This is a genomic window from Streptomyces sp. NPDC049915 (assembly GCF_040656475.1).
GTDB lineage: Bacteria > Actinomycetota > Actinomycetes > Streptomycetales > Streptomycetaceae > Streptomyces.
The window spans coordinates 1-57,163 of sequence record NZ_JBFAMH010000030.1 but is presented as its reverse complement, the minus strand read 5'-3'; the positions used below and the strand labels follow the sequence as shown (position 1 = coordinate 57,163).

Genomic DNA, 57,163 nt, shown 5'->3' with positions numbered 1-57,163 from the left:
CACCTCCGTCACATCGAACGGAACGTCCCAGGTCGCCACCTTGGCCGGGTCGAGCAGCCGGGTCCGGGCGACGAGCAGCGCCACGTCGTCGGTGGGGTGCGCGGGCAGCATCGTGTCCATCAGCGCCCGGCAGGTCTCCTCCGGTGTGCCACCCGGGCCGGCCACGGCCGTGCGCAGCATCACCAGGCCCTCGTCGATGTCGCGTCCCCGGTCCTCGATCAGCCCGTCCGTGAACAGCACCAGCCGGCTCCCCTCGGGCAGCTCCAGTTCCCCGGACTCGAACGGGAACCCGCCGACGCCGAGCGGCGGCGACACCGGGACGTCGGGGAACGTCACCCGGCCCTGCGGGTCCACCACCGCCGGGGCCAGGTGCCCGGCGCGGGAGAGGGTGCAGCGGCCGCCGACCGGGTCGTAGATGGCGTACAGGCAGGTGGCGCCGGTCAGGGGGGCGGGGACGCTGTCCGCGGTCTCCGCCTGTGTGTCCAGCCGCGCCACCATCTCGTCGAGGTGGCCGAGCAGCTCGTCCGGGGCCAGGTCCAGCGAGGAGAAGTTCAGCACGGCGGTGCGCAGCCGGCCCATGGTGACCGCGGCGTGCAGCCCGTGTCCGACGATGTCGCCGACGACCAGGGCCACCCGGAAGCCGGGCAGCGGGATGACGTCGAACCAGTCGCCGCCCACGCCGGACTGCGCCGGCAGGTACCGCCAGGCGACCTCCAGCGCGTCCTGCTCCGGCAGGTCCCGGGGCAGCAGGCTGCGCTGGAGGGTGACGGCCATGGCGTGCTCGCGCGAGTAGCGGCGGGCGTTGTCGATGGCCACCGCCGCCCGGGCCACCAGCTCCTCGGCGACCGCGACGTCCTCCTCCTCGAAGGCCGCCGAGCCCTCGCCGCGCCAGAAGTTGACCATGCCGAGGACGACGCCGCGGGCCCGCAGCGGCACCGTGATGAGCGAGTGGATGCCGTAGTCCAGGGCCCGCTGCGCCCCCGCCGGGTCGTGGGCCCGCCAGTCCTGCGCGGTGTGCAGGTCCGGCACGAGGACGGCCCTGCCGCCGCGCAGGGCGGCGACCATGGGGGTGTCGGCCACCACGAACCGGATCAGATCGCCGACCGCCTGCAGCGGATGCCCGGTCTGCGACTCGCTGAGCGCGGTGCGCCGCATCTGCTTCACGGCGCCGGTGGGCTCGTCGCCGCGCAGCACGGAGTCCAGCAGCTCGACGGTGACGAAGTCCGCCATGCGCGGGACGGCGACCTCGGCGAGCTCCTCCGCCGTGCGCCGCATGTCCAGCGTCGTGCCGATGCGCACCCCCGCCTCGTACAGCAGGGTCAGCCGGCCGCGCGCCACCTCGGCCTGGCCGGAGAGGGCGCGCAGTTCGGTGGTGTCGCGGAACGTGGCCACGAGGCCCTGGACGCCGCCGTAGGGCTCGGTCAGCCGGGTGTTGACCGCGAGCAGCCGGTCCCCGGCGGGGACGACCTGGTCGGAGACGACCTCTCCGGAGGCGAGGATGCGGGTGGGGCCGGGGCCGAGCCCGAGGTCGGTGACCTGCCGCTGGTCGGCGTCCGCAGGGAGGTCCAGCAGCCGGCGCGCCTCGTCGTTGGCGAGCAGCACCCGTCCGTCGGCGCCGACGATCAGCACGCCTTCGCGCACGGCGTGCAGGACGGCGTCGTGGTGCTCGTACATGCGGGTCATCTCGGCGGGGCCCAGGCCGTGGGTCTGCCGGCGCAGTCGCCGGCCGACCAGGGCCGTGCCGCCGGTCGCGAGCGCCAGCGCCACCGCCGACGAGCCCAGCATCACCGGTACCTGGTGGTTGAGCAAGTGGCCGAGGGTCTCGACCTGGATGCCGGCGCTGACAATGCCGACCACCCGGCGGCTGGCGTCGGTCACCGGGACCACCGCGCGCACGGCGTCCGAGGGCTCGCCGTGGAAGGTCTCGGTGAACGCCTCGCCCGCCGCCGCCCGTTCCACACCCTGCGCCCGGGTGCCGATCAGTGAGGGGTCGGTGTCGGTGATCCGCACCCCGCTTTTGTCGAGGACGGTGATGAAGTCGACGCCGGATCCGTGGCGCGCCTGCTCCGCCGGTCTCTGCAGCAGCGCGTTGGGGTTCGCCGAACGCAGGGCGAGGGCGGTGCCGGGGGCGTGCGCGAACGCCTCGGCGGTGGCCAGGGAGCGGTTCCTGGCGTTGCGCTCGCCGTCGTAGCGGCCCTGCACCACCAGGGCGGTGGCGGCCGCGGCGACGAGCACCAGCATGATCAGCGCCTGGAGCAGGAAGACCTGGGTGGCGAAGGTGCGCACGCTCAGCGACGGTGACAGACGGTGGCCCGGCGGCCGGCGGTCCTTCGCGCCGTCGCGGTCCCCGCGGCCTGCCGCGCCCGCCCGGCGGCCCCGGTTTTTCGGGGCTCCCGGGTTCTTCCGGTCTTCCGGGGGCCCAGGCGCATCACGCAGCCGCCGTGCGCCGCTCGGCGGCGGCGCGGCCCTCGCGCGGGACCAGCGCGACCGTCCGCCCATGTTCCCCTTTGTAGCACCGTACCTGCGGGACGGGCGAACGGTGACGGGCCGTGCGGGGCAACGGCCGCACGGTCACGCGCAGCGACAGGCTGCCGTCAGGGGCGGCTCGGGGCGAGGGAGCGCGGGCCGCCCCCGTGCAGGAAAACTTCCGTCTCGCGAGCCTTCGAGCTCAACTTCCGTTTCATACGGGGGTGTCGGCGGACCAGGTCGGGCGGCCGCGGGCCAGGGCGCCGGTCAGGGTGCGCAGGGCGCCGGTGAGGGTGCCGACGTCGGGGGCGTTGCCCAGGCACAGCCGGAAGGCGCGCGGCAGCGGCTGGTCGGTGGCGCTGTAGTACAGGGTGGGGCTGATCGAGATGCCCTGACCGTCGGCGAGGGCGAGCGCCTCGGAGGCGGTCCAGGGTTCGCGCAGCTCCACCCAGGCGTGCAGGGCGTCGGCCCGCACGTGGCGGATCGCCGGCGCCTTCGCCAGCAGGTGTACGGCGGCCTCGCGGCGGCGTCGCATCTCCTGGCGCTGCCAGTCGAGCAGGCGCTCCGCGGTGCCGTCCTCCACCCAGCGCAGGGCGACGGCGGTGGCCAGCGGGGACGGATTGAAGACGGTGGCGCGGATGAGCGCGCCGAGGCGGCCGGCCAGCTCGGGCGGTCCGGCGAGGAAGCCGCAGCGCAGCCCCGGGGCGAGGGTCTTGGACAGGCTGGTGAGGAAGAGGGTGCGTTCGGGGGCCAGGGCGGCCAGCGGGGGCAGGCCCGCGTGGTCGGACAGCAGCCCGAAGACGTCGTCCTCGATGATGACCAGGTCGTGGCGGCGGGCGATGTCGACGATGGCCTCGCGGCGGCCGAGCGGCTGGGTCGCGGCGGTCGGGTTGTGGGCCGTCGGCATGCAGTACAGGGCGCGTGCGGAGGGAGCGGCCGCGCAGGCCTCTTCCAGCGCCTCGGGGATCAGGCCCTCGCCGTCCATGGCGACGGCGGACATGCCGACGCCCAGCAGCCGGGCGGCGGTCTTGGCGCCGGGGTAGGTCAGCGCCTCGGTCAGCAGGGTCTCACCGGCACGCAGCGCGGCGCCGAAGGCCACCAGCAGGGCGTGCTGGCTGCCGGAGCAGATCGCCACCTGCTCCGGGCGGACGTCCAGGCCACTGCGGGCGAGCCAGCCGCAGGCGGTGCGCCGGTGGCCGTGGGAGCCGATGTCGGACTCGTAGCCGAGCAGCGCGCCGAGGTCGGCGGTGCCGGCGAGCGTGGTGAGGGTGCGGCGCAGCAGCTCCTCGTGCCGGCCGCGCGCGGGGGCGTTGACCGCCATGTCGAGCCGGGCGGGCGCGTCGGCGCCGCCGGGGTCAGGGGTGTCGCGCAGGTGCGGGATGCCGGAGGCTCCGGCGACGAAGGTGCCGCGGCCCACGGTGCTGCTGACCAGGCCCTGCTCCTCGGCTTCGCGGTAGGCGCGGCTGACGGTGGGGACGGCGACGCCGAGCGCTCGGGCCAGTTCCCGATGGGTGGGCAGGCGGTCGCCCGCCGAGAGGCGGCCGGTGGTCACCGCCGTGGCGATCGCCTCCGCGATGCGCCGGTAGACCGGGCCACTCGTCCCCTCGTCGGCCAGCAACTGCGCGAACAGGCGGGGATCGGCCGCCATCGCTCTCCTCTTTCTCGTCGGCCCTCGTAGGGGGCGATTCCGTCGTACCGCCGAGGCCCGTTTCTCGTCGGACCCCTTGCGGGGTCGTTCTCGTCGAACGCTGGTTCTCGACCCAGCATTACAGGTCGATCATGACGCTGGTGGTGGGACGAGCACAGCACACGGGGACCTGCCCCGGTTCCACGGGCGCCGTCGGTTCGATCACATAGGCGACCTCGCCGGCGTCGAGACCGGTCACGCACGTGCCGCACAACCCGGTGCGGCAGGAGGCGTCGGGGCGCAGACCGGCCTGTTCGGCGAGGGCGAGCAGGCTGAAGGTGTTCTCCCGCCAGGGCACGGTCACCCCGGAGCGGGCGAAGGTCACGGTGACCGGCCGCCCGTCGGCGTCCCGGGCCGGGGGGCCGGCGTCCGTGTGTCCCTCGGTCGGCTCCTCGCCGGTGAGGGGCCGGGCCGCGCCGAAGAACTCGTGGTGCACACGGTCGGCGGGCACGCCCAGGCCGGCCAGCCCGGCGACGACGTCCGCCATGAAGCCGGCGGGCCCGCAGACGTAGTAGTCCGCGTCGAGCGAGGGCAGGATCCGCTCCAGGGCGGCCGGGGTGAGCCGGCCCTGCTCGTCGAAGTCCCGTCCGGGTGTGTCCCCGGGCAGGGGGCGGCTGAACAGCAGGTGGGTGTGGAGCCCGTCCCGGGATCCGGCGAGGTGGCGCGCGTACGGCCCGAAGGCGAGCTCGCGCGAGGAGCGGGCCTGGTGGACGAAGTGGACGGGGCGCGCCGACGCGCCGTCCTGGCCGGCGAGTTCGGTGAGCATCGCCAGCGCAGGGGTGATGCCGATGCCCGCGCTGACGAGCACGACGGGGCGCCGGCCCGGCTGGACGACGAACCGGCCGCGTGGCGCCCGCGCACGCAGCCGCGCGCCGACCGCGATGTCCGTGTGCAGATGGCCGGAGGCGACGCCCGCGGGGACGCCCGGCGCGTCGGCGGGCGCCGGCTCGCGCTTGACGGCGATGCGGTAGCCGAGGCCGTCGTCGGTGCGGCCGGCCACGGTGTACGTCCGCACGACGGGCCGCACCGCACCGGGCACGTCGAGCGACAGGGTCAGGAACTGCCCCGCCGCGAAGTCCGGCAACCGCTCGCCGTCCGGGTCGGCCAGGTCGAAGGAGACGACGTCCGCGGCCTCCTGGCGGCGGCCGGTGACAAGGAGGGCCCGCTCACCGGGCCATCCCTCCTGCGTTCCGCGGGCCCGGGCCAGCAGCCGCTCCGCCTTGGTGCGCAGGAGCGGCGGCAGCGCGGCGCAGTCCAGGACGCGGGCGAGGGCCTCGGCGTCGGGCCGCTCCCGGTGCAGGACGCGGGCCAGTTCCGCGACGGACAGGCCGCCCTCACCCCGGCGCACGCGCTCGATCTTGTCGCCGGCCCGGATCAGGCCGGGCTCCAGCACACGGCAGAAGAAGCCCACGCGTCCGCTGCTCAGATAGCGGGCGGGGAAGTCCTCCTCGCCGAGCCGGACGGCCATCTTGCGGCAGGGGATGCGCGGTTGCGTGACCCGCAGGAGCACCTCGCCGATGCGCAGCTCGTCACCGACGGCGACCTCGTCGTCGGCGGGGCCGTCGACGGTCAGGTTCTCGCCGAAGGTGCCGGGCGGCAGGTCGCGGCCCAGCTCGCGGCGCCAGTCGTCGTAGTGACGGAGCTGGTAGCACAGCAGGGCGCGGTCCCGGTCGTCGGCGTCGTCGACGTGGTCGTCCGCGACCGGCCCGTCAGCCCCCACGAGCACGGCGCCCTGCGCGGGGCGCTTGTCGAAGCCGGTGACGATCGTCTCGCCCTGGACGGTCATCGGCTGGGCCTGCCCGAGGTTGACCGAGAGCAACTCTCCGAAGATGTGGATCATGGGGAGAAAGTAACATTACAATTCTGCAGCAGACAAGGGATTGTCCAACAACAAATGAAACGGCAAGGTCGAACAACGAGGCCACCGGCGAAGGTGCCGGCGCTGGACGCCTCCATACGGCCCCTCCCGTCCTGCGGCCCGCCACGGGCGGTGTGAGACTGCTGAGCGGTGACGGCCCAGCGCGGGCGCGACGAGGGGAGCACGGGTGGTGATGACGCCAGAGACCGGCGAAGACCTGCTGGAGGAGTTCCTGGCCGATCCGGCCAACTCCACTCTGGACCTGGGCACCGCCGCGGCCCGCGTAACGAAGGCCCTGGGGCTGCAGCACTCGGTGGCGTATCTCGCCGATCTCCAGCAGCGTCACCTGATCCCGCTCACCGATGTGACGTCCATCCTGCCCATCGAAGGCTCGCTCGCCGGCTGGACCTACCGCACCCAGTCGCTGCGTGTGGAGGAGTCGGAGACGGGTGCGATGACCGCGTGGTTCCCGCTGCTGGACGGCGCCGAACGGCTGGGCGTCCTGGCGGTGCACACACCCGCGCTCACCGCCTCCTCCCTGACCCGCGGCCGGGCGCTGGCCATGCTCCTGGCCATGATGATCACCTCACGGCGGGCGTATCAGGATTCCTTCGTACGGCGCACCCGCACCGACCGGATGCAGCTGCCCTCGGAGATGCTGCGCGCCTTCCTCCCGCCGCGCACGATCGGCAACTCCCGGGCCGTGTCCACGGCCGTCCTGGAACCCGCCTACGAGATCGGCGGCGACGCCTTCGACCACGCGCTCACCGAGACGACGTTGCACGCCACGGTGCTGGACTCGCTGGGGCACAACCTCGCCTCCGGGCTGACCAGCGCCGTGTCCCTGGCCGCCTGCCGCAACGCCCGCCGTTGCGGGCTCGACCTGCCCGAGCTCGTCAACAGCGTCGACAGCGCGCTCGCGACCTGGCTGCCGGAGCAGTTCTGCACCGCCGTCGTGGCCCAGCTGGACCTGGCCACCGGCGTGCTCCGCTGGAGCAACTGCGGCCATCCCGCGCCGCTGCTGATCCGTGACCAGCGGCTGCTCGTCGACGCCCTGGAACGCGAGCCGGACCCGCCGCTGGGGCTGGCACGCCTGTTGTCCACCCGGGAACGGCACACACACGAGATCGCCCTGCAACCCGGCGACCGGGTGCTCCTCTACACCGACGGGGTCACGGAGGCGCGGACTCCGGACGGGGAGCTGTTCGGACTCCAGCGGTTCGCCGACTACGTCATCCGGGCCACCGCCTCCGGGGAGCTGGCCGCGGAGACGCTCCGGCGTCTGATCCACTCGATCCTCGACGGACAGGCCAGCCGCCTGCGGGACGACGCGACCATCCTGATGTTCGAATGGCAGCCGCCGCCGACGCTGACGTAACCGTCCGCGAGCCTTCCGGCCCCCTTTGCTCGCGAACCTTTGCTCGCGAACCCCCGCGCGGGCGCCGGTGGTCAGCGTTTCAAGAACTTTCGTCAGGCTTGTTGACTCGATGTCTCACCGGCTGCACATTACCTATCGGTAGAACCGTTCAGTAACCCTGCGGGGCGGTCCTCCCCGGCCGTCGCCGTGCGCCCCCCACGCCCACGACACGGCCGTAGGCACCTTCCTTCTGCTCGAGCCGCGCATTTCTCGCTCCCCTGCACGCCGCACGGGCACGGCCGTGTCCGCGGTCGCGCGTGCGCCTTCCGAGAAAGAGAGAGCACATGCCGAAGCATGCCCTGCGCCATGTCATGACCGCGACAGCCGCAGCGGTGGCCCTGAGCTTCACCGGGGCTCCCGCCCACGCGACCACGGCTCCGCTCGACTACGTGGCCCTCGGCGACAGTTACAGCGCCGGATCGGGGGTCCTGCCCGTCGACCCCACGAACCTCTTGTGCCTGCGGTCCACGGCCAACTACCCGCACGTCCTGGCGAACCGGGCGGGTGCCCGCCTGACGGACGTGACCTGCGGCGGCGCCCAGACCAAGGACTTCACCCAGGCGCAGTACCCGGGCACGGCCCCGCAGCTCGACGCCGTCGGCGCGGACACCGACCTGGTGACGCTGACGATCGGCGGCAACGACAACAACACCTTCATCAACGCCGTCGTGTCCTGTGGCGCGGCCGGGGTCCTCAGCGGTGGCAAGGGCAGCCCCTGCAAGGACAAGTACGGCACGTCCTTCGACGACCAGATCGAGGCGAACACGTACCCGGCGCTCAAGGCCGCGCTGGCCGGCGTGCGCGCGAAGGCCCCCCACGCGCGCGTGGCGGCCCTCGGGTATCCGTGGATCGTCCCCCGGACGTTCGAGGCGTCGTGCTTCGTCACCCTCCCCGTCGCCGCGGGCGATGTGCCCTACCTGCGCGCGATCCAGGCCCATCTCAACGCCGTCGTGGCACGCGCCGCCCAGGAGACCGGGGCCGCCTACGTCGACTTCAGCGAGGCGTCCGAGGGCCACGACGCCTGCCAGGCCCCCGGGACCCGGTGGATCGAGCCGCTGCTGTTCGGCCAGAACATCGTGCCGGTCCACCCCAACGCGCTCGGCGAACGGCGCATGGCCGAACGCACGATGAGCGACCTCGGACTCGGCTGACCCGGCGCCCGGCCGCCGCGAGGCGGCGATGCGACGATCATCCGCAGGTCGGCATCGCCGCCTCGACGGGGGCGTGTGCGGCACACCCGGCCGCAGCTAGGCCCTGTCGGTCAGGCGGCTCACCACCGCACGCATCGCGTGCCGCAGGGCCGGACGGATCTCCTCCGGCGGGTCGAGGGTCTCGAAGCCGTGGTGGCCGCCGGGAACGTCGATCAGTTCCAGGGCCGCCCCGCAGTCCTTGGCCGCCGCCACGAACTCCTCGACGGTGGCCGCGATCTCCGGTGTCTCCAGCCCGGCGCGCACGAGGACGAGCGGCAGGGCGCCCGCCTGCGCGACCGCGGGGACCGGCTGGAACCGGGCGTCGGTCAGGCCCCAGCTGGGCAGCGGCGCCAGGATCGGGTAGGAAGCGGCCAGGCAGCGCAGCCACGAGGGGGGCGCGGCCAGCCAGGGTGCGGTGAGCAGGCCGCCGCCGGAGAAGAACCACAGGGCGATCCGGTCGGCGTCCACCCGGGGATCGGCCCGCACGACATCCACCGCGGCGGTGACATCGGCGGCGGCGCGCTCCTCGCCCACGTCGTGCAGCCGGTGGTCGAGGGTCACGCCCACCATGCCCTCGGCGGCGGCCAGGCGGGCGTGCCCGACCATGGTCGGCCACTCGCGCGGGGTGGGCCGCGATCCGGCGGGCACCGGACCACCGTGCACGAACACCACGGCCGGGCGCGGGCCGTCGGCGTCGGGGACGTACAGGTCGACGTTTCCCTGCGTCTCCCGGGGCAGTTCGGGCACCTGAAGCGGGAACGGGCGCAGATGGGAGGGCAGTTCGCCGGTGCCGGCCGGTCGCAGGCGGCGGCCCTCGCCGGCCGCCGCGCCCAGCAGGGCCTCGGACAGTTCGGCGGGGCTCGACAGCATCGGCCAGTGACCGGTGGGCAGTTCGAAGAACGACACCCGGGGATCGGCGAGGGCCTGAAGGGCCGGGTCGCCGAAGTCGACGAGCCGTTGCACCATGTCGACGCTGACGCCGTTGCCGGTGCACAGGATGCCGCTGGTGGGCACGGCGGCCACCGCGCCCGTCAGCCGCAGCGGCTGGAGCAGTGTGGCGAGCGGCTGCGGGGCGGCCAGCGCGGTCAGCCGGTCCAGCGCCGCGTCGGGGACACCGGCGGTACTCCCCCAGCGCTGCCACTGCTCACGGTTCGCAGGGGGCGCCAACTCACCGCCCGTGTCGCCGTTCTGAGCCCCTTCGGCCAGACGGGCGCGCAGCTCCTGGTCAGGGACGGCGGCCAGGGCCGGGACGCCGTTCTGCGGCATCCCGGCGTCCAGGTGGACGATGCGGTCGATGCGCTCCGGGCGCCGGTCGGCGGCGCCGAGCACCGGATGGATGCCGTAGTCGTGGCCGACGAGCACGATCTTCCGTCCGCCCACCGGGTCCACCGCGTCGATCGCCGCGAGCACGTCCGCGATGTGTGCCTCCAGATCGACGCGGTTCCCCGCCGCCGGGCGGTCCGCGTCGAGTCCGGTGAGGGGCACCGCGCGCGCCTCGGCGCCCGCCTCGGCCAGCCGCGCGGCCGTCCCCTGCCATACGTGGGCGCCGGTGAACGCGCCCGCCACCATGAGGAACACCGTCATGATCATCTCCTTGCCCGTGTGACGACCGGTACCGTAGGAACTCCTCTTGGGGGAGGTTCAACTGTCCGCATCGCATGAGGGCCCGTGGAGCATCGGTGAGCTCGCCGAGCGTGCGGCCGTCACCGTGAAGACCGTGCGCTTCTACTCCGACCAGGGTCTGCTGCCGCAGGCCCGTCGCAGCGGCGGCGGGCACCGCCGGTACGGCCCCGAGGCGCTGGAGAGGCTGCGGCTCATCCGCTCCCTGCGCGCCCTGGATCTGCCGCTGCCCGAGGTGCGCCGGATCCTCGACGACGAGGACGCGGCCGGCCCGGCGCTGGAGGACGCCGTCGCCGGGCGGCTGCGCGATCTCGGCTCCGAGCTGCGGGCGCTGCGCTGGCGGGAAGCGGCGCTGCGGCTGGTGCAGGAGTGCGCACCCGGGGAGCGGGCCGACCGGCTGCGGCTGCTCGGTGCGGTGGCAGGCCCGCCGAACACGGACTCGCTGGCCAGATTCTGGCGCGGCTGGCTGCCGGCGCGGATGCCGGCCCGGGCGACGGCCGCGTTCCTGGAGCTGGCGGTCCCGCAACCGCCCGCCGAGCCGGCTCCGGAGCAGGTGCTCGCCTTCGCCCGGTTGCACGCGATGACCAGCAGCCCCTGCCCGGCCGGCGCACAGCCCCGGCCACAGGTGCACCGGGTGGCCGGTCCCGGCGGGGCGGCGGTGCTGTACGCGGGGCTCGCCGAGGCGTACGAGCTGGCCGGTCCGCAGCTGCGCCGAGAGCGGACGCCACGGCCCGGTGAGGCGCTGGACGCCTATGTGGCGGCGTACGCGAGCGCCTACGGCACACGGGACACCCGGGACTTCCGTCGGCGGCTGGCCGGTCTGCTCGGATCCGAGCCGCGCCTGGACCGTTACTGGGAGCTGACGGCCGTGGTGATCTCGCCCCCGGGCGGCCGGCCGGAGCCGACTCCGGGAGCTGCGGACGGCTGGCTGCGGGCGGCACTGGACGCGGACAACGCCGGAGCGGCGTAGATCACATGGAAGAAATGGAACCGGACATTCCTGGCGGGTGCACGGTTCCCGCACCGCCACGCGAGTGCTAGCCCCCTTTATTTTGAGGTCTGCGCGAGGTTTCACCCGCGTAATTAACGGTGTCCCCACTTCATGACCTATAAATATGAGAACACTTGCCGCTTCAACGAGAGCGGTATGTACGGAAATTGCATGACTTAACGTCATCGTTCATGACTGACACGGCGACACGGCCTCAGGCCGGGACTCGTCCACCGGGTGACGGCACGGCCCTCGGCGACGGCGTGCGGGGCAAGGGACTGGGCGGCAACTCCGTCGGTCTGCTGGGCAGCGCGGTGATCGGCGTCTCCACCGTCGCCCCCGTCTACTGCCTCACCTCCACCCTCGGCTCCACCGCGGGTGAGGTAGGCGTGCACATGCCCGCCGTGTTCCTCGCCGGGTTCCTGCCGATGCTGCTGGTGGCCTTCGCCTACCGGGAGCTGAACAAGGCCGTCCCGGACTGCGGCACCTCCTTCACCTGGACGGTGAAGGCGTTCGGGCCGCACGTCGGCTGGATGTGCGGGTGGGGCCTGGTGATCGCGACCGTGATCGTGCTGTCCAACCTGGCGGGGGTCGCCACGTCGTACTTCTGGCTGCTGGCCGGCCGGCTCTCCGGCAACGACGCGGTGGCCGGTCTGGACCGCGAGAAGGCCGTGCACATCGTCACCTGTCTGGCGCTGATCGGCGCCGCGACCGCGATCGGCTACCGCGGCATGACGACGACGAAGGGCGTGCAGTACGCGCTGGTGGGCATCCAGCTCGTGGTGCTCGCCCTTTTCGTCGCCCTGGCCCTGCACGCGGCCCGTTCCGGCTCCTTCGCCGGCCACCCCTCCTTCTCCTGGTCCTGGCTGAACCCCTTCGAGGTCAAGTCCTTCGCGTCGTTCAGCGCCGGACTGTCCCTGTCGATCTTCATGTACTGGGGCTGGGATACCTGCCTGACGGCGAACGAGGAGACCATCGGCAGCGACAAGACCCCCGGCCGGGCCGCGCTGATCGCGATGGTGGTACTGGTCGGCTCCTACCTGACCACCGCGGTGGCCGCCCAGATGGCGGTCGGCTCCGGCGCGTCCGGCCTGGCCTGGCCAATCCGGACACCTCCGACAACGTCTTCGCCGCGCTGGCCGGACCGGTCATGGGCGACGCCCTCGGCATCCTGCTGTTCGTCGCCGTCCTGGCCTCGGCCGCCGCCAGCCTCCAGACGACGTTCATCCCGGTCGCCCGCACGGTCCTCGCCATGGCCACGTACGAGGCCCTGCCGGCGTCGTACGCGCGTGTGCACGAGCGGTTCCGCACCCCCGGGCGGGCCACCGTCGTCGCCGGTGCCGCGACGGCCGTCTTCTACACCGCCATGACGCTGATCAGCGAACACGTCTTGGTCGACACGATCTACGCGCTCGGCCTGATGATCTGCTTCTATTACGCGCTGACCGCCTTCGCCTGCGCCTGGTACTTCCGCGGCGACCTGATCCGCTCGGTGCGCGACGCCGTCTTCAAGGGCCTCTTCCCGGTGCTGGGCGGCGTCCTGCTGACCGCCGTCTTCGGCAAGACGCTGTACGACATGTGGAATCCGGCTTACGGCAGCGGCTCCTCCGTCCTCGGCGTGGGCTCCGTCTTCGTGATCGGCGTCGGTCTGCTGGTGCTCGGCGTGGTGATCATGCTGGTGATGCGCCGCCGCAGCCCCGCGTTCTTCCGCGGCGAGGTCCTCACGGCCGGCAGTCCGGCCCTGGTCGTCGACGAGCCGTAGGCCCCGCTCCCGCGCCTGCCCCTGGGCGGCGACCGGCCTCCGCGCCGGGTCGCCGCCCATGCCTGTCGGCCCGGTTCACGCGATGCTGGTGGGGGCGGCCGGTGCGGTCGCCCGAGGAGGATCGGACCGACAGCCGGGAGGCGAACGCCGTGATCGCCGTCAACCCGACGGACAGCGCCTCGGTGCTGGCCGCCTTCGGCGCGCTCGGCGTCCTGGTGGTGACCTTCGCGGAGTCGGGGCTGCTGGTCTTCGGCTTCTTCCTGCCCGGGGACACCCTGCTCTTCCCGGCCGGTGTGCTGTGCGCGGACAGTTCGGGGCACGGGGCGCGGCTCGAGCTGTGGCAGGTGCTGCTGTGCGGGGCGGTGGGGGCCGTGGCCGGCGGGCAGGTCGGCTACCTGCTGGGGCGGCACGGCGGAAAAGCGCTGCTCGCACGCCCCTCGAGCAAGCGGCTGCGGGAAGGCGCCGGCCGGGCGGAACGGTTCCTCGCCCGCTACGGCTACGGCAAGGCGCTGGTGCTCGGCCGTTTCGTGCCGATGCTGCGGACCGTGCTGCACCCGATGGCCGGCGCGCTCGACGTCCCGGTGCGGACCTTCACGCTGTGGCAGACGGTCGGCGGCTTGCTGTGGACCCAGTCCCTGGTACTCGCCGGCTATCTGCTGGGCACGTCGGTGGAGCACGTCGAGGCCTATCTGATCCCGATGGTCGCCGCGATCGTCGTGGTGTCCCTGCTGCCCCTGCTGTGGGAGGCGATGCGGGCCCGGCGCGCGCGGGCACACACGCGTGCTCCGCGACATGTCCGGGACACCTCCGCGGTCCGGAAGGCGCCGGCCGAGGACTCACCGGCGCGGTCCCCCGAGGCCGAGTTCCCGGCCTCCGAATCCCCGGTCCAGGAAGACGACTGAGGTCGTAGGTGGAGATCCCGGCCGGTCGGGTACCCGCGCGTCGTACCGATCCGTCACGCCATGAACACGGAGGAACGAAGATGAGCACGGTCAAGGAAACCGTCGAGGTCGACGTCCCGGTCCACACCGCGTACAACCAGTGGACGCAGTTCGAGGAGTTTCCGCGCTTCATGGAGGGCGTCGAGGAGGTCAGGCAGCTGGACGACCGCCACAACCACTGGACCACGAAGATCGGCGGCGTCACGCGCGAGTTCGACACCGAGATCGTCGACCAGCTCCCTGATGAGCGCATCACCTGGCGCACGACCAGCGGCGACACCGACCAGAAGGGCAGTGTCCGCTTCCAGCGTGTGGACGACACGCACACGCGCGTGGAGCTGGTGATGGAGGTCGAGCCCAGCAGCGCGGTCGAGAAGGTGGCGGACCTGGTGGGCACGATCGACCGCCGCGTCAAGGGCGACATGAAGCGCTTCAAGCAGTACATCGAGGAGCGCGGCGCCGAGTCCGGGTCGTGGCGCGGGCGCATCGCGCCGGGCGACACCGGCGGCATGCCCGGCGGCACGGGCGGGATGCCTACGGGCGGCATTCCCGGCGGTACGGGCGGCATGCCCGGCACCGGCGGCACGCCTGGCGGCACTCCTCTCTGACCATCGGCGCACGGGACGTACGCCGGTTCACCCGGCCGCCGCGCGCCCGGTGCGCGGCGCCCCGTGCCGTGGGACGTTGGCAGTGCTTGCGCCCCCCCGAGGGGGCGTCGTGACGTTGCCGCGCCGATCAAGCATCGCCCCGGTCCGGCGGCGGAGTCCGGCTCCGCCGCCGGACCGTCCGCGCCGTGCGCCCGGCCGGATCGGCGCGGACCGGCGCCGCGCCGACGGCGGTGCGCGGTGCGGCGCCGCACGCCCGGGGTCGCGCCCGCGGTGTGCGGGCGGCGCGGCGGACGGTCATCCACCCGTAGGGCAGCCCGGCCGTGCCACGCGGCGGCCCGGCCGGAGACAAGGGATCACACATGAGCGAAAGCAACCCGTTGAAGAAGGCGGCCGAGAAGGTCCTCGGCGGTGACACCGGACCCTCCGACGGCATCCCCGGCCGCCCCGGACCCGAACCGCCGGCCGTCGAGGAGCCCACCGAGGCGCGCGAGCCGCTGCCCCCGAAGCCGGACCAGACCGGCCCCGACACGTACTCCCCCACCGGCGTTCCCACCGGCGCCGACCAGGCGGCGATGGCCCAGCAGGGGGCCTATCTCACCACCGCGCAGGGCGCCCGGCTGTACGACACGGACCACTCGCTGAAGGCCGGGCCGCGCGGGCCGGTGCTGCTGCAGGACCATCATCTGCGCGAGAAGGTGATGCATTTCGACCACGAGCGCATCCCGGAGCGGGTGGTGCACGCCCGGGGCGCCGCGGCGCACGGCATCTTCCGCGGCTACGGCACCGCCGCGCCGGTGACCAAGGCCGCCTTCCTCGCCAAGGACGCCGAGACGCCGGTGTTCGTGCGCTTCTCCACCGTCCTGGGCTCACGCGGTTCGTCGGACACCGTGCGCGACACCCGGGGTTTCGCGACGAAGTTCTACACCAGCGAGGGCGTCTTCGACCTGGTCGGCAACAACATCCCCGTCTTCTTCATCCAGGACGCGATCAAGTTCCCGGACGTCGTCCACGCCGCCAAGCCGCACCCGGACCGGGAGATCCCGCAGGCGCAGAGCGCCCACGACACCTTCTGGGACTTCGTCACCCTGCACACCGAGGCCACCCACCACACCCTGTGGAACATGTCGGACCGGGGAATCCCGCGTTCGTACCGGACGATGGAGGGCTTCGGCGTCCACACCTTCCGGCTGGTGAACGCCGACGGGAAGACCACCCTGGTGAAGTTCCACTGGAAGCCGAAGCTGGGCGTGCACTCCCTGGTCTGGGAGGAGGCGCAGATCGCCAACGGCGTCGACCCGGACTTCCACCGGCGCGACCTGGCCGACGCGATCGAGGCCGGCGCCTACCCGGAGTGGGAGCTGGGCATCCAGACCTTCCCGGACACCCCCGAGCAGACCTTCGAGGGCATCGACCTGCTCGACCCGACGAACCTGGTGCCTGAGGAGCTGGCCCCGGTGCAGCCGATCGGGCTGCTCACCCTCAACCGCAATCCGTCGAACTTCTTCGCCGAGACCGAGCAGGTCGCCTTCCACCCGGGTCATCTCGTGCCGGGCATCGACATCACCGACGACCCGCTGCTCTCCGGGCGCCTGTTCTCCTACCTGGACACGCAGATCACCCGGCTGGGCGGCCCCAACTTCCCGCAGGTGCCGATCAACCGTCCGCACGCGCCGGTCAACGACATGCTGCGCGACGGCATGCACCAGACCGCCGTGCACCGCGGGGCGGCGCCCTACCGGCCCAACTCCGTCGACGGCGGCTGCCCGTTCGCCGCCGGCGCGGACATGGGCGCCTACGTCGAGACGCCCGTGCGGGTGCCGGAGGCGACGAAGGTGCGCCAGGCGCCGCAGTCGTTCGACGACCACTTCAGCCAGGCGCGCCGGTTCTGGCTGAGCATGAGCCCGGTGGAGCGTGAGCACATCATCGGCGCGTACACCTTCGAACTCGGCAAGTGCTACGAACAGGCCGTAAAGGAACGGGCGTTGCAGGTGCTGGCCAACATCGACCCCGAGCTGTGCGCGGGTGTCGCCGCCGGTCTCGGGCTGCCCGATCCCAAGCCGACCGTGCCGCTCGCCGACGTCGAGCCGAGTCCGGCGCTGTCCCAGATCGGGCAGACCTGGCCGACGGACGGCCGCATCGTCGGCATCGTCACCGGGCGCGACGGCGACCTGGCCGGGGTGCGCGCCGTGCGCGAGGCGGTGCTGGAGGGCGGCATGGTCCCGCTGGTCGTCGCCCCGACGGGCGGCATCCTCGGCGACGGCGACGGCGCGGTGACGGTGCAGCGCAGCTACGCCACCGCCCGCTCCGTGGAGTTCGACGCGGTCCTGGTGGCCGGAGCGCCCGGAGTGGGCGACGACGCCTACGGCGCCCGGGACGCCAAGGGCGCTCCCGCGACCGTACCGCAGGGCTCCTGCGACCCGAGGGTGGCGCTGCTGCTGTCGGAGGCCTTCCGGCACGGCAAGGCCATCGCCGTGTGGGACGGCGCGGAAGGGGTGCTGCAGGCGGCCGGTGTGCCCGCGGACGCCCCCGGCGTGATCCGCGCCGACAGCGCCACGGCGGCGCTGAGCGAGGTCACCCGCCTGCTGGGCGCCCACCGCGTGTGGGAACGGTTCACCGGCGAGGTGTGAGCCGTACCGAGGAGCCTCCTGGCGTACCGATCGAGGGCCGTGTTACAGCGTCCGCGCTGCGCACGGCCCTCGTGCGTGCACGGCCCTCGTGCGTGCACGGCCCTCGTGCGTGCACGGCCCTCGTGCGTGCACGGCCCTCGTGCGTGCACGGCCCTCGTGCGTGCACGGCGCACGGCTCGGCGAACCCGGCCGGCGGCCGGTGCGGGGCCGTACTATCGGTGATCTCTTGGGGGAGGTGGTCATGGCCAGACGGAGCCCCGACACGCCGACGCTGGAAGAGGTGGCCGCACGCGCGGGCGTGGGACGCGGCACCGTGTCACGCGTCATCAACAACGCGGCCGGAGTGCGGGACTCGACGCGACGGGCCGTGGAGCGGGCCATCGCCGAACTCGGCTAGGCCCTGTCGTTTGGATCAGGCCGGCCGTGAGATGCGGCGCCTTTCGGCCGAACCGAGCGGGGTCTGGTGCGTGCAGCTGCAAGGCGGAGGAGGGCGCCAACGCGGTGGGGTCCCCCCTGCTCGAAGAGCTCGGGGGAGTGCGTGCCAGACCCCGCGACGCCGGGATGATCCAAACGAGAGGGCCTAGGGGTGCTCAATCTCGCCGCGCGCTCCCTGGCCGGACGGCGCGCGGACGCCGTCGCCCTGGCCATGACCGAGCGGGACTGACGGCAATTCGGGGATCCGTTCTTCAACGAGACCGTGCGGGCCATCGGCGACGCCCTGTCCGCCGTCGAGGCGATGAACCACGACACCACCCCGCTGAACGGCTGGGCCGTCGCCTGGCAGCAGGGCGCCGGGACGCGGGTGTCGAGCGTGTGGAACGGCGTCCTGTCCTCGTCGGCGGACGGCCGGATCAAGGTGGGCCAACGCCGACTACGACCGGGTGATCGGGCCCGGCTCCTCGGCCGCCTTCGGCTTCACGGCGGCGTCCACCGGCAACAACGTCCCCGTCGGCTCGATCGGCTGCGTCACGCCATAGCGTCCTGCGGCACGACAGCACAGCAGCACGGCGGCAAGGCGGCGCGGGGCCGAGCGGACCGGCCCCGCGCCGCTGGGCTGCTTCCGGTCGGTGACGTCAGCCGGCCGCGCTGTCCTCGCGCAGCCTGACCTGCTGCTCCAGCCGCTGCAGGCTGGCGTCCAGGGCCTCCTGCACCCGCTGCTCGCCGGGGTCGTGGTCCTCGTCGAAGAACGACAGGTGCACGGTCACCTCGCTGGCCCCGCTGCCCATCCCGGCGACCTGGAGCCAGCCGGCGTAACCGCCCTGGTCGCGGGTGCCCCACTCCAGGCGCATCTGCTCGGGCCGGGGCTTGAGGACGGCGGCCGTGTCGTGGTCGCCGCGGTCCTCGTGCACGGTGACGGCCGGCAGGTCCTCGGCCCGCACATGCAGGGCCTGCGGCAGCCAGGCGTCCAGCTGGTCCACCTGAGCGGCCTGGTCGAAGACGTGCTCGGGCTGCGCCGGCATCGTGCGCGAACGCTCGTACTCGCTCATCGCTGCACCGTTCCTCGGGTCGGTAGCTACGCCTCGTACCGCGTGCCCCTCCTGACGTGATCCAAGCCGTCCCGCGCACGGCACGCGAAGTTTGCGTCCCGGTCACCGCGACGTCGGCGCTCGGCCGCCGCCGCGACCGGCGGCCTCCGCAAGATCAACATCGTTTTGCCCTCCCCCGACCAAGGAGTGTGCGTGAAGAGCATCCGATCGGGCGCCGCCGGCGCGTGCGTCGTCGCGGCCGCCCTGGCGCTCGCGACCGCCATACCGGCCGCGGCCGACGACGCGGGCCTGCCGGCCGTCCTTCCCCGGCTGGAGACACCCGCCCTGTACGACGACGCGGCCGGCGGGAAGGCCGACGCCGACGACCCCGCCATCTGGCGCAACGCCGCCGACCCCGACCGCAGCCTGGTCGTCGCCACCGCCAAGCAGGGCGGACTGCGGGTGTACGACCTGAGCGCGCGGGTCGTGCAGTCCGTCCCGGCGCCGGCCCCGGCGCACGCGGGCGACGCACCCGGCCGTTTCAACAACGTCGATCTGGTGCACGGCATGCGGCTCGCCGGCACGAGGGGCGACTTCGCGGTGACCACCGACCGCGGCAACGACCGGTTGCGCGTCTACCGCATCGACCCCGCCGCGCCGAACGGCCCCCTCACCGACGTCACCGACCCGGCGGCCCCGCCGGTGTTCTCCGCCGACCAGGCCGAGATCAACGAGCAGCGCACCGCCTACGGCCTGGCCACCTGGACCGATGCGTCCTCGGGCCGTTCCTACGCCCTGGTCAGCCGGCGCGAGCGCACCACGCTCGCCCTGCTGGAGCTGACCCCGACGGCGACCGGACGCGTCGGATACCGGACCGTGCGCACCCTGAACCTGCCGTCGGCCTTCCGGCTGCCGGACGGCACGTCGTGGTCCCCGTGCGCCGAGCCGGGCGAGCTGCCGCAGGTCGAGGGCATGGTCGTGGACCCGGCGAACGGCACGCTGTACGCCGGGCAGGAGGACGTCGGTATCTGGCGGCTGCGCGCCGACCTGACCGGCGCACCGGTCCTGATCGACAAGGTCCGCGAGTACGGCGTGCCCGCCACCTATGACGAGGCCGCCGAGGAGTGCGTCCCGGGTCGCGACCCCGGCTACGGCGGCGACCGGCTGACGGCCGACGTCGAGGGGCTCACTCTCCTCTCCGAGGCGGACGGCGACGGATATCTGCTGGCCTCCAGCCAGGGCGACAACACCTTCGCCGCCTACGACCGCGAGGTGGCCGAGGACAACGAGTACGAGGGCGGCTTCCGCGTCGCGCCCGCCTCGGCCGGACCTGACGGCTCCGAGGAGTGCGACGGGGCGGCGGCGCTGAACCAGCCGCTCGGCCGTCGCTTCCCGCACGGCCTGCTGGTCGTGCAGGACGGCCACGACGCCCCCGGCGACGGCGACCGGGCGGCGACGAACTTCAAGTTCGTCGACCTCGGCGACGTGCTGGACGCCCTGGACGGCTGACCCGCGTGGGCCCCGTGCGCCGCGGCGCCTACGATGAGCGCGGGCGTGGGAGGAGGCGGGCGGCGTGGACTTCGGCGGACATGCCCCCTGGGCACAGCGGTGGGCCGCGAGGGCGTCCCTGGCGGCGGCCGTGGCCGCCGTCACTCTGCCCGTCCTCGTCGGCGGTGTCACGGGGCTGCTGCTCATGCTGGCCGGCACGGCCGGGCTCGGGGTGACCGCGGCTGCCCTGTGGTGGGCGCTGTCCCGGCGGGGGCCGGCCCGGGTGGCGGCGGCGGTGCTGGCCGTGGTCACGCCCGCGGCGATCGTCGCGCTGTTCGCGGTGACGTTCCTGTGGGCGCTCGTCGTCTCCCCGGCGCTGTGGGGCGTGGCCGTGTGGTGCGGCCGGTATGCCCTGCGCAGCACCGGCGAGCACGCCCCCCGGATGCGCGAACGTGCCGTCTCGCCGCCACGACGGCCGTTCCTGATCATGAACCCGCGTTCCGGGGACGGCAAGGTGGGGCGCTTCGGCCTGAAGGAGAAGGCGGAGGCCCTCGGCGCCGAGGTGGTCCTGCTGGACCCGGCCGAGGAGCAGGACGTCACCGCGCTGGCGCAGGCGGCCGTCCGGCGCGGCGCGGACCTGCTGGGCGCGGCCGGCGGCGACGGCACGCAGGCGCTGGTGGCGGCGGTGGCCGCAGAGCACGGACTGCCGTTCCTGGTGATCAGCGCGGGCACCCGCAACCACTTCGCCATGGATCTCGGGCTGGACCGGGAGGACCCGGCCGCCGGTCTGGACGCCCTGGTCGACGGCGTGGAGTTGCGTGTGGACCTGGGCTTCGCGGCCGGGCACCCGTTCGTGAACAACGCCTCGTTCGGTGCCTACGCCTCGGTCATCCAGAACCCGGCGTACCGGGGCGACAAGGTGGGCACCGCGCTGGAGATGCTGCCGGATCTGCTGACCCGCCAGGACGGTCCGCGGCTCACGGCCCGCCTGCGAGGGGCTCCGGCCGAGGCCTCGGTGCTGCACGATCCGCACGCGGTGCTGGTGAGCAACAACCCCTACCGCACGGGCGATCCGCTCGGACTCGGCCGGCGGGACCGGCTGGACACGGGGACGCTCGGCGTGCTGGGCGTCCGGGTCGACAGCGCGGTGGAGGCGGCAGCGCTGCTGCTGGACCCGCAGTCGGCCGGGCTCACGATCGCTGCGGCGCGCGAGGTGGTCGTGGACGCGGACCAGCCGGTGATCGAGGTCGGCATCGACGGGGAGGCGCATCTGCTGACCGCCCCGGTGCACTGCCGCATCGCCCGCCGCGCGCTGCGGGTGCGGGTGCCCCGGCAGCGCCCCGGGGTGCCCGAGCCGCCGCCCCGGATGAACTGGCGGCGGGTGCGCAAGCTCGCCGCGTCGGTGGGCCGGACGGCCGTGCCGCGGCGGGCGCGCGACTGACGCGGCGTCACTGCTCGGGCGTCGCAGGGCCGTTGTGCTGCCGACGGGCGTTGTTGTAGATCCGCATCAGGTGTTTCGCGACGGCGCAGGCGGCTCGGTCGGCGTGGCACTGACGGCACGTCTGCATGTGCTGCTGGTAGGTCGCGCGGGCTTCTTCGAGGGCCGCATTCTCAGAGGGCATGACAAATCTCCGGATGAGGGCGCGTGCTTCAGACAGCGCCGGAATTGACTGTACGGTGCACCCGGAGACAAGGTGATCATGTTACTGGCGGTACTGGAAAGTCGGCTCAACACCGCCCCTGAGGACACGGACAGTAGCGGTCTGCCGGTCGGTGAGCCGGGTCAGGGGATGTCGCCCTGCCAGTCGAAGCGGCTCGGGTCCAAGGCGCGGGGTGCGTACAGCGCGCGGCCCCCGGGGCCGTGGCGGCCTATCTCTGTGGGCAGGGCCACGCTCCCGGCCGCCGGGCGAGGCGGCCCGTCGGTGACGTCCAGCAGCAGCCCGTCCAGCGGGCCGCCCACCAGTTCGGCGTAGACGCGGCCCGGGCGGGGCGAGGCGTCCTCGTGGTCGGCTCCGTACACGCGGCCTTTCATGAACTCCGTCTCGTCCATGGTCACAGCCTCGCATCCGCCACTGACAACGGCGCCTACGGCCGCCCTGCCCCGGCCGCACGTCACGGTCACCCACGAAAAGGCCCGGTTCCCCTCCGGCGACCCGTTCGTGGCGACGGCGTACGCACTGCTGGCCGACGACGAGATCTGAGCCTCCGCGACCGGACGCGAGCCTGGCGACGGTGCCGCACCCCGGCCGAAGCCGGGGTGCCGCACCAATCAGGCGTCGCTCACACGCGCTGCCACAGCGCCGGGGTGCTCTCCGGCGCCCAGGCACCCTGCGCCTGGTGGGACTGCAGGCACTGGTAGCGCACGTTGCCGAACGTCACCGTCGCGCCGGTCTCGTACACCCGGCCCGTGGCCCACGCGTCCGCCGCCGTGTCCTGCGGCAGGGGCGCGTTGTTCTGGGCCGTGGCGGTCACCAGGGTCAGCCCGAAGTCGTTCAGCGTCGGGTTGATCGGCTGGAAGAACGTGGTGCCGCCGCTCGTGCAGTCGCCCGAGCCGCCGGAGGTCGTGCCCTGCGCCTGCGCGCCGGCCATGTAGGGGCCGCCGGAGTCGCCGGGTTCGGCGCACACCGTGGTCCGGGTCAGGCCGTTGACGGTGCCCTCCTCGTAGGTGACGGTGGCGTTCTGCTCCTGGATCGTGCCGCAGTGCCAGCCGGTCGTCGAGCCGGAACGGCACACGGAGGCCCCCACCAGCGCCTCGACGGAACCGGCGACGTTCACCGTCGCTCCGCCTTCACCGCGCACCGTGGGGGTGACGGTCCAGCCGCTGGTGACCCCCACCCAGGACATGTCCTTGCCAGGGAAGGTGGAGGCCTGGAAGGTGCCCTGCTCGGTCCCGTTGGGGTCGGTGGTCTTGTCACCGGGCTTGCCGCAGTGGCCCGCCGAGGCGAAGCCGTTCTGCTCGCCCTTGGTGACGGAGATGCCGATGGAGCAGCGGAATTCGTTGTTGATGAGGTAGGCGTCGCCGCCGACGATGTCCGCCAGCGGGCGGGGCCGTTCCTTCGACACCCGCACGCTCACCCGCTCGGCGGGCACTCCCGCGGCCTTGACCAGGGCGTTGCCGGCCTGACGGGTCGTGGCCTGGACGACGACGCGATTGGTGCGCACGTCGACGTACCGCACCGGCGTGGCCACGGCCTTCGCCCGCAGGGCGGCCTCGTCCAGCTTGTCCTTGACCGCCCGCAGGTCGCTCAGCGATGTCGTGACGACGACGGCCTTGGCGCCCTGGGCGCGGATGGCGGAGGCGTCGGAGGAACGCGTGGTGGCGACCGTCAGCTGGGCCGCGGTCGTGCCCTTGACCCAGGCACCGGCGAAGTGCGCGCCGAGGGCGTTGCGCAGCCGGCCCGCCCGGGTACCGGCCTCGGCCTCGTTCACCAGTCGCGTCGTGGCCTGAGCGGAGGTCAGTTTCAGGTCGCGCTGGAGTGCCTGCAGCATCGCCGCCGAGGGCCGGTCCGCTCCGAGCGTCTGCGCCGCGGACGGGACGGGACCGGGGGCGGGCGGCGGGGTGGCGCCCGCGGCGGGGTGGACCGCCGCCAGGGCAAGGGCACCGGCCGCCACCAGGGCGGCGCGGCCGGTGCGCGCGGTGTGTCTGCCGACCATACGAAGGGCCTCCTTGGGGCTCGGACGAGGGGGATGAGACGTCGGACGTCGTGGAGCCAGGCTTTGCCGCGATGTCCGCGTCTCATGGCCCCGGCGCAGCCGGTTCCCGCGATGGGGGACGCAAGTGGGTCAAGTGCAGTAGGGCGCAGGGGCCTACCGCGGGGCACCGGCCCGTGTCGCCTGGGCCGCGCCGGAATGCGTTCGAATGCGCGCCGCCCGCAGGGGAAGCGGGCAGAGCCGGAGCTCCTCGGGCCGCCAGGCCGGCGCGGCGCGGTGTCCAGGGAGCGCAGCCGGCTGTCCTCTGTCTGGGCGCCGGTGCCGTGGATCAGGTCGATGGTGAGCACCGCGTTCGGCGCGGCACCCTGAGCCGGGCGGAGGGCGAAGGTCTGTGGTCGCCGGGTGGCCACGCGTAGGGTCCGGCAGGGGTGGGCACATCCGGTGCGCACCCGGCAGATCCGGCAGCACACGCAGGAGGCACCGTGAGCGACACCGAGGAACGGCCACCGGCGGCGGTGGTGTTCGACGCGCTGGGCGCGGACTACGAGAAGGCGTTCGCCGCCTCCCCGGCCCATCTTGCGTCCCTCGACTGGCTGCTCGGGCGTCTGGCGCCGGGCAGCCGCGTGCTGGACGTGGGCAGCGGCACCGGCCGGCCCACCGCGGCCGCGCTGGCCGGAGCGGGCCACGACGTGCTGGGCGTCGACGTCTCCCCCGTCATGGTGTCCCTCGCCTCCCGCCAGGTCCCCGGCGCGCGTTTCCGCCACGCCGACATCCGCGAACTGCCGCTGGAGGACGCCTCGTTCGACGCGGTGTGCGTGTACTTCGCGCTGCTGCAGATGTCACGGCAGGAGCAGACGGGCGTCGTCGGCAGGCTGGCGCGGGCCCTGCGCCCCGGCGGCACCATGGTGCTCGCCACGGTCCCCGCGGACGTGGAGAACCTGCCGATCGACTTCATGGGGCAGCCGGTGCGGGCGACCAGCTTCGGCGCTGAGGACTTCGCCGCGCTCGCCCGCTCGGCGGGCCTGACCGTCCTGGCGCGCCACGCCCGGGAGTTCACCCCGGCGCACGCCTCGGCCACGCCGGAGCCGCATCTGTTCCTGTACTGCTCGAAGGCGGAGGGCTGACACCCGTCTGGTCGTACGGCCGCCGCGCCGGCGGCCGACTGTCGTCGCCCTCCTGGTGCCGTGCCCACGCGGACGCCCGCAGGTCGGCGTCGAGCAGGACGTCCGCCGACGTGCACGCGAGGGCCTGCGCGGCGGCGGTCAGCACCGCGCGGGCCCGGGGCGAGGCGGCCGCCCGGGCGAACTCGGGGGTGTGGTCGGAGCCGTCCGCGTCCATGATCGCGACGAAGGGGTGGATGGCGGGGACCCGGGTGCTGACGTTGCCGATGTCCGATGAGCCCAGCTGGACGCCGGGGACGGGCGGCGTCAGCCTGATGCCGGCCCGCGAGGCATGGGCGGCGAACCGCTCGGAGAGGACCTCGCTGTCCTGGAAGTGGGCGTAGCGGACCGTGGCCCGCTCCACCTCCGCCCTGGTGCCCGTGGCCCGCGCGACCCCCTCGGCGCACTCGCGCAACTGGCCGATCAGCGCGTCCAGTTCGGCGGTGGTGGCCGCGCGCAGCCCGAACCGTCCCTCGGCGTACTCGGGGACGATGTTGGTGGCGGTGCCGCCGTGCGTGACGATGCCCTGCACATGCGAGGCCGGCGGCAGACGCCGCCCGAGCGCGTGCACCACGTTGAACAGCTCGATCAGCGCGGCCAGCGCGTCGATCCCCTCGGTCGGGTTGCCCGTGGGATGGGCCGCGCGCCCATGGAAGCCGACCCGGTACTGCACCTGCGCCGTCAGTGGGGCGCGCACCCAGTCATACACCCCCGGATGGAACATCAGCGCGGCGTCGACCTCGTCGAACACGCCGGCCTCCACCTCCAGGGCCTTGCCCCCGCCGCCCTCCTCGGCCGGGGTGCCCACGGCGAGCACGCTGCCGTGCGCGCCGCCGAGCACCGTGTGCAGGGCGAGCGCGGCGCCCAGGCCCGCCGCGGCGATCAGGTTGTGGCCGCATGCGTGGCCGAGGCCGGGCAGGGCGTCGTACTCCAGGAGCAGGGCCACCGTGGGCCTGCCGTGGCCGGAGCAGGCGGTGAACGCGGTCGGCATGCCCGCCACCTCCCGCCGCACGGTCAGCCCGGCGCGCTCGAGCTCGCCGGTGAGCAGTTCGGCGGCCCGGTGTTCGGCGAACGCGTACTCGGGCTCGGCGTGCAGGCGCAGGGCGACGTCCCACAGGGCGTCGGCCCGGCCGGCAACGTCGGCGCGCAGGGTGTCGTGGACGCCGTCCGGTGTCACAGTCACACCTCCTTTCGGGGGCCCGGTGGTCGTGGCGGGACGGGTTCCAGGGTCCGCGGCCCTGACACCCTCGGAGTTTCACTCGCCGTGGCGGTGCAACACGGTGGGTACGGCCGCTCGGCGTGGCCGTCCGGCCGGCGGCCGGTGACCCGTGCGACCGGGAGGAACAATGGACCACTCGCGTGCCCCCGTCCTTGAGGCGTTGCAGGAGTTCCGGCGCCGTGGCGACATCGCCTACGGCCCGCCGGGCCACAAACAGGGCCGGGGCGCGGATCCACGGGTGGTGGACGTCGTCGGGATGGACGTCTTCCGCTCCGACGTGCTCAGCCTCAACGGGCTGGACGACCGCCGTCAGTCGCAGGGCGTCATCGGCCAGGCGCAGGAACTCATGGCGGACGCGGTGGGCGCGACGGAGGCGTTCTTCTCCACCTGCGGCAGCTCCCTGTCGGTGAAGACCGCGATGCTCGCCGCCGCGGGCCCCAGGGAGAAGCTGCTGATCTCCCGCAACGCCCACAAGTCGGTCGTGGCGGCCGTCGTCGTCAACGGGGTCGAGCCGATCTGGGTGCACCCAAAGTTCGACACCGAGCGGCACCTGGCCCATCCGCCGGAGCCCGACGACGTACGCAGGAAGCTGCGTGAGCATCCGGACGCCAAGGGGATGCTGCTGATCACCCCGACCGACTGGGGTTCTTGCGCCGACATCGCGGGCGTGGCCCGGGTGTGCCACGAGTTCGACGTGCCGCTCATCGTGGACGAGGCGTGGGGCGCTCATCTGCCGTTTCATCCGGATCTGCCCGCCTGGGGCATGAACGCCGAGGCCGATCTGGTCCTGACCAGCGTGCACAAGATGGGCGGGGCCATCGAGCAGAGTTCCGTTTTCCATCTGCAGTACGACCGGATCTCCGGTGAGGCGCTGAAGCAGCGCGAGGACCTGCTGGGCACCACCAGCGCCTCGACCCTGGTGTTCGCGACGCTGGACGGCTGGCGGCGCCAGATGGTGGAGCAGGGGCACGAGCTGCTGGACGCCGCGCTGCACCGCGCTCGGCGAATCCGGGAGGCGGCCGACGAACTGCCGGGGCTGCGGGTCATGGGCCAGGAGATCGTCGAGGAGGGGCTGGCCGCGGCCTTCGACCCGCTCAAGATCGTGATCGATGTGCGGGAGCTCGGCATCAGCGGCATGCAGGCCACCGAGTGGCTGCGCGCGAACCGGCACGTGGACATGGGCGGCTCCGACACCTGCCGGATCAGCGCCTCGATCACGCACGCCGACGACGACACCACCGAGCTGGTCCTGGTGGACGCGCTGCGGGCGCTGGTCGAGAAGGCCGACACCATCGAGCGGCAGCCGGCGGTGCGGCTGCCGGCGCCGTCCACGCTGGAGCTGGAGCAGGCGATGCTGCCCCGCGAGGCGTTCTTCGCGCCCGTCGAGCACGTGCCCGCCGAGCGGGCCGCGGGACGGATCAGCGCGGAGATGATCAGCCCGTACCCGCCGGGTGTGCCGGTGATCGCGCCCGGTGAGGTCATCACGGACGAGGTGCTGGACTACCTGCGCAGCGGCGTGGAGCACGGGATGCTCATCCCGGACGCCGCCGACTCGACGGTGCAGACCCTGAGGGTGGTGGCCCGGTCGTGATCCGTGTCGGGGCCGGTGCCCCGGGTACTTGGAATCCGCTGCGGGGTGCGACGACCGGGACGGCCCGGTCCGGCCCGCCCCGTCGCGCCGAAGGGAGTGGTGATGACGCAGCACGGTGACGACCCGGCCTCCGCCCGGCGTACGTCGAGCTCCGGCCTGCGGCTCGCGACGGTGCTGCCGCCCGAGGTCACGGGGACGCAGGAGCTGCCGCGGGACCGTACCCAGGCCATCCTGGAGGCGACCAAGCAGGTGGGCGCGCTGCTCAAACAGCAGGGCCACCGGTTCGCACTCGCCGGCAGCGTCGCCGCGTACGCGCACGGCGCCGGCACCAATCTCCAGCACGACGCGGACTTCTGCGTCCGCGCCGAGGACGCCGACTCGATCGCCGCCACCCTGCGCGAGGGCGGTCTGGAGGTGCTCGTCCCGCCGGAGGACTGGCTGCTGAAGACCGAGTGCTTCGGCCAGTCGATCGACATCATCTTCGAGCTGGCGCACCACCCCGTGACGACGGAGATGCTGGACCGGGCCGAGGAGATCCCGGTGGAGTCGGTCGTCATGCCGGTGCTGTCGGCGACGGACCTCGTCGCCAGCCTGGTCTCCGCGTTCTCCGAGCACTACTGCGACTTCGGCGCGGTCCTGCCCGTCGCCCGTGCCCTGCGCGAGAAGGTCGACTGGGAGCAAGTGCGGCGGGAGTGCGGTGAGGAGCCGATGCCCGCGGCGTTCCTCTTCCTCCTCGAACGCCTGAACGTGATCACCCCGCAGAAGGAGCTTCCATGAGCACCATGGACTACCGCGTCGCCCATCTGCGCGAGCGCCTCGCCGAGGGGACGCTGGCCGAGCTGGGCGTGCAGGTCGTCGTTCACGGCGAGTCGGTCCTGGTGACGGGAACCGTGCCGTCCGCGCACTGCCGCGACGAGGTCGGGCGCCTGGTGTCCGAGGCGCTGGGCGGCCTCACGGTCCACTGCGACCTCGTCGTCGCCGAGGCGTCGTCCCCCGACCAGGCGGAGGAGTTGGCATGATCCGCATCGCAGCCGTCGGAGACATCCACATGGGCCCCGACAGCCAGGGCGTGCTGCGGCCCGCGTTCGAGACCCTGCCCGACTGCGCCGACGTGCTGTTGCTGGCCGGTGACCTGACCCGGCACGGCACGCCGGAGGAGGCCCGTGTGGTGGCGCGGGAGATCGCCGGCCTGGGCGTCCCGGTGGTCGCCGTGCTCGGCAACCACGACCACCACGACGAACGGCCCGAAGAAGTCACGGCGATCCTGCAGGACGGCGGCGCGCACGTCCTGGAGGGCGAGGAGACCGTGCTGGACTGCCCCGCCGGCCGCATCGGCGTGGCCGGCACCAAGGGGTTCGGCGGCGGCTTCGCCGGGCGCAACGCCGGGGAGTTCGGGGAACCGCTGATGAAGGAGTTCGTGCGCTACTCGCGCCGGTGCGCCGACGGACTGCGCGGGGCGCTGGAGCGGCTCGCCGGGCAGGACTGCGCCGTGCGGATCGCGCTCACCCACTTCTCCCCGGTACCGGACACGCTCGCCGGCGAACCGCTGGAGATCTACCCCTTCCTCGGCAGCTATCTGCTGGCCGAGGCGATCGACGAGACGGGCGCCGACCTGGCGGTGCACGGGCATGCGCACGCGGGCACCGAGCACGGGATGACGAGCGGCGGGGTGCGGGTGCGCAATGTCGCGCAGCCCGTGATCGGGCGGGCGTTCCACGTCTACCACCTGCAGGCGCCGGACCGGGTGCCGGCCGCCGCGGGGGCGGAGCCCGCGCGCTGACGACGGGTGGGCCGGTGGATCTGGACACCGTCGCCGACGAGCTGTACGGGCTGCGGCCGGAGGAGTTCACCGCCGCCCGCAACACCCGCGCGGCGGCGGCCCGCACGGCCGGTGACCGTGCGCTGGCCGACCGGATCGCGCGGCTGCGCCGCCCGAGCCTGTCGGCGTGGGCCGCCAATCTGCTGGTGCGCGAGCGGCCCGACGCCGTCGCTCCCCTGCTGGAACTCGGCGAGGGTCTGCGGCAGGCGCACCGCGAGCTGGACGGCGGGCAGTTGCGTGAGCTGACGCGCCGCCACCACTCGCTCGTCGGCGCGCTGGCCCGGCAGGCGCGGCAGCTCACCGCCGACGCCGGGCATCCGATCGGTGACGGCGCCCAGCGCGAGGTGGAGGCCACCCTGCACGCCGTGCTCGCCGACCCGGACGCGGCACGCGAGTGGGCCACAGGTCACCTGGTCAAGGCGCTGGAGCAGCCGGTCGGTTTCCCCACCACCGGCCCGGAGGCGGTACGCCGTGCGGCCACGGCCCCAGCCGGCACTGCGGCTCCGGCCACGGCCCGGCCTACGGAGGGGGCCACGGCGAAACGCACGCCCGCGGCGGCCCGCCGGGACAGGGAGCGGGAGGCGGAGCGGCGTCGCCGGCTCGAGCGGGCGCGCGAGGAGGCCGAGGCCGCGCAGCGGGAACTGGGCGCGGCGGAGAAGGAGACGACGGACATCGCCGCCCGGGCCGACGCCGCAGAACAACACGCGGAGGAACTGCGCGGCCGCGTGACCGAACTGCGTGAGCTCCTGAAGCAGGCCGAGCAGGAGCAGCGCGAGGCGCACACCGGCGCACGCGAGGCCCGTGAGCGGGTCCGGTCCGCGGACCGCCGCCTGCGGGACGCGCGGCGCCACGCGATGACGGCGGCGACGAAACTCGCGGAGCTGGAGGGCGCGGACGAGACCTGACCCTCGAGGGCAGGCGAGGGCAGGGTGGGGTCGGTCGTGTCCATGTCTTGCCGCCGGGCGCCCCAGCGGATTCAATTCCCTCACCTCCCACAGGAGAACGCCCGTCCACACCCAGCGAAGGGGTTCTTCTTGACCGCGCTCCGCATCACCGCCCTGACCGCGGCGGCCTGCGCCACCGTGCTGGCCGTCGCCGTGCCGTCCTCGGCGATCAACTCCTACAACGCCACGCCCGCGCCCGAACGCACCGAGGTCGGCGCGCTCGTGGCCACCTGGGACGACGACGGCGACCCGAGCACCCCGGACCGGGTGGACTGGGTCTGCTCCGGCACGATGATCGACGCCGACACCTTCCTCACCGCGGCGCACTGCACCACCGACTGGCCGGACGACGTGCGCTTCTACGTCTCCCTCGACCAGGACGTGCAGTCCGGTCTGGACGCCGCCGCGCAGAAGTACCCCGGCGACCCGGCGGCCCGGGCCCGTGCCGTCGGCGTCGAGGGCACGGCCCACACCCACCCCGGCTACCCGGGGCCCTCGGCGGACCCGCACGACATCGCCGTGATCCAGCTGCCGGCGGCGCAGGTCTCCGCTCGCTGGAAGTTCACCCCGGCCACCCTGCCCGCCGCGAACCAGCTGGACGCGCTGGGCCCGAAGGGGCTGGACTCGGCCGACTGGCTCGTCGCCGGGTACGGCACCGAGGAGGCCGTCAACGGGCCCGGCGGCCAGACCCATCCGGGCGGCGGCGTCCGGATGAAGGCGCCGGTGTCGTTCGACGCGCTCAACAAGGCGTGGGTCCGGCTCGCGATGACGGCGCCGCAGGGCAACGGCGGTGCCTGCTACGGCGATTCCGGCGGTCCCAACTTCGCCGTCCTGGGCGGCAAGCGGGTGCTGACGTCGACGACCATCACCGGTGACACGCCGTGCTACGCCACGAACGTCACCTACCGGCTGGACACTCCGGGCGCCCGGGCCTTCCTGGCGCCCTTCGTGCAGCTGCCGTGAGCAAGCGGCCGGGCGCCGTGGGGCGCCCGGCCGCAGGTCACCTCCGTGTCCGCGTCACGGGGTGACGGGGATGTTCGTCAGCCCCTTTCCGCCGGTCACCTCGTTGCTGCCGTAGACCGTGGTCCGGCAGCCCGAGCCGCTGTTCGTGACGTCGATGGCCAGCCGGTTCGGGCCGCTCGCGCCGGTCAGATCGGACCGGTTGGCGCGGAAGACGGTCCCGCAGCCCCAGCCGGGCTGCTGGGTGTGGGTCTGGTAGCCGTCGTCGGTGGTGTGCCGGCCGGTGTTGTTCTCCACCAGGACGCCGTTGCCCTTCACGTCGACCCAGGAGTCGTCGTAGTGGGCGCCGGTGAGCCCGCTGCCGTCGAAGGTGTTGCCCGCGATGCGGGCGCCGGAGGTGCCCTCCTTGATGTCGATGTTCTCGCCGCCGACGCCGGGGCCGATGGTGTTGTCCACGATCTGCACACGGTCGCTGTGGTCGGAGAGGGTGTTGGCGGTGCCCACGTAGACGCCCTCGCCCATACCGCTGCCGTCGGTGCCGGTGTCGTATATCCGGGAGCCGCGGACGACGCCGTCGCTGCTGGAGTTGCGGAAGTGGACTCCTTCCATGGCGAGGCCGTGCACGGTCACTCCGTCGATCAGGACGCCCTGGGCCGCGTCGATCACGATGCCCTTCTGCCCGCCGGTCACGGTCAGTCCCGAAACGGTCCAGTAGGAGGCGCCGTTCAGGTGCAGACCGTATCCGCCGCCGGCTTTCAGTACGGCCCTGGCGGAGCCGGTGAGCGTGATGCGGGCGGACGCCGACGCGGCCTTCGTGGCCTTGAAGTTGCCGGTGTAGGTGCCGTCGGCGAGGTGGATGGTGGCGCCGGGCCCGGCGCCGGTCAGTGCCGCCTTGAGCTGGGCCGCGGTGGTCACCTCGATCACCCGGGCGCCGGCTTCGGCGGGCGGGGCGAGCAGGAGAGCGCCGGTGAGCGCGCCCACGGCGAGCAAGGGGGTGAGCAGCGGGCGCGGACGGGGTCGCATGAGCTGCCCGCCCGTCAGCCGATGTGGTAGCTGTCGCCGTAGACCTTCCAGTCCAGCGGCGGGTCGAGGTCGAGGTTGCCCCGGCGCAGGAAGACCCGTTGGGCGGTGTCGACGCGGCTGGTGTCGCTGTGGGCCTCCTCCTGCTTCATGGCCCACACGCGCGCGTCGAGGAACGCTTCCAGGTAACGCACCTCGTCGCCGCCCTGCGCGGGCGGCTTGGCCTGGCGCAGGGCCCGCTTGCGGATGCCGGAGAAGCTGGTGGGGTCGTCGCCGTCGCCGTGCATGACGATGGCGTCGTAGTAGCAGAACTGGCCGAGGGCGCGCAGCCCGTCGCTCTTGCCCCGGCGGACGGCCGGGTCGAAGTAGACGCGGTCGCGTTCGTCGTTCTGCGCCTGCCGGAAGGCGCTGTCGGAGGCGGCCTTGCGCCAGTCGCGGGGGAAGTCGGGGTCCAGGCCCGCGTGCGAGTCGCTGCCGTTGACCCGGCGCAGGGCCGGCAGGTAGCGGGCGATGACGTTGCCGGGCTTGCGGTCGGTGTAGAGCTGGACGAGGTCGAGCATGTCACCGGTGCCGGAACAGAAGCCGATGATGCCGGCGGTGTAGCCGCGGCCGTCGCCGATGTCCTCGATGTACTTGTACTGCGCCTTCCAGTCGAGCGAGGAGTTCTCCGCGCTCGAGACGAGCTTCATGGCGATCTCCTTCTTCGCCGGGTCGTCGAGCCCGGTGGCGGCCGGGGCCGCCGTGGCCCGGGAGATGCCGAAGAAGGATGCCGCGCCCAGGGCGCCGGTCATGGCGAGAAGGGTACGCCGACGCAGGCCGGACTCGGGGTGGGAATGCGTCACGGGGGCTCCAAGTGAAGGTGGGGGGTGGAGAGTTGAACCGCGGTGCCACTGACAGGAAGGTTTACTATCAGATCGCGTCGACCGTAACCCGGGGGCGGTGAAATTCGTGCGATCGGACAAAGCCGCCGTGCCACACGGGCGCTGAGCCGACGAGTCGTCAAGGCTTCAGGGGTCCGGTGCTACAGGGCCTCAGGACTAAGGGCTAAGGACTCCAGAGCTTCGGGGCTCCAGGACTTCAGAGGTCCGGTGTCTCGCCGGGCGCGGGTGCCGCCACCTTGGCGACCGCCGCGGCCAGTTGCTGCTGCACCGGATCGGCCAGAGGCTCGCCGTGTACGGCGTCCACCAGCTCCCTGGCCAGGTGGTGGAGCTTGGTGTTGGTGTTCTGGGAGGCCGTGACCAGCACCGTCCAGGCGTCCTCGGCGCTGAGCCCGAAGGAGGCCATGAGGATGCCTCGGGCCAGGTCGATCACCGGCCGGGTCTGCATCGCCCGGCGCAGCTGCACGACCTCGACACGGAGGTCCTCGAGGACGTCGTCGTGCGGCGACACGGACTCCCCCGCATCGTCGTCCGTGACGAACAGGGCGAGGGTGCCGGTCAGTTCCATCAGCCGCAGGACCGTGGGTGCGGCGCCGCCGAGGACGAGCATCTTTCCCTCGTCGAGGGCGCGGCGCCGGTGGGTCAGCAGTACGTTGAGTGCCGAGCAGTCGCAGAAGTCGACACCGGACAGGTCCAGTTCGACGTCTCCGGCGGACAGGGTCACGGCCGCGCGCAGTGCGCGGTCCAGCGCATCGTCGGCGTCGAGGTCGAGTTCACCGCGCACCGTGACCCGTACCAACTCGCCCTCGGGGCGCACGTCGATGAGCGGCAGGCGCCGGGGGCGCACGGGCGGCTCGCCCGTCGTGACCGTATGCCCGGGAGCCTCCCCGACGGAGGACCCCTCCTCGTACGCAGGCTCCGGCATGACCGCCTCCCCCGGTCAGCAATGACCGTCTTCCGCTCCAGGCTCCCCCGAGCACAGCAACACGTCAACCTATACATGAAAACTTCTTCAGGTCTTTGTATACACGAAGGGATAGCCGTAGAATCGCCCCATGGAGGGAGTGCCTGAGCCGCATACCGGGTGGACGTTCCTGACCAATCACGCCCGGGTCCTGGCGGCCATCGCAGACAATCACAGCGCGCGCATCCGCGACATAGCCGCGCACTGCCGGCTGACGGAGCGGGCCGTCCAGAAGATCATCGCCGATCTGGAGCAGGACGGCTACCTCTCGCACACCCGAGAAGGGCGCGGCAACGTCTACGACATCGATCCCTCCAAGGTGTTGCGACACCCCGCCGAGGCCGGGCTGACGGTTGCCTCGCTCCTCTCGCTGCTGGTGCAGGACGAGGCGGACCGGTCCCGGTTGCCCGCTGCGGCGCAGAAGACGGGGAGCGACTGACCTTCGCCGCGCCCCGCCCGCCGCCCGCGCGTGCGGCGCCCCTCCAATGCACTGCCAGCTCGTGCCGGTCCGTCCCGGATATGTCAGGGTCGTGCCTGGCTGGAGGGAGAGTGCGCGGGATGGCCGACACGCCCCACGGCGGCCACGGCAGGCCGCCGACACGTGCGCAGCGCTGGGCCGCGTTCCGGCACTCGCCGTTGCTGCCGGCGACCGTGCTGGCGCTGATCCTCGCGGCCGCCGCCGGGCTGTTCGCGGGCTCCTACACGTACTCGATGGCCAACCCCACCCCGCACTCCATCCCTTCGGCCGTCGTCGGCTCCTACCAGCAGGCCCGGGGCCGGGCCTTCCTGGACGGCATGGAGAAGGCCCTGAACGCCTCGGTGAAGGTGCACACCTACGGCACCGTCACCCAGGCCCGGCAGGCGCTCGACGAGCAGAAGGTGTTCGCGATCTTCGACGTGCGCGGCGACGGGCGCAGCGTGATGCTGGACGTCTCCGGCGCCTCGGGCGCCTCCGTGGCGCAGGTATTGTCCGAGACCGCGCCGGTGGTGGGGCGCAAGACGGGGGTGGCCGTCACCGTGCGGGACATCAAGCCGCTGCAGGAGGGTGATCCGCGGGGGCTGGCCATCTTCTACATCTCTCTGGCGGCCGTGATCATCGGTTTCGTCGGGGCGATCCAGCTGAGCGTGCACGCGCGGGCGCTCACCCCGGTGGAGCGGATCGCGTTCACCATCGGCTACGCGCTGCTCGGCGGCTTCGCGATCGCCGCCGTCGTGGACTGGCTGCTCGACGCCGTCGATCTGCCGTTCCTGGAGTCGTGGCTGATCCTGGCACTGACGATGTTCGCGTCCGGCATGGTCTTCACGATGTTCAACACACTGATCGGGCGCTGGGCCATGCTGCCGACGTGGGGACTGATGGTGCTGCTGGGCAACCCCTCGTCCGGCGGCGCGGTCTCCTGGCCGCTGCTGCCCTCCCCGCTCGGCGTGATCGGCCGCTGGCTTCCGCCCGGCGCCTCGGTGAGCGCCCAGCACACGGCCGTGTACTTCGCCGGGCACCAGCACGCGTTCCCGTTCCTGGTGCTGGCCGGGTGGGCGCTGCTGTCGTGCGCGGTGTTCTGGACCTGGCGGCACCGGCATCCCGGCAGCCGCGAACGCCTGCCCGCCCACGCGTCGTGACGAGGGGCGCGCGCATGGCCCCGTCCACCGCCGGGAACCCGGCGACCACTGCCCGTCAACCCATTGGAGAGTTGCCATGAGTGTGCTGCGCCTTGTCGGCCGTCCCCTGCTCGCGTCCATGTTCGTCTCCGGCGGCATGAACTCGCTGCGCTCCCCCGAGAAGGTCGCTCCCGCCGCGGAGCCCGTCGTCGGCCCGATCAGGGAACGGGTGCCGCTGCTGCCCGAGCACACCGAGCAGGCCGTACGGCTCAGTGGCGCGGTGCAGGTGGTGGGCGGGCTCATGCTGGCCACCGGGCGCATGCCCCGGCTGGCGGCGCTGGCCCTCGCCGGGACGCTGGTGCCGACCACGCTGGCCGGACACCGCTTCTGGGAGGCGGACGACCCCGGGCAGCGGGCGCAGCAGCGCATCCACTTCCTGAAGAACCTGTCCATGCTGGGCGGGCTGCTCATCGCGGCCGACGACACCGGCAGCGCCCCGTCGCTGCTGTGGCGCGGCCGGCACGGCGCCCGCGACCTGAGCCGCGAGGCCCATCTGGTGCGCCGCACCGCTCGGACGACGGCCCGTCCGGCGGCGGCCGCGGGCGCCTTGCGCGCCAAGGTGCGCTGACGCCCTCTCGGCGACGGCACGTCAGCGCCGCCGAACGATCCGCCCGGCGAACTCCACGGACTGCGCGAACACCTCCTCCACGAGGGCGTCCGGCGCGCCGGTCCACAGGTGATCGGCGCCGGGTACGGCGCGGAAGGTGACGTCGGCGCCGGCCGCGCGCAGGGCCGCGGCGAGGTCCCGTGACTGGGTGACGGGGACGATCGTGTCGTCGGCGCCGTGCAGGAGCAGGAACGCAGGCGCCTCCCCGCCGACGTGGGCCGACGGGGAGGCCTCCCGCGCGCGGTCGGGGTCGTCGGCGGCTGCGTGACCGAGGAGCAGCGCCTCCAGGGTGTGCGCCGCGGCGCCGGTGAGGTCGGTCGGCCCGTACCGGACCACGCATCCGGCGACCGTCCGGCCGGCGGTGAGGGCGTACAGGGCCGCGAGGTGGCCGCCGGCCGACTCGCCCCACAGCACCGGGCGTTCGGCGGCCAGGCCCAGTTCGCCGCCCCGGGTGCGCAGCCGGGCGAGGGCGGCGGCGAGGTCTTCCTGCTGGGCCGGGTGCACGGCTTCGCCGCTGAGCCGGTAGTCGGGGCAGGCGACGGCGAACCCGGCCCGTACCAGACGGGCGAACGGCGTCGTCCGCCACGCGCGCAGCCGCGGCCCCATGTCGTCGCGCAGTCCGGTGCGCCAGGCGCCGCCGTGGACGAACACCACGGCCGGCAGCGGCCGGGCGGGCGGGCCGACGGGCAGCCACAGGTCGAGTTCCAGGGGGCGGCTGCCGTCCCGGACGCAGTAGGGGACGGCACGCAGCATTCGTACGTCCTCGTCGGCGAGGGCGGCGGGCGGCAGGGGCGGGGTCGCCGGGTCGGGGGGTGCCAGATGTGCGGCGAGGTCGGGTGCGGGCACGGGGGCTCCAGGGTCAGCGGGCCGGGCGGGAGAGGGCGCGGCGGGCGTTGGCGGTGGTCAGCGACTGCCAGGTGGCGCCCGGGACCGGGACCTCGGCGGCTTGCACGGACGCGAGGTGCGCGTCGACGCCGTGGGCCGGGGTCCAGCAGTAGTCGCTGCCGTAGAGCAGGCGGTCGGGGCCGACCAGGTTCAGCAGCGCGGGGAGCTGGCGCGGGAAGGCCGGGCCGGCCGTGTCGTAGCAGAGGCGCCGCAGTTGGGTCACGGCGTCCGGGGCGTGGGTCCGGTCGGGCTGGAAGAGCCGCAGGAAGCCGTCGACGCGGTCGGCGAGCACGGGCAGCGCGCCGCCGCAGTGCGGCACGATCACCCTCAGGTCCGGGGGGCGCTCGAGGACGCCGGCCATCAGCAGGTCGGTGACCGTGCGGGCGGTGTCGAAGACGAACTCGATCATCGGATGGGGCCGGCCGAGCGCCGACTGCCCCCAGCACACCGGGGAGGTGGGGTGCAGGAAGACGGTCACCGCGCGGCGGTCCAATGCGGCGAAGAGCGGTTCCGGACGGGGGTCGCACAGGTAGACGCCGTGGCTGTTGGTCTCCAGGACGACGCCGTCGGCGCCCAGAGCGTCGAGGGCGTGGGCGAGTTCGGCCAGGGCCGCGTCCACGTCGGGCAGCGGCAGGGAGGCGAAGAAGCCGAACCGGCCCGGGGGGTCACGGACGATGCCGGCCGCTTCCTCGTTGACCTCGCGGGCCAGGCGGCGGGCCGCGGCGCTGTCGCCGAAGTGCACACCGGGTGAGGACACCGAGAGGATCGCCGTGTCGATGCCGCCTGCGTCACCCGGCTGATCCGTATCACCCCGGAGGGCGAGCGGGTGCACGCCCGTGCCCAGGCCGTCCTCGCCCGCGTCGAGGAGGTGCTGGCCGAGCGGATCGGGGCCGGACCGGCTGCGGCGCTGCGCGCAGCACTCAGCCTGCCGCGGGGCGAACCGCCGCTCGTGCGCGCGCCCTGACGACCACTTCTGCGGACAGCGAAGTCCGAGCCGGAAACGGCGGGCCCACGGCTAGCCTCCGGGCATGGTGGATCACCGCACGACCGTCGTGAACGGCATCCGGCTCGCCTACGAGGTGTCCGGGCCGCGGGAGGGACGAGCCGCCGTTCTGCTGCACGCGCTCGGCGAGGACGCTCGCAGCTGGCGCGCGGTGGCACGGGCGCTTGCCGCCGAGCGGCGGGTGTACGCCCTGGATCTGCGCGGACACGGCCGCAGTGCGTGGCCGGGAACGTACACGCTGGAGCTGATGGCGTCCGACGTGCTCGGTTTCCTCGACGCTCTCGGGCTCGGCGCGGTGGACCTGATCGGGCACTCGCTGGGCGGGGTGGTCGCCCAGCTGCTGGCGCAGGAGTGTCCGCACCGGGTGGCGCGGCTGGTACTGGAGGACGTGCCCGCCCCACGCCCCCGCACACCGACTGCGCCGGTGCGCCCGGACGGGGAGCTGCACTTCGACTGGAACATGGTGACGGCCGTCCGGCCGCAGCTCGACACGCCCGACCCGGCCTGGCTGGACCGGCTGGCCGGGATCACCGCCCCGACGCTCGTCGTGGCCGGCGGGCCGGCCAGCCATGTCCCGCAGGACGGCGTGGCGGAGCTGGCCCGCCGCATCCCGGACGCCCGGGTGATCACGATCCCGGTCGGCCACATGGTCCACGACGAGGCACCCGACGCCTTCACCCGGGCCGTCATGGAATTCCTCTCGGCGTCCTGACCGCCCGGCCGAGCGGTACGGCGGCCCCGGCCCGAGCCCCGGCCTCGCCCGGGCCGGTCCCGGCGTCCCGGCCCTTCAGCCCAGCGCTACGGTCACCTCGTCCGCGCCCGTCGCGTTCGTGCCGCCCGCCACCCGCACGGTGAAGGGGCGGTCGGTGCCGTGCGCGGTGACGCTCAGCCGGTCGCCGTCGCGCCGCAGCGTGAACGTGGCCGCCGGGGTGCCGGTCGGATCGGGCACGGTGACCTCGGCCCGGTACGCGGGGTCGGCGGTGGGGTGGACGAGCAGGGTCGGCGTGTCCAGCCAGTCGCCGTCGGGCCGGCTGTCGTCCGAGGCCAGCGGCAGCACGGCGCCCTCGCGGACGTACAGGGGCAGGCTGTCGAAGCCGTGCCGCTCGGTGCGCCAGGCCGGGCCGGTGACCCGCTCGCCGGTGAGCAGGTGGGTCCAGGTGCCCGCGGGCAGATAGACCTCGACCTCGCCGTCCTCGGTGAAGACCGGGGCGACCAGCAGGTCGGGGCCCAGCATGTACTGGCGGTCCAGCGGGCGGCACGCCGGGTCGTGCGGGAACTCCAGGACCATGGGGCGCATCACCGGCACGCCGGTGCGGTGGGCCTCGGCGGCGGCGCCGAACAGGTACGGCATGAGGCGGTGCTTGAGCAGAGTGAAGCGCCGGGCCACCTCCACCGCTTCCTCGCCGAACCGCCACGGCACCCGGTAGGAGTCCGAGCCGTGCAGCCGGCTGTGCGAGGAGAGCAGGCCGAAGGCGAGCCAGCGCTTGAAGACGGCCGGGTCCGGGGTGCCCTCGAAGCCGCCGATGTCGTGGCTCCAGAAGCCGAAGCCGCTCAGCGACAGGGACAGTCCGCCGCGCAGCGACTCCGCCATGGCCTCGAAGGAGGCCCAGCAGTCGCCGCCCCAGTGCACCGGGTACTGCTGGCCGCCGGCGGTCGCGGAGCGGGCGAAGAGCACGGCCTCACCCTCGCCGCGCTCCTTCTCCAGCAGTTCGAAGACGGTCCGGTTGTACAGGTGCGTGTAGTAGTTGTGCATGCGCTCCGGGTCGGAGCCGTCGTGCCAGACGACGTCGGTGGGGATGCGCTCGCCGAAGTCGGTCTTGAAGCAGTCCACGCCCTGGTCGAGCAGCGCCTTGAGCTTGCCCTGGAACCAGGCCCGGGCGTCGGGGCTGGTGAAGTCGACCAGACCCATACCGGCCTGCCACAGGTCCCACTGCCACACGTCGCCGTTCGGGCGGCGCACCAGGTGGCCCAGCTGGGCAGCCTCCTCGAACAGCGGGGACTTCTGCGCGATGTAGGGGTTGATCCAGGCACTGACTTTCAGGCCCTTGGCCTTCAGCCGGGCCAGCATGCCCTCCGGATCGGGGAAGACCTCGGGGTCCCACTCGAAGTCGCACCACTGGTACTCGCGCATCCAGAAGCAGTCGAAGTGGAAGACCGACAGCGGAATGCCGCGCTCGGCCATGCCGTCGACGAAGGACATCACGGTCGCCTCGTCGTAGTCGGTGGTGAAGGACGTGGTCAGCCACAGCCCGAAGGACCACGCGGGCGGCAGGGCGGGGCGGCCGGTCAGGGCGGTGTAGCGGGTCAGGACGTCCTTGGGCGTGGGGCCGGCGACGACGTAGTACTCGATCGTCTGGTCCCGCACGCTGAACTGCACCTGCCCCACCGACTCGGAGCCGACCTCGAAGGAGACCGCGCCGGGGTGGTTGACGAAGACGCCGTAGCCGCGGGAGGACAGGTAGAACGGGATGTTCTTGTACGCCTGCTCGCTGCTGGTTCCGCCGTCGGCCTGCCAGATGTCGACGACCTGGCCGTTCTTGACGTACGGCGTGAAGCGTTCGCCGAGTCCGTAGATCTGCTCGCCGACGCCGAGCGCGAGCTGGGCGAGGACGTGGTGGGCGCCGTCGTCGGTGGTGGCGAACGCGGTGCCCTTGCGGCCGGCCCGGGTCAGCTCCCGTCCGTCGGCGTCGTGGAAGCTCAGAGTCCAGGGGGCGGCCCGGTCCAGGCGCAGGGTGAGCGGGCCGCTGGTCAGCTCGGTGAGCGTGCCGTCGTCGCGCACCTCGCCCGCGCCGCCGGGGTCGGCGGCGACGGCGAAGTGGGGGCCCGGGTCGCGCTTGCCCGCGTGGTGGGTGACGCGGACGCCGATGACGCCGTCGGCCGGTGAGAAGCAGTCGACCGTGACGAGCGGCGCGTTGAGCGTGTCCCCTCTGCGCGTCACCTTCTGTACGGCGGCAGAGGCGGTGAAGCGCTTCGATTCGACGCGTACGTCGCGCACCTCGGTGGCGTACGCGATGCGGACGCCGTCACGGATGCGCCAGAAGCCGTTGGTGAACTTCATGGTCTTCCTCGCAAGGAGAGGCGGAGGTCGAAAGGGCCCGCGCTGAGCGTCGCCCGAGGGTTCGGATCGTACATAAAACCAGGCGGTAGCGGGGATCTCCGTGCGGACGGTGAGCGATCGACCACGGAAGAGGTCTGGCGCCGGAGCCAGGATTGCCGTATTAGTCATCGCAGAAAACAAACTCGTCCGGCAAGGTGGCCGGGCGGACGACAGCAAGGTCCACCCTATGTCGAAGCGCTTCAACAACACGCTCGCCGCAGCGTTGGTGCTGCTCGCCGGTACGGCCCTGACCGGATGCGGCCAGCAGCGCGACAGCGGTGTCTACACCGTCCTGAACTCCTCTACCGACGAGTCGTACCACCGCTGGGACGCCCAGGCGATGGCCCGCTGCAGCGAGCGGCTGGGGGTCACGATCAGGCAGCAGAGCGTCCCGGCCGCGCAGGTGATGACCAAGGCCCTGCGCATGGCGTCCTCGAAGTCGCTGCCGGACATCGTGCAGTTCGACGCGTCCGAGATGCCGACCTTCGCGGAGGCCGGCGGTCTGACCGACCTGCGCACGCTCGGGCTGAGCACCGACGGCGTCCCGCAGGGCATCGTGAACTTCGGGTCGTACCGGGGCACGTACTACGGCGCGGCCCGCTCGGTGAACACGCTCGCGCTGTTCTACAACAAGGACCTCCTCGCCGAGGCCGGTCTGAAGGTGCCCGCCACCTGGGACGAGCTGCGTGCGACGGCGAAGAAGCTCACCGCCGGCAAGCGCTACGGCATCGCCCTCAGCGCGGGCGGCGCGGAGGACGGCGTCTTCCAGTTCACGCCGTTCATGTGGTCCAACGGCGGTGACGAGTCCCGGCTGGACGGGCCGCGGGTCGTGCAGGCCCTGGACTTCTGGAAGGCCCTGCTGAAGGACGGCTCACTGTCGAAGTCGACGGTCGGCTGGACGCAGGCGGACGTCAACGACCAGTTCATGGCGGGCAACGCCGCGATGATGATCAACGGACCGTGGCAGGTCGAGACGCTCAACACCAAGAAGTCGCTGCACTGGGGCATCGCGCAGATTCCGGTGCCGAAGGCCGGTGACAAGTCGGTCGGCCCGCTCGGCGGCGCGGTGCTGACCGTGCCGAACACCGGGGACGCGGCCCGGGAGAAGACGGCCGGGCGCGTCGTCGCCTGCCTGTCGAGCGAGCAGGAGCAGCTCACCTACGCCCTCAACAGCTGGATGGTCCCGGCCGACGCCAAGGCCGCCGCCGTGTGGCGCACACGCGTCCCGGAGCTCGACGCGCTCGCCGACCAGGTGGCCCAGGCCCGCTCGCGGACCGCCAAGCTCGGCGCCGGCTGGTCGGGCGTGTCGCTCGCCCTGCAGAGCGCCTTCCAGTCCGCCCTGACCGGGCAGTCCAGCGAGTCCGCCCTGAAGCGCGCCCAGCAGCGGGCCACGAGCGGGAACTGAGGTACGCGACCCATGACCACGTCCACCGTCACCGCCCCGGCGCCCTCCGCAGCCCGTCCGAAGACCGCAGCGCCGGGTCCGCGCGGGCTGCGGCGCCGGCTCGCGCAGTGGGGGTTCGTCGCCCCCGCCGTCGTCTTCATGCTGCTCTTCTTCGGCTACCCGCTCGTGCGCAACGTCGTGATGAGCTTCCAGCACTACACGCCGAAGACCTTCTTCACCGGCGAGGCGCCCTTCAACGGCGTCGACAACTGGTCGCAGGTCTTCAAGGACGCCCTGTTCGGCAAGGCGCTGTGGCACACACTCGTCTTCACGGCCGGCTCGCTGCTCGGGCAGTTCTGCATCGGCCTCGCCCTCGCGGTGTTCTTCAACCGGCGCTTTCCGCTGGGCGGTGCACTGCGATCGTTGATCCTGTTGCCGTGGCTGGTGCCCATGGTGGTGTCCGGCATCGTGTGGCGGCGCATCCTGGACCAGGACACGGGTGTGTTGAACACCTTCTTCGACACGATCGGGCTCGGCGGCCACACTCCATGGTTGACCAGTCCGCACATGGCCCTGCTGTCGGTCATTGCCGTCAACATCTGGATCGGCATCCCCTTCAACATGGTCATTCTGTACGGCGGTCTGCAGGAGATCCCCAGAGAGATGTACGAGGCCGCCTCTCTTGACGGCGCGTCGGCATGGCGGACGTTCCGGTCCATCACCCTGCCGATGCTGAGGCCCGTCATCACCGTCGTCCTGGTGCTGGGATTCATGTCGACGGTCAAGATCCTCGACCTGATCCTCGCCCTGACCGACGGCGGTCCAGCCGACGCGACGCAGACCCTGGGCACGCTCACCTACCAGAACTCCTTCGTCCAGCTGGACTTCGGTGCGGGCGCGGTGGTCGGCAACGTGCTGATCCTGATCTCCGCGGTGTTCGCGGTGTTCTACCTGCGGGCCAACCGCACCGAGGGGAAGTGACGAGGACGATGGCCACCGAAACCGCCGCGCAGCCGCGCACCGCGAAGCGCCACTGGGGTTCCACCGTCGTGGGCGTGCTGGTGCTGTGCGTGATGCTGTTCCCGCTGTACTGGATGCTCGACACCGCGCTCCAGCCGAAGGCCGGGCTGCTGGAGGTCGATCCGGTGCCGCACGGCCTGGACCTGTCCGGATTCTCCAAGGCGCTCGGCGACCAGGGCGGGCATCTGCTGACGTCGCTGGTGGTGTCGCTGGGCGCCGTCGTTATCTGCCTGGCGATCGCCGCGCCGGCCGCCTACGGGCTCGCGCAGTTCCGGCTGCGCGGCAGCCGCGGCATCGTGTTCGGCACGCTGATCACCCAGATGGTGCCGGGCATCGTCATCGCCAACGCCCTGTACAACACCTACGTCGATCTGGGCCTGGTCAACTCCTACGCCGGCCTGATGCTGGCGGACGCCTCGCTCGGCATCCCCTTCTCCATCGTGCTGATGCGCTCGTTCATGGTGTCCATCCCCGGCGAGGTGGTCGAGGCCGCGCAGATGGACGGGGCCGGCCGGCTGCGGACGTTCGTCCAGGTGGTGCTGCCGATGAGCCGCAACGCGCTGATCACCTCGGGGCTGTTCGCGTTCCTGTTCTCCTGGAGCGACTTCATGTTCGCGCTCACGCTGAACACCACCGACGACGTCAAGCCGGTCACCCTCGGCATCTACCAGTACATCGGCGCGCACGTCGGCGACTGGGGCTCGGTGATGGCCGCCTCGGTGCTCTCCGCGATCCCCGCCGCGATCCTGCTCGTCCTCGCCCAGAAGTACATCGCCGCCGGGATCACCGGCGGTTCCGTCAAGTGACTGTGAAGGCCGCCCACATGACCGACTCCCCCCGTTTCCCGCCCGGCTTCGTCCTCGGCGCCGCGACCGCCTCGTACCAGATCGAGGGCGCGGTCCGCGAGGACGGCCGCTCCCCCTCCATCTGGGACACCTACAGCCACACTCCCGGCATGGTCACGAACGGCGACACCGGCGACGTCGCCTGCGACCACTACCACCGCTACGCCGAGGACGTGGCGCTGCTGCGCGACCTGGGCGTGGACTCCTACCGCTTCTCGATCGCCTGGCCGCGGATCGTGCCGGACGGCTCGGGCCCGGTGAACGCCAAGGGCCTGGACTTCTACGACCGGCTGGTCGACGAGCTGCTCGCGGCCGGGATCGAGCCCGCGGCCACCCTCTACCACTGGGACCTGCCGCAGGCGCTGGAGGACCGGGGCGGCTGGCGGGTGCGGGCGACCGCGGAGCACTTCGCCGCGTACACGGCCACCGTCGCCGAGCGCCTCGGCGACCGGGTGCCGCGCTGGATCACCCTCAACGAGCCGTGGTGCAGCGCCTTCCTCGGTTACGCGGTCGGCCGTCACGCGCCCGGCGCCCGGGAGGGCCGCGGCGCGCTGGCCGCCGCCCACCATCTGCTGGTCGGCCACGGGCTCGCCGTACAGGCGCTGCGGGCGGCCGGGGTGCGCGAGGTGGGCATCACGCTCAACCTGGACCGCAACCTGCCGGCCTCCCCCGGCTCCCCCGCGGACCGGGCGGCGGTGCTGCGCGCGGACACCCAGCACAACCTGGTGTGGACGGAGCCGCTGTTCGCGGGCCGCTACCCGGCGAGCGAGGAGGGGACCTGGGGCGAGCTGATCACCGGTCAGGACTTCCGGCAGGACGGCGACCTGGAGCTGATCGGGCAGCCGCTGGACTTCCTCGGCATCAACTACTACCGGCCGATCGTGGTCGCCGACGCCCCGTACCGGGAAGCCGACCCGGCCCGGCGCGTGGCGACGGACAACCGGTACGCGGAGGTGCGTCTGGAGGGCGTGCGGCACACGGCGATGGACTGGCCCGTCGCACCCGGCACCTTCACCGACCTGCTGGTGGACCTCAAGGAGCGCTACGGCGCTGCGCTGCCGCCGGTGCACATCACCGAGAACGGCTCCGCCGAGCACGACGCGGCCGACGCCGACGGCACGGTGCACGACACGGACCGGGTGGCCTATCTGCGCGACCACATCGGCGCACTGCGGGCCGCGATCGACGCGGGCGTGGACGTGCGCGGGTACTACGTGTGGTCCCTGCTGGACAACTTCGAGTGGGCGCACGGCTACGGCAAGCGGTTCGGCATCGTGCGGGTCGACTACGACACACTGCGGCGCACGCCGAAGGACAGCTACCGGTGGTACCGGGAGTTCATCGCCGCGCAGCGGGACTGAGCCGACGGCGTGCGCGCGCCGGCGTTCACGCGTCCAGCAGGTCACGCATGCGGGCGGCGGCGTCGACGGCGGCCGTGCCGCAGCAGTTGTTGAACAGCACGTGGAGCCGGGCGGTGCCGTCGGCCAGGGCCCGCAGCCGCGGCACCCACTCCTTCAGTTCCGCGTCCGTGTAGGCGTGGCGGAAGCGGTCCTCCTTGCTGCCCGTCCCCCAGGCGGGGCTGCGGCCGTGGAAACGGACGACGGACAGCTCCGGCGAGGTGACCGGGGTGACGGGCGGAACGGAGGCCGGCAGCCCCTGGCGCATGTCGACGCCGACCGCGGCGAACCCGTGGCCGCGCAGCATGGCCCGCGTCTCGTCGTACCGTTCGCCGCTCCACCACTGCGGGTGGCGGAACTCCACGGCGACGGGCCAGCCCGCGGTGCGTGCGGCGCAGTCGGCGAGGACCTCCTCGGCCCGGGGGCCGGGCTGCAGCCAGGGCGGGAACTGGAAGAGCAGCGTGCCCAGCCGCCCGGCCTCGCGCAGCGGTGCGAGCGCGTCGGTGAAGCGGGACCACACCGCGTCCAGCACCGCGGGGTCCCGGCTGTCCGCGGGCAGGCCGTCCGGCAGGGAGGCGGGGCGGGTGGTGTGGCCGGTCAGCAGGGAGAAGGCCTTGACGTCGAAGACGAACCCGTCGGGCGTACGCTCCGCCCACAGGCGGCTGTTGCGTGCGGACGGCAGGGCGTAGTAGGTCGCGTCGACCTCGACGACGGGGAACTGCTCGGCGTAGTAGCGCAACCGCCCCTCGGGATCCCGCCGCCCGGCCGGGTACCAGCCGCTGCCGACGAGCGCGCGATCGGTCCATGAGCACGTCCCCACGAGAATCTCACCCATGGCGGCCGGTTACCCCGACACGGTCTGCACATGGGGCGGTTGGGGACCTGGGCGCGAAGGAGGGCGGGGTGGCCCCTGGTCAGGGGGCCACCCCGCCGCCGTCACGCGACACGGCCGGCAGGCCGTCAGAACGCGGTACCGGTGCCCAGCGGAAACGCGGTACCAGCGCCCGGCAGACCGTCAGAAGCGCGGTGCCGGTGCCTGTTCCTCCACCAGGCGGGCCGCTTCCTCCTCCGTTTCGACCGACGGCGGGGAGCCGTCGAGGGGGCGGCGGGCCGTTTCCTTCATGCAGGCCACGGCGACGACGCCGACGAGGGCGGCGGCCATGGCGTAGTACGCGGGCATCAGGTCGCTGCCGGTGGCGGAGATCAGGGCCGTGATGACGAGCGGGGTCGTCCCGCCGAAGAGGGAGGCGGAGAGGTTGTAGCCGATGGACAGCGAGCCGTAGCGCACCTGGGTGGGGAACAGCGCGGGCAGCGCGGCGGACATCGTGCCGAGCAGGCACACCAGGGACAGGCCGAGCATCAGCATGCCCGCCGAGACCGCGCCCAGGCTGCCCTGGCCGACCAGGAGGAACGCGGGCACGGACAGCAGCAGGAAGCCGAGCATGCCGGCCATCAGCAGCGGCTTGCGGCCCACCCGGTCGGACAGCCGGCCGACCTGGTTGATGAGCAGCATCAGCACCACCATGGTGCCGATGAGGACGAGCAGGCCGTGCGCCTCGGAGTAACCCATCTCGTCCGACAGGTAGGTCGGCATGTACGACAGCAGCATGTAGTCGGCGATGTTGTACGCGCCGACCAGGCAGACGCACAGGATCAGCGTCCGCCAGTGCTCACGGAAGATCTTCGCCAGGTCGCCGCGCGCGCTCGTCTCCACGCCGGACGCCGCCTCCGACGCGCGGTGCAGGGAGTCGTCCTCCAGCTTGCGGAAGGCGGGCGTCTCGTCCAGCCGCAGCCGCAGATAGAGACCGACGAGCCCGATGGGGCCGGCGACCAGGAACGGCACCCGCCAGCCCCAGTCCTGCATGCCGGTGTCGCCGAGCCACGCCGTCAGCGCGGTCACCAGGCCGGCCGCGCCGACGTATCCGGCGAGGGTGCCGAGCTCCAGGAAGCTGCCGAAGAAGCCTCGCCGCCGGTCGGGCGCGTATTCGGCGATGAAGGTGGACGCGCCGCCGTACTCGCCGCCCGTGGAGAAGCCCTGCACCAGGCGGAAGAGGATCAGCAGGGCCGGCGCCCAGAAGCCGATCAGGGCGTAGGAGGGGATCAGCCCGATCGCGAAGGTGCCGACCGCCATCATGATCATGGTCATGGCGAGCACCTTCTTGCGGCCGATCCGGTCGCCGAGCGGGCCGAACACCATGCCGCCGAGGGGGCGTACCAGGAAGGACACCGCGAAGGTGGCGAACGACGACAGCAGCTGGACCGTGTCGTTCCCGGACGGGAAGAAGACATGCCCGAGGGTGACCGCGAGATAGCTGTAGATGCCGAAGTCGAACCATTCCATGGCGTTGCCGAGCGAGGCCGCCTTCACCGCGCGCTGCACGGCCTGCTCGTCGGTCACCGTGATGTCGGTGCGGCGCAGCGGCGGGTTGCGGCGCCGTCTCGCCGCGCGGAACAGTGCGCGGTGTCGGCGTTCGGCCTCCGGATCGGCGGCTTCCTCGAAGGTGTCGGACACGCCGGGCACCATGCGGACTCCTTTCCTGCGGACTCCTGCGGGCCGCTGGGACTTGTGCGGACCTGGACCCCTGGACTCCTGTGGGCGGTACAACCGCAAGATCGCCTGCTCACTCGTGGCAGACGCAAACCGGGTGGGGCGGCAGAGGGATGTTCGTCACTCCACCGGCCCGCGGACGACGCGCCGCCTCCCCCGCCGTACCGGGAGGCCGCGCGACCGCTGCGCGCGGATGCGGCGCCCCCGCCGGGAGGCGCATTCTTGCTGTGTCTTCTTGCTGTGTCGCCCACACGGCGGCACCGACGAGGTAGGGCCATGAGTGGGAGCGCCGGGGACGGACAGCGGCCACCGGGATGGTCGGCCGCGCTGCTGACCGACGCCGTGACGCAGGCGCTGCGTGCGGCCGACGGCCGGGTCGCGGCCGTGTACCTGCGCTCGTCCGTCCCCGGGCTGCTGCGGCTGGCCGTGCTGTGCGGGCTGCCCGGGGCGCTGTTCCGGCCGTGGTGGCGGTTGCAGGTGGAGTGGCCGTTCCCGGCGACCGACGCGTACCGGCTCGGGGTGCCGGTGACGCTCGCGAACCCTGCGGAGACGATGCGCCGCTATCCGCAGTTCGCGGCGGGGCTGCCGTTCCCGTTCGGTTCGCTGTGCGTGCCGATCGCCCGGCACGCCCGGGTGCTGGGGGTGCTGGCGGTGCTGCGCCCGGCCGTGGCGGACGCCGCCGAAATGGTGCCGCAACGCCAGTCGCTGGAGGCGCTGGCCGGCCGGCTGGCCCTCGCACTGGACGGCCCGGCGGGCACCGGCCCGCACGTCACCTGGGACGCGGCGCCGCTGGACGTGCGGCCGCCGGGGCCGGGTCCGGCCGGCGGGCGCGTCGGGTGCCTGTCGTGGGATCCGGTGGCCGACCGTCTCACCGCCGACGGCCCGGCGCAGGCCCTGCTCGGGACCCCGGCCGGCCGGCTGCCCGGCACCCTCGACGCGCTGCTGCCGGTCGCTCCGGAGCTGCCTGCCCTGCTGCGGGAGGCTGCCCAGGGCCGGCCCCCGCCTCTGCCGGTGCCGGTGCGCGGCGCGGACGGCGCGCAGCGGCTGGTGCTGTTGTGGGCGCCGCGGACGGCGGACGGCGGGTTGACGCGGTCCGTGGACGGCGTCGTCCTCGACCCGGGATCCGGCGCACTGGCCGACGGCGCCGCCGATCTGCTGCCGCAGGGGGTGTTCTGCCTGGACCGGCTGGGCGTGGTCGGCTACGCCAATCCGCGCGCCGCCCGGCTGCTGGGGACGGAGCGCGACGGGCTGCTCGGCCGTCCGCTGTGGGAGGCCGTGCCGTGGCTGGACCAGCCCGGCTGCGAGGACCAGCTGCGCCATGCCCTGCTGTCCCTCGAGCCGGTGCACTTCCAGGTCAGGCGGCCGCCCGCGCAGCCCCGGCAGTCCTACGAAGGCGACTGGCTCGCCGTGTCCGTGCACCCCGGCACCCACATCCTGACCTGCACCGTCGCCCCGGCCAACCGGGTGCCGGAGTCTCCGCCGCCGGTCGACGCCGACGGCTCACCGCGCCCCGCCACGGCCGCCGCCGCTCCCCAGTACCGTCCGATCGCGCTGGCCATCGCGCTGTCGGAGGCGGTCACGGCGCGCCAGGTGTCCGCGGTGGTCGTGCAGGAGCTGCTGCCCGCGTTCGGCGGTCGCCGCCTGGCGATCTATCTGCTCCAGGAGCGGCATCTGTACCTGGCCTGGGAGACCGGTTTCCCGGTGGGCTTCCTCACGCCCTTCGAGGGGGTGGCGCTGGACGCACGGCTGCCCGGTGTCGAGACGCTCACCACGGGCCGTCCGCTGTTCTTCGAATCCATGCAGCAGCTCGAGGCCGCGTACCCGGGCATCCCACTGGACGCCACCGAGGGCTCCCGCGCCTTCCTGCCGTTGATCGCCTCCGGGCGCCCGGTCGGCTCCTGCATCCTCGGCTTCGACCGCCCGCGCAGCTTCAGTTCCGAGGAGCGCACCGTCCTGACGGCGCTCGCCGGTCTGATCGCCCATGTGATGGAGAAAGCCCAGCGGTACGACACCGAGGCCGCCCTCGCGCACGGATTGCAGCAGGCGCTGCTGCCCCGCCGTCTGCCCGAGCACCCCCGGGTGGCGACCGCGGGGCGGTATCTGCCGGGGACGGAGGGGATGGACGTGGGCGGCGACTGGTACGACGTGGTGCCGTCCGGGGACGGGCTGGCGCTGGTGATCGGGGACGTGCAGGGGCACGGGGTGCAGGCGGCGGCCACGATGGGGCAGCTGCGCAGTGCGGTGCGGGCGTTCGCGCTGAGCGACCGGCCGCCCCAGGAGGTGCTCGGCGGCACCAACCGGCTGCTCATCGACCTCGACCCGGGCCAGTTCGCGAGCTGCTGCTACGTCCGGCTCGATCCGGTCAGCGGCCTGGCGCGGGTGGTGCGGGCCGGGCATCCGCCGCCCCTGCTGCGGGAGGCCGACGGCCGCACCACGGTCGTGGACCTGCCCGGCGGGGTGGTCCTCGGCGTGGACCCGGCGGCCCGCTACCCGGTGTCCGAGCTGCGGATGACTCCGGGCGCGGTGCTGGCGCTGTACACGGACGGGCTGGTCGAGCGGCCCGGCTTCGACATCGACGACGGCATCACGGCGCTGCGGCTCGCCCTGTCCCGGGCGGGCGCGCCGGGCGCGGACCGGGGTTGCAGGTCCCTGGCGGACGTCGCCGACCGTCTCACCGCGACGGCCCGGCACGCCGCGGACCGCCCCGACGACATCGCCCTCCTGCTGGCGGCGCTCACGCCGGGGGGTGCGGCGGGCGGGTGACGGCGCGGCCCCAGGGGCCTGCGCGAGCGTGTCGCGCACGAGGCGCACGGAATGCGTCACCGCTCACCCGACGGGCCCCTGCCACGGTGTGACGCCCCTCGCCTCACGCGGCGCGGCAGTGTAGACATGGGCACATGGTCCGACTTCTGGGTCGATCCGGGACCCGCTCGCCCCGGCCTCCCGGCAGCCGGCGTGAACCGCACGGCCATGACGGCGTGCCCCGCGCGGTCGGTGAGCGTCTGCGGCGGCAGGCCGCGGTGCCCGCGCCCGCCGCGCGGCGCAAGGGGCCCGGCCGCACGCGCCGCGAGCCGGCGGCCGGGCTGCGCGCCAGGCTCGGCGGCCGCAGCCTGGCCGGGCAGGTGTTCGTCCTCAATGTCGTCATCGTGCTGCTGCTCGTCGTCGCCGCCGTGGTCGCGCTTCTGCTGCAGGTCCGAGCCGACACCACGCAGGAAGCCCGCACCCGCTCCCTCGCGGTCGCCGAGACCTTCGCGAACGCGCCCGGCACCCGCGCGGCGCTCAGCACCCCCGACCCCACGGCGGTGCTGCAGCCGCGCGCCGAGGCGGCCCGCAAGGCGGCGAACGTGGACTTCATCGTCGTGACGAACACCGACGGCATCCGCTACACCCACCCCAAGCCGGACCGCATCGGCAAGAAGTTCGTCGGGACCATCGCCCCCGCCCTGGCCGGGGGCACCGTGGTGGAGGAGATCAACGGGACGATCGGCCGTCTGGTGCAGGCCGTGGTGCCGGTGACGGCGCCCGACGGGAAGGTGGTCGGGCTGGTGTCGGCCGGCATCACGACCGCCCACGTGGGCGGCGCCGCCGACCGCCAACTGCCGCTGGTGCTGGCCGCAGCGGCCACGGGGCTGGCGCTGGCCACCGGCGGCACGGCCCTGGTGAGCCGGCGGCTGCTGCGCCAGACCCACGGCCTCGGCCCGCGCGAGATGACCCGCATGTACGAGCATCACGACGCGGTGCTGCACTCGGTGCGCGAGGGCGTGCTCATCGTCAGCGGCGAGGGCGACCTGCTGCTCGCCAACGACGAGGCACACCGGCTGCTCGGCCTGCCCGCCGACGCCGAACGCCGGCATGTGCTGGACCTGGGCCTGGACGCGGACACCGCCGAACTGCTGGCCTCCGGCCGGGTCGCCACCGACGAGGTGCACCTGGTCGGCGATTCCCTGCTGGCGATCAACCAGCGGCCCACCGACCTGGAGGGCGGCCCGCCCGGCAGTGTGGCCACCCTGCGCGACTCGACCGAGCTGCGGGCCCTGCTGGGCCGGGCGGAGGCGGCCCGCGAGCGTCTCGACCTGCTCTACGCCGCCGGAGTGGGGATCGGCACGAGCCTCGACGTGGCCGGTACGGCGAAGGAGCTGGCCGAGCTGGCCGTGCCGCGGTTCGCCGACTTCGTCACCGTGGACCTCTTCGACGCCGTCCTGTCCGGGGAGGACCCGGAGCCCGGCGGTGCGCTGCGCCGGACGGCCGTCAGCGGGGTCCGCCCGGACGCGCCGCTGTTCCCGCTGGGCCGCCAGCTGCGGTTCGTGGACTCCTCGCCGCACGGGGTGAGTCTGGTGACGGGCAGGGCGGTCAGTGAGCCGAGCCTGGCGAAGGCGCCGGGCTTTCGGGCGCAGGACCTGGAGCGTTCGGCGCGGGTCATGGCGTACGGCATCCACTCGCTGATCACCGTGCCGGTGCGGGCGGGTGGCCGGGTGCTGGGCGTTGTGAGCTTCTGGCGCGCCGAGCGGCCCGAGCCCTTCGACGAGGAGGAGGTGGCGCTGGCGGAGGAGCTGGTCACGCGGGCGGCGGTGGCCATCGACAACGCGCGCCGCTACACCCGCGAGCACGGCCTCGCGGTGACGCTGCAGCGCAGCCTGCTGCCGCGCAGTCTGCCGGCGCAGAACGCGCTGGACATCGCCTACCGGTATCTGCCGGCGCAGGCCGGGGTGGGCGGCGACTGGTTCGACGTACTGCCGCTGTCGGGTGCCCGGGTGGCGCTGGTCGTGGGCGACGTGGTCGGGCACGGGCTGCACGCGGCGGCGACCATGGGCCGGCTGCGCACCGCGGTGCACAACTTCTCCTCGCTGGACCTGGCCCCGGACGAGTTGCTGACGCTGCTGGACGAGCTGGTGGCGCGGATCGACCAGGACGAGGCGGTGGAAGGCTCCGCCGCCCCGGTCACCGGCGCGACCTGCCTGTATGCGGTGTACGACCCGGCGGCGCGGCGCTGCACGATGGCGCGGGCCGGCCATCCGCCGCCGGCGGTGGTCGGCCCCGACGGCAGCGTGGCGTTCGCCGAGGTACCGGCCGGTCCCCCGCTGGGGCTCGGCGGCCTGCCGTTCGAGGCGGTGGAGCTGGACCTCGCGGAGGACAGCCGGCTCGTGCTGTACACCGACGGGCTGGTGGAGGACCGGGAGCGGGACATCGACAGCGGTCTTGAGCTGCTGCGCGGCGCGCTGGCGGGGGCCGGAACCTCGCCGGAGGACACCTGCCTGGCGGTTCTGGACGCGCTGCTGCCGGCCCGGCAGGCCGACGACATCGCGCTGCTCGTCGCGCGCACCCGGGCGCTCGGCCCCGACCAGGTCGCCGAGCGGGAGGTGCCGATGGAGCCGTCGGCGGTCAAGGACGTCCGCGCGTTCGTGACCCGGCAGCTGGCGGAGTGGGGCCTTCAGGAGCTGGAGTTCACCACGGAGCTGATCCTCAGCGAGCTGGTCACCAACGCGATCCGGTACGGCAGCGCCCCGGTGCGGGTGCGGCTGCTGCGTGACCGCAGTCTGATCTGCGAGGTCTTCGACGGCAGCAACACCTCACCGCACCTGCGCTACGCGGCGCTGTCCGACGAGGGCGGCCGCGGTCTGTTCCTGGTGGCGCAGCTGACTGAGCGCTGGGGGACGCGCTACACCCAGCACGGGAAGATCATCTGGGCGGAGCAGCCGCTGCCGTAGCCGTCAAGCAGACCTTTGACTTCCCATAAGAGCCGCTTATGAGGTCATAGAGCGGACCCGCGTACCGACTTAGGCATGCCTCAGTTTAGGCTTCCCGTCGAGTCGATCATTCGCCGCTCGAAGGGAAACCCGTCATGCCTCGCCCCCTGCGGGTCGCCATCGTCGGTTCCGGCCCCGCCGGGATCTACGCCGCCGACGCGCTCTTCAAGTCCGAGGTGGCCGCCGAGCCCGGCGTGTCCATCGACATCTTCGAGCGCATGCCCGCGCCGTTCGGACTGATCCGCTACGGCGTCGCCCCCGACCACCCGCGGATCAAGGGCATCATCACGGCCCTGCACCAGGTGCTGGACAAGCCGCAGATCCGCCTCTTCGGCAACGTCGACTACCCGACCGACATCTCCCTGGACGACCTGCGCGCGTTCTACGACGGGGTGATCTTCGCGACCGGCGCCACGGCCGACCGCGCGCTGCCGATCCCGGGCGTCGACCTCGACGGCTCCTACGGTGCCGCCGACTTCGTCTCCTGGTACGACGGCCACCCGGACGTGCCGCGCACCTGGCCGCTTCAGGCCGAGAAGGTCGCGGTGCTCGGCGTGGGCAACGTGGCCCTCGACGTGGCGCGCATCCTCGCCAAGACGGCGGACGAACTGCTGCCCACGGAGATCCCGGCGAACGTCTACGACGGTCTGAAGGCCAACAAGGCCGTCGAGATCCACGTCTTCGGCCGCCGCGGCCCGGCGCAGGCGAAGTTCAGCCCGATGGAGCTGCGGGAGCTGGACCACTCCCCGAACATCGAGGTCATCGTCGACCCCGAGGACATCGACTACGACGAGGGCTCGATCGCCACCCGGCGCGGCAACAAGCAGGCCGACATGGTCGCCAAGACCCTGGAGAACTGGGCGATCCGCGACACCGGTGACCGCCCGCACAAGCTGTTCCTGCACTTCTTCGAGTCGCCCACCGAGATCCTCGGCGAGGACGGCAAGGTGGCCGGCCTGCGCACCGAGCGCACGGAACTGGACGGCACCGGGAACGTGCGCGGCACCGGCAAGTTCACCGACTGGGACGTGTCGGCGGTCTACCGCGCGGTGGGCTACCTCTCCGACAAACTCCCCAAGCTGCCCTGGGACCTGGACAGCGGCACGGTGCCCGACGCGGGCGGCCGGGTCGTCGAGGAGGGCGGCACCCACCTGCAGTCGGTGTACGTCACCGGCTGGATCCGGCGCGGCCCGATCGGCCTCATCGGCCACACCAAGGGCGACGCCAACGAGACGGTGGCCAACCTGCTGGACGACCACGCGAACGGCCGTCTGCAGACGCCGGCCTCGCCCGACCCGGAGGCGGTCGACGCCTTCCTCGCCGAGCGCAGCGTCCGCTTCACGACCTGGGACGGCTGGTACGCCCTGGACGCGGCCGAGAAGGCGCTGGGCGAGCCGCAGGGCCGCGAGCGCGTGAAGATCGTGGAACGCGAGGAGATGCTGAAGGCGAGCGGCGCGTAACGGGGTTACGGCGTGGGCCGGTGACACACTCACCGGCCCACGCCGCTAATGACGCACTCGCCGGTCGCGCGGCGCCGCGCGGCGGACAGGAACCGGTGCCGGTGACCGGGCCCGCCGCGCCTGGCCGCGGGCCCCTGGCGGCCGCCGCCCCGTGCCTCCGTGCCGCGTCGGGATCCGGACGGCCACCGGCACCTACGACGGCTCCCGCGCCCCGGTAAACCGCTGGGTTCTGGATCACCGGGCTGTTGGCGTCCCGGCGTGTTCACCCTCCCTCACGTCCATCACCGGCGGCACCGTGCACGGCCCGCGGCTGAACGGCACCGTGCTGGCCGGCGGCGGCGACTGGTCCAACACCCGCGGCACGGTCTGCGAGCTCGACACCCGCTACCTCATCCAGGCGGACGACGGCGCCGTCATCGACATCGTCACCGCGGCTACTACCACGAGGGAGCCGGCAGCCCCGACGAGTACGACGGCGACCTGTTGCTCGCCGAGGCCCGGCGTCTACTTCCGTACCGACGCGCCCGCCCACCGGTGGCTCGCGCGGACGGTGTTCGTGGGCCTCGCCCGGGAGGAGGACGGGGACATCGTGATCCGTGTGTACGCGGTGGAGTGAGCCGGGTGGTGACTCCCGCGTGGGAGGCGGATGGCGCGGCCGGAGGGTGGGCATGCTGTGAGCGAGGCCACTTCCGGTGGATCGGTGGATCTTCCTCGGTGCCTGCCCGCCTGATCGGCTCCCACGAAGGACAACCGCTCTTGGCTCTGATGACTCCTGACGCTCCCTCGGCGCGCCGCCCGGGTCGTTCCTGGACGATCCGGGTGGTCGGTCACCGCGACCGCAGTGCCTCGGTCACCTGCTCCTCGTCGTGCGTGATGCCGGCCCGCTCCCGCGACCTCGCGGCGCTGCGCCGGTTCGCCGAGGCCCACGCCCTCGCACATGCCCGGGCCGCGGCCGTGCGCGCCGACGCCGCCTGCCGGTGCCGCCATCACGGATGCGCCCCGCACGAGGGCACCCGGGTCTCCTGCGGAGGGACCGTGGTCCTGGTGCTGCGCCACGATCCCGCGGTGGGGCAGGTGTGGACCCTGAGCGAGGTGTGGTCGTCATTCATGTCGACCGCGAGCACGCCTCGGGCCAGGGCCGCGCGAAGCGGCAGCACCGGAGTGGCCCCGCGCTGCCAGGAGGCGGTCAC

Annotated in this window: 46 protein-coding genes and 5 pseudogenes (1 of these 51 cut by a window edge); 34 read left to right on the top strand and 17 right to left on the bottom strand. The window is 73.0% G+C overall.

Translation table 11 applies throughout. The annotated features are described in order from the left end of the window. From AB0J12_RS33815 to AB0J12_RS33805, 3 genes are all read right to left on the bottom strand, one after another. Positions 1-2,241: the 5' portion of a SpoIIE family protein phosphatase gene (locus tag AB0J12_RS33815; protein ID WP_363268481.1), read on the bottom strand. Its footprint begins 372 nt before the window's first position; 2,241 of the gene's 2,613 nt are visible here — the first part of the coding sequence; its start codon is at positions 2,239-2,241; the stop codon falls past the left edge of the window. Positions 2,242-2,680: 439 nt separating this feature from the next. Further along, entirely contained in the window at positions 2,681-4,114 is a 1,434-nt protein-coding gene (locus AB0J12_RS33810) for a PLP-dependent aminotransferase family protein (protein WP_363268455.1), read from the bottom strand. A 118-nt stretch (positions 4,115-4,232) separates the two neighbouring features. Further along, the gene (locus AB0J12_RS33805; RefSeq protein ID WP_363268454.1) at positions 4,233-5,993 is read right to left on the bottom strand and encodes an MOSC and FAD-binding oxidoreductase domain-containing protein; all 1,761 of its coding nucleotides are present in this window, start codon (positions 5,991-5,993) and stop codon (positions 4,233-4,235) included. Positions 5,994-6,204: 211 nt separating this feature from the next. Here AB0J12_RS33805 and AB0J12_RS33800 point away from each other — a divergent pair, with 211 nt between their 5' ends. Both AB0J12_RS33800 and AB0J12_RS33795 read left to right on the top strand, forming a co-directional pair. Beyond that, complete coding sequence (locus tag AB0J12_RS33800; RefSeq protein WP_363268453.1) at positions 6,205-7,389, top strand: PP2C family protein-serine/threonine phosphatase; 1,185 nt, start codon at positions 6,205-6,207, stop codon at positions 7,387-7,389. A 323-nt stretch (positions 7,390-7,712) separates the two neighbouring features. Next, positions 7,713-8,579: an SGNH/GDSL hydrolase family protein gene (locus tag AB0J12_RS33795; RefSeq protein ID WP_363268452.1), complete on the top strand. Its 867-nt coding sequence runs from the start codon at positions 7,713-7,715 to the stop codon at positions 8,577-8,579. A 96-nt stretch (positions 8,580-8,675) separates the two neighbouring features. Here the strand turns inward: AB0J12_RS33795 and AB0J12_RS33790 are convergent, their stop codons facing one another. Further along, on the bottom strand, positions 8,676-10,202 hold the full coding sequence (locus AB0J12_RS33790) for an alpha/beta fold hydrolase (protein WP_363268451.1): 1,527 nt from the start codon (positions 10,200-10,202) through the stop codon (positions 8,676-8,678). Positions 10,203-10,263: 61 nt separating this feature from the next. Here AB0J12_RS33790 and AB0J12_RS33785 point away from each other — a divergent pair, with 61 nt between their 5' ends. From AB0J12_RS33785 to AB0J12_RS33750, 8 genes and pseudogenes are all read left to right on the top strand, one after another. Then, positions 10,264-11,208: a MerR family transcriptional regulator gene (locus AB0J12_RS33785; protein ID WP_363268480.1), complete on the top strand. Its 945-nt coding sequence runs from the start codon at positions 10,264-10,266 to the stop codon at positions 11,206-11,208. Positions 11,209-11,420: 212 nt separating this feature from the next. Further along, a pseudogene (locus tag AB0J12_RS33780) lies at positions 11,421-12,991 on the top strand (APC family permease). A gap of 149 nt (positions 12,992-13,140) precedes the next feature. Further along, a complete protein-coding gene (locus tag AB0J12_RS33775; protein WP_363268450.1) occupies positions 13,141-13,893 on the top strand; it encodes a DedA family protein in 753 nt (250 codons plus the stop codon). 80 nt (positions 13,894-13,973) lie between these two features. Further along, positions 13,974-14,432 (top strand): annotated as a pseudogene (locus AB0J12_RS33770) (SRPBCC family protein); the annotation flags it as partial. Positions 14,433-14,899: 467 nt separating this feature from the next. Then, positions 14,900-17,167, top strand: a complete 2,268-nt coding sequence (locus AB0J12_RS33765; RefSeq protein WP_363268449.1) for a catalase — start codon at positions 14,900-14,902, stop codon at positions 17,165-17,167. Between the two features lie 241 nt (positions 17,168-17,408). After that, positions 17,409-17,561, top strand: a pseudogene (locus AB0J12_RS33760) (LacI family DNA-binding transcriptional regulator); the annotation flags it as partial. 186 nt (positions 17,562-17,747) lie between these two features. Continuing rightward, positions 17,748-17,891 (top strand): annotated as a pseudogene (locus AB0J12_RS33755) (LacI family transcriptional regulator); the annotation flags it as partial. Positions 17,892-17,903: 12 nt separating this feature from the next. After that, a pseudogene (locus AB0J12_RS33750) lies at positions 17,904-17,954 on the top strand (hypothetical protein); the annotation flags it as partial. 286 nt (positions 17,955-18,240) lie between these two features. On the opposite strand, the gene AB0J12_RS33745 reads toward AB0J12_RS33750, so the two are convergent. Further along, positions 18,241-18,654 carry an SRPBCC family protein gene (locus tag AB0J12_RS33745; protein ID WP_363268448.1) on the bottom strand — a complete coding sequence of 138 codons (414 nt, stop codon included), beginning with the start codon at positions 18,652-18,654 and terminating at the stop codon, positions 18,241-18,243. 192 nt (positions 18,655-18,846) lie between these two features. Between AB0J12_RS33745 and AB0J12_RS33740 the strand changes: the two genes are divergently transcribed. Together AB0J12_RS33740 and AB0J12_RS33735 are read left to right on the top strand one after the other, a co-directional pair. After that, complete coding sequence (locus AB0J12_RS33740; RefSeq protein ID WP_363268446.1) at positions 18,847-20,142, top strand: phytase; 1,296 nt, start codon at positions 18,847-18,849, stop codon at positions 20,140-20,142. Between the two features lie 64 nt (positions 20,143-20,206). Beyond that, positions 20,207-21,562: a diacylglycerol kinase family protein gene (locus tag AB0J12_RS33735; protein WP_363268444.1), complete on the top strand. Its 1,356-nt coding sequence runs from the start codon at positions 20,207-20,209 to the stop codon at positions 21,560-21,562. A gap of 7 nt (positions 21,563-21,569) precedes the next feature. Here AB0J12_RS33735 and AB0J12_RS33730 read toward each other — a convergent pair whose 3' ends face one another. Both AB0J12_RS33730 and AB0J12_RS33725 read right to left on the bottom strand, forming a co-directional pair. After that, positions 21,570-21,743, bottom strand: coding sequence for a hypothetical protein (locus AB0J12_RS33730; RefSeq protein WP_363268443.1), 174 nt, complete (start codon positions 21,741-21,743; stop codon positions 21,570-21,572). 161 nt (positions 21,744-21,904) lie between these two features. Continuing rightward, a complete protein-coding gene (locus AB0J12_RS33725; RefSeq protein WP_363268442.1) occupies positions 21,905-22,171 on the bottom strand; it encodes a hypothetical protein in 267 nt (88 codons plus the stop codon). Between AB0J12_RS33725 and AB0J12_RS33720 the strand changes: the two genes are divergently transcribed. Further along, positions 22,170-22,322 carry a hypothetical protein gene (locus AB0J12_RS33720; protein WP_363268441.1) on the top strand — a complete coding sequence of 51 codons (153 nt, stop codon included), beginning with the start codon at positions 22,170-22,172 and terminating at the stop codon, positions 22,320-22,322. The genes AB0J12_RS33725 and AB0J12_RS33720 overlap by 2 nt on opposite strands. 79 nt (positions 22,323-22,401) lie before the next feature. Here AB0J12_RS33720 and AB0J12_RS33715 read toward each other — a convergent pair whose 3' ends face one another. Further along, entirely contained in the window at positions 22,402-23,775 is a 1,374-nt protein-coding gene (locus AB0J12_RS33715; RefSeq protein WP_363268440.1) for an alpha-lytic protease prodomain-containing protein, read from the bottom strand. Between the two features lie 479 nt (positions 23,776-24,254). On the opposite strand from AB0J12_RS33715, the gene AB0J12_RS33710 reads away from it, so the two are divergent. Beyond that, on the top strand, positions 24,255-24,896 hold the full coding sequence (locus tag AB0J12_RS33710) for a class I SAM-dependent methyltransferase (RefSeq protein ID WP_363268438.1): 642 nt from the start codon (positions 24,255-24,257) through the stop codon (positions 24,894-24,896). Here the strand turns inward: AB0J12_RS33710 and AB0J12_RS33705 are convergent. Then, on the bottom strand, positions 24,826-26,115 hold the full coding sequence (locus tag AB0J12_RS33705; RefSeq protein ID WP_363268437.1) for an amidohydrolase: 1,290 nt from the start codon (positions 26,113-26,115) through the stop codon (positions 24,826-24,828). The two genes, AB0J12_RS33710 and AB0J12_RS33705, sit on opposite strands and share 71 nt — an antisense overlap. Positions 26,116-26,278: 163 nt before the next feature. On the opposite strand from AB0J12_RS33705, the gene AB0J12_RS33700 reads away from it, so the two are divergent. From AB0J12_RS33700 to AB0J12_RS33675, 6 genes are all read left to right on the top strand, one after another. Next, a complete protein-coding gene (locus AB0J12_RS33700) occupies positions 26,279-27,742 on the top strand; it encodes an ornithine decarboxylase (RefSeq protein WP_363268436.1) in 1,464 nt (487 codons plus the stop codon). A 102-nt stretch (positions 27,743-27,844) separates the two neighbouring features. Beyond that, a complete protein-coding gene (locus AB0J12_RS33695) occupies positions 27,845-28,519 on the top strand; it encodes a hypothetical protein (RefSeq protein WP_363268435.1) in 675 nt (224 codons plus the stop codon). Beyond that, complete coding sequence (locus AB0J12_RS33690; RefSeq protein ID WP_363268434.1) at positions 28,516-28,761, top strand: BON domain-containing protein; 246 nt, start codon at positions 28,516-28,518, stop codon at positions 28,759-28,761. The genes AB0J12_RS33695 and AB0J12_RS33690 overlap by 4 nt, the downstream gene beginning before the upstream one ends. After that, entirely contained in the window at positions 28,758-29,522 is a 765-nt protein-coding gene (locus tag AB0J12_RS33685; protein ID WP_363268432.1) for a metallophosphoesterase, read from the top strand. The genes AB0J12_RS33690 and AB0J12_RS33685 overlap by 4 nt, the downstream gene beginning before the upstream one ends. Before the next feature lie 14 nt (positions 29,523-29,536). Beyond that, the gene (locus AB0J12_RS33680; RefSeq protein WP_363268431.1) at positions 29,537-30,466 is read left to right on the top strand and encodes a hypothetical protein; all 930 of its coding nucleotides are present in this window, start codon (positions 29,537-29,539) and stop codon (positions 30,464-30,466) included. A gap of 129 nt (positions 30,467-30,595) precedes the next feature. Next, the gene (locus AB0J12_RS33675; RefSeq protein WP_363268430.1) at positions 30,596-31,468 is read left to right on the top strand and encodes a trypsin-like serine protease; all 873 of its coding nucleotides are present in this window, start codon (positions 30,596-30,598) and stop codon (positions 31,466-31,468) included. A 54-nt stretch (positions 31,469-31,522) separates the two neighbouring features. On the opposite strand, the gene AB0J12_RS33670 is transcribed toward AB0J12_RS33675, so the two are convergent. From AB0J12_RS33670 to AB0J12_RS33660, 3 genes are all read right to left on the bottom strand, one after another. Then, positions 31,523-32,488, bottom strand: a complete 966-nt coding sequence (locus AB0J12_RS33670) for a right-handed parallel beta-helix repeat-containing protein (RefSeq protein ID WP_363268429.1) — start codon at positions 32,486-32,488, stop codon at positions 31,523-31,525. A gap of 14 nt (positions 32,489-32,502) precedes the next feature. Further along, positions 32,503-33,276: a chitosanase gene (locus AB0J12_RS33665; RefSeq protein ID WP_363268428.1), complete on the bottom strand. Its 774-nt coding sequence runs from the start codon at positions 33,274-33,276 to the stop codon at positions 32,503-32,505. A 286-nt stretch (positions 33,277-33,562) separates the two neighbouring features. Next, positions 33,563-34,288 carry an ANTAR domain-containing protein gene (locus tag AB0J12_RS33660; RefSeq protein ID WP_363268426.1) on the bottom strand — a complete coding sequence of 242 codons (726 nt, stop codon included), beginning with the start codon at positions 34,286-34,288 and terminating at the stop codon, positions 33,563-33,565. Positions 34,289-34,418: 130 nt separating this feature from the next. Here AB0J12_RS33660 and AB0J12_RS33655 point away from each other — a divergent pair, with 130 nt between their 5' ends. The 3 genes from AB0J12_RS33655 (at position 34,419) to AB0J12_RS33645 (ending at position 36,551) form a co-directional block, all read left to right on the top strand. Next, positions 34,419-34,766 (top strand): helix-turn-helix domain-containing protein, encoded by a 348-nt coding sequence (locus tag AB0J12_RS33655; protein WP_363268425.1) that lies wholly within the window; start codon positions 34,419-34,421, stop codon positions 34,764-34,766. A 119-nt stretch (positions 34,767-34,885) separates the two neighbouring features. Continuing rightward, positions 34,886-35,944 (top strand): ABC transporter permease, encoded by a 1,059-nt coding sequence (locus tag AB0J12_RS33650; protein WP_363268424.1) that lies wholly within the window; start codon positions 34,886-34,888, stop codon positions 35,942-35,944. Positions 35,945-36,020: 76 nt separating this feature from the next. After that, positions 36,021-36,551, top strand: a complete 531-nt coding sequence (locus AB0J12_RS33645) for a DoxX family protein (protein ID WP_363268423.1) — start codon at positions 36,021-36,023, stop codon at positions 36,549-36,551. A gap of 21 nt (positions 36,552-36,572) precedes the next feature. On the opposite strand, the gene AB0J12_RS33640 is transcribed toward AB0J12_RS33645, so the two are convergent. Together AB0J12_RS33640 and AB0J12_RS33635 are read right to left on the bottom strand one after the other, a co-directional pair. Further along, positions 36,573-37,436, bottom strand: coding sequence for an alpha/beta hydrolase (locus AB0J12_RS33640; RefSeq protein ID WP_363268422.1), 864 nt, complete (start codon positions 37,434-37,436; stop codon positions 36,573-36,575). Positions 37,437-37,449: 13 nt separating this feature from the next. Then, on the bottom strand, positions 37,450-38,232 hold the full coding sequence (locus tag AB0J12_RS33635) for an amidohydrolase family protein (RefSeq protein ID WP_363268421.1): 783 nt from the start codon (positions 38,230-38,232) through the stop codon (positions 37,450-37,452). Between the two features lie 69 nt (positions 38,233-38,301). On the opposite strand from AB0J12_RS33635, the gene AB0J12_RS33630 reads away from it, so the two are divergent. After that, entirely contained in the window at positions 38,302-38,439 is a 138-nt protein-coding gene (locus AB0J12_RS33630; protein ID WP_363268419.1) for a hypothetical protein, read from the top strand. Positions 38,440-38,503: 64 nt separating this feature from the next. After that, positions 38,504-39,190: an alpha/beta fold hydrolase gene (locus AB0J12_RS33625; RefSeq protein ID WP_363268418.1), complete on the top strand. Its 687-nt coding sequence runs from the start codon at positions 38,504-38,506 to the stop codon at positions 39,188-39,190. Between the two features lie 75 nt (positions 39,191-39,265). On the opposite strand, the gene yicI is transcribed toward AB0J12_RS33625, so the two are convergent. Beyond that, a complete protein-coding gene (gene yicI, locus AB0J12_RS33620; RefSeq protein WP_363268416.1) occupies positions 39,266-41,536 on the bottom strand; it encodes an alpha-xylosidase in 2,271 nt (756 codons plus the stop codon). A 226-nt stretch (positions 41,537-41,762) separates the two neighbouring features. Between yicI and AB0J12_RS33615 the strand changes: the two genes are divergently transcribed. The 4 genes from AB0J12_RS33615 to AB0J12_RS33600 are packed head-to-tail and all read left to right on the top strand — an operon-like array spanning position 41,763 to position 46,185. Further along, positions 41,763-42,980, top strand: coding sequence for a sugar ABC transporter substrate-binding protein (locus AB0J12_RS33615; protein WP_363268415.1), 1,218 nt, complete (start codon positions 41,763-41,765; stop codon positions 42,978-42,980). 12 nt (positions 42,981-42,992) lie between these two features. After that, a complete protein-coding gene (locus AB0J12_RS33610) occupies positions 42,993-43,940 on the top strand; it encodes a sugar ABC transporter permease (RefSeq protein ID WP_363268414.1) in 948 nt (315 codons plus the stop codon). 8 nt (positions 43,941-43,948) lie between these two features. Beyond that, complete coding sequence (locus tag AB0J12_RS33605) at positions 43,949-44,785, top strand: carbohydrate ABC transporter permease (protein ID WP_363268413.1); 837 nt, start codon at positions 43,949-43,951, stop codon at positions 44,783-44,785. 17 nt (positions 44,786-44,802) lie between these two features. After that, complete coding sequence (locus tag AB0J12_RS33600; protein ID WP_363268411.1) at positions 44,803-46,185, top strand: GH1 family beta-glucosidase; 1,383 nt, start codon at positions 44,803-44,805, stop codon at positions 46,183-46,185. Between the two features lie 25 nt (positions 46,186-46,210). Here AB0J12_RS33600 and AB0J12_RS33595 read toward each other — a convergent pair whose 3' ends face one another. Together AB0J12_RS33595 and proP are read right to left on the bottom strand one after the other, a co-directional pair. After that, positions 46,211-47,056: a DUF72 domain-containing protein gene (locus tag AB0J12_RS33595; RefSeq protein WP_363268409.1), complete on the bottom strand. Its 846-nt coding sequence runs from the start codon at positions 47,054-47,056 to the stop codon at positions 46,211-46,213. Positions 47,057-47,236: 180 nt separating this feature from the next. Further along, entirely contained in the window at positions 47,237-48,745 is a 1,509-nt protein-coding gene (gene proP / locus AB0J12_RS33590; RefSeq protein ID WP_363268408.1) for a glycine betaine/L-proline transporter ProP, read from the bottom strand. Positions 48,746-49,045: 300 nt separating this feature from the next. On the opposite strand from proP, the gene AB0J12_RS33585 reads away from it, so the two are divergent. The 5 genes from AB0J12_RS33585 to AB0J12_RS33565 form a co-directional block, all read left to right on the top strand. Continuing rightward, positions 49,046-51,532, top strand: coding sequence for a SpoIIE family protein phosphatase (locus tag AB0J12_RS33585; RefSeq protein ID WP_363268407.1), 2,487 nt, complete (start codon positions 49,046-49,048; stop codon positions 51,530-51,532). A gap of 134 nt (positions 51,533-51,666) precedes the next feature. Further along, positions 51,667-54,474 (top strand): SpoIIE family protein phosphatase, encoded by a 2,808-nt coding sequence (locus tag AB0J12_RS33580; protein ID WP_363268406.1) that lies wholly within the window; start codon positions 51,667-51,669, stop codon positions 54,472-54,474. 134 nt (positions 54,475-54,608) lie between these two features. Then, positions 54,609-55,973 (top strand): FAD-dependent oxidoreductase, encoded by a 1,365-nt coding sequence (locus tag AB0J12_RS33575; RefSeq protein WP_363268405.1) that lies wholly within the window; start codon positions 54,609-54,611, stop codon positions 55,971-55,973. A gap of 151 nt (positions 55,974-56,124) precedes the next feature. Beyond that, complete coding sequence (locus AB0J12_RS33570; protein ID WP_363268404.1) at positions 56,125-56,589, top strand: DUF3237 domain-containing protein; 465 nt, start codon at positions 56,125-56,127, stop codon at positions 56,587-56,589. 149 nt (positions 56,590-56,738) lie between these two features. After that, the coding region (locus tag AB0J12_RS33565; protein ID WP_363268403.1) for a hypothetical protein at positions 56,739-57,163 on the top strand (425 nt) is incomplete at its 3' end.

Coding starts and splice junctions, on each gene's coding strand:
- AB0J12_RS33810 (WP_363268455.1), bottom strand. CDS start 4,114: ATGGCGGCCGATCCCCGCCTGTTCGCGCAGTTGCTGGCCGACGAGGGG.
- AB0J12_RS33805 (WP_363268454.1), bottom strand. CDS start 5,993: ATGATCCACATCTTCGGAGAGTTGCTCTCGGTCAACCTCGGGCAGGCC.
- AB0J12_RS33800 (WP_363268453.1), top strand. CDS start 6,205: ATGACGCCAGAGACCGGCGAAGACCTGCTGGAGGAGTTCCTGGCCGAT.
- AB0J12_RS33795 (WP_363268452.1), top strand. CDS start 7,713: ATGCCGAAGCATGCCCTGCGCCATGTCATGACCGCGACAGCCGCAGCG.
- AB0J12_RS33790 (WP_363268451.1), bottom strand. CDS start 10,202: ATGACGGTGTTCCTCATGGTGGCGGGCGCGTTCACCGGCGCCCACGTA.
- AB0J12_RS33765 (WP_363268449.1), top strand. CDS start 14,900: ATGAGCGAAAGCAACCCGTTGAAGAAGGCGGCCGAGAAGGTCCTCGGC.
- AB0J12_RS33745 (WP_363268448.1), bottom strand. CDS start 18,654: ATGAGCGAGTACGAGCGTTCGCGCACGATGCCGGCGCAGCCCGAGCAC.
- AB0J12_RS33730 (WP_363268443.1), bottom strand. CDS start 21,743: ATGCCCTCTGAGAATGCGGCCCTCGAAGAAGCCCGCGCGACCTACCAG.
- AB0J12_RS33720 (WP_363268441.1), top strand. CDS start 22,170: ATGGTCACAGCCTCGCATCCGCCACTGACAACGGCGCCTACGGCCGCC.
- AB0J12_RS33725 (WP_363268442.1), bottom strand. CDS start 22,171: ATGGACGAGACGGAGTTCATGAAAGGCCGCGTGTACGGAGCCGACCAC.
- AB0J12_RS33715 (WP_363268440.1), bottom strand. CDS start 23,775: ATGGTCGGCAGACACACCGCGCGCACCGGCCGCGCCGCCCTGGTGGCG.
- AB0J12_RS33700 (WP_363268436.1), top strand. CDS start 26,279: ATGGACCACTCGCGTGCCCCCGTCCTTGAGGCGTTGCAGGAGTTCCGG.
- AB0J12_RS33695 (WP_363268435.1), top strand. CDS start 27,845: ATGACGCAGCACGGTGACGACCCGGCCTCCGCCCGGCGTACGTCGAGC.
- AB0J12_RS33690 (WP_363268434.1), top strand. CDS start 28,516: ATGAGCACCATGGACTACCGCGTCGCCCATCTGCGCGAGCGCCTCGCC.
- AB0J12_RS33685 (WP_363268432.1), top strand. CDS start 28,758: ATGATCCGCATCGCAGCCGTCGGAGACATCCACATGGGCCCCGACAGC.
- AB0J12_RS33670 (WP_363268429.1), bottom strand. CDS start 32,488: ATGCGACCCCGTCCGCGCCCGCTGCTCACCCCCTTGCTCGCCGTGGGC.
- AB0J12_RS33665 (WP_363268428.1), bottom strand. CDS start 33,276: ATGACCGGCGCCCTGGGCGCGGCATCCTTCTTCGGCATCTCCCGGGCC.
- AB0J12_RS33660 (WP_363268426.1), bottom strand. CDS start 34,288: ATGCCGGAGCCTGCGTACGAGGAGGGGTCCTCCGTCGGGGAGGCTCCC.
- AB0J12_RS33655 (WP_363268425.1), top strand. CDS start 34,419: ATGGAGGGAGTGCCTGAGCCGCATACCGGGTGGACGTTCCTGACCAAT.
- AB0J12_RS33650 (WP_363268424.1), top strand. CDS start 34,886: ATGGCCGACACGCCCCACGGCGGCCACGGCAGGCCGCCGACACGTGCG.
- AB0J12_RS33645 (WP_363268423.1), top strand. CDS start 36,021: ATGAGTGTGCTGCGCCTTGTCGGCCGTCCCCTGCTCGCGTCCATGTTC.
- AB0J12_RS33625 (WP_363268418.1), top strand. CDS start 38,504: ATGGTGGATCACCGCACGACCGTCGTGAACGGCATCCGGCTCGCCTAC.
- yicI (WP_363268416.1), bottom strand. CDS start 41,536: ATGAAGTTCACCAACGGCTTCTGGCGCATCCGTGACGGCGTCCGCATC.
- AB0J12_RS33615 (WP_363268415.1), top strand. CDS start 41,763: ATGTCGAAGCGCTTCAACAACACGCTCGCCGCAGCGTTGGTGCTGCTC.
- AB0J12_RS33610 (WP_363268414.1), top strand. CDS start 42,993: ATGACCACGTCCACCGTCACCGCCCCGGCGCCCTCCGCAGCCCGTCCG.
- AB0J12_RS33605 (WP_363268413.1), top strand. CDS start 43,949: ATGGCCACCGAAACCGCCGCGCAGCCGCGCACCGCGAAGCGCCACTGG.
- AB0J12_RS33600 (WP_363268411.1), top strand. CDS start 44,803: ATGACCGACTCCCCCCGTTTCCCGCCCGGCTTCGTCCTCGGCGCCGCG.
- AB0J12_RS33595 (WP_363268409.1), bottom strand. CDS start 47,056: ATGGGTGAGATTCTCGTGGGGACGTGCTCATGGACCGATCGCGCGCTC.
- proP (WP_363268408.1), bottom strand. CDS start 48,745: ATGGTGCCCGGCGTGTCCGACACCTTCGAGGAAGCCGCCGATCCGGAG.
- AB0J12_RS33585 (WP_363268407.1), top strand. CDS start 49,046: ATGAGTGGGAGCGCCGGGGACGGACAGCGGCCACCGGGATGGTCGGCC.
- AB0J12_RS33580 (WP_363268406.1), top strand. CDS start 51,667: ATGGTCCGACTTCTGGGTCGATCCGGGACCCGCTCGCCCCGGCCTCCC.
- AB0J12_RS33575 (WP_363268405.1), top strand. CDS start 54,609: ATGCCTCGCCCCCTGCGGGTCGCCATCGTCGGTTCCGGCCCCGCCGGG.